We start from the raw sequence: 57,000 nt of genomic DNA, 5'->3' as shown, positions 1-57,000 counted from the left end.
ATGCCCTGGCGGGCAAGCCGCTGCCGGTCTATGGCAATGGCGAGCAGGTGCGCGACTGGCTGTTCGTCGACGACCATGCCCGCGCGCTGCTGAAGGTGGTGAGCGAAGGCAAGGTCGGCGAGACCTACAACATTGGCGGCCACAACGAGCAAAAGAACATCGAGGTGGTTCGCGGCATCTGCGCCCTGCTCGAAGAGCTGGCGCCCCGGCGCCCGGCCGGCGTGGCCCATTACGCCGACCTGATCACCTTCGTCCAGGACCGCCCCGGCCACGACCTTCGCTACGCCATCGATGCCGGCAAGATCGAGCGCGAACTTGGCTGGGTACCCGAAGAAACGTTCGCCACCGGCCTGCGCAAGACCGTGCAGTGGTATCTCGACAACCTGGAGTGGTGCCGCCACGTGCAGGACGGCAGCTACCAGGGCGAGCGCCTGGGCAATAGCGACTTCAAGGACCTGATCGCATGACCAAAGGTATCGTCCTCGCGGGCGGCTCCGGCACCCGCCTGCACCCCATCACCCTCGGGGTCTCCAAGCAGCTGCTGCCAATCTACGACAAGCCGATGATCTACTACCCGATCTCGGTGCTGATGCTGGCAGGCATCCGCGAGATCCTGCTGATCTCCACACCCCAGGACCTGCCCCAGTACCGCCAGCTGTTCGGTGACGGCAGCCAGTTCGGCATCGAGCTGAGCTATGCCGAGCAGCCCTCCCCCGACGGCCTCGCCCAGGCGTTCCTGATCGGTGAGTCGTTCATTGGCCAGGACTCGGTGTGCCTGATCCTGGGCGACAATATCTTCCACGGCCAAGGCTTCAGCGAGCAGCTCGCGCGGGCCATCAACCAGCCGTCCGGCGCCACGGTGTTCGGCTACTGGGTCAAGGACCCCGAGCGCTTTGGCGTGGTCGAATTCGACGCGCAGGGCCGCGCCCTGGCGATCGAGGAAAAACCGGCCGCGCCCAAGTCCAGCTACGCGGTCACCGGCCTGTATTTCTATGACAACGACGTGATCGAGATTGCCAAGGGCATCAAGCCCTCGCCCCGCGGCGAGCTGGAGATCACCGACGTCACCAACGCCTACCTGCGGCGTGGCGACCTGCGCGTCGAGCGCTTTGGCCGCGGCTTCGCCTGGCTCGACACCGGCACCCACGACAGCCTGCTCGAGGCCTCCCAGTACGTGCAGACCATCGAGCACCGCCAGGGGCTCAAGGTGGCCTGCCTCGAGGAAATCGCCTACCAGAAGCACTGGATCAGCCGCGAACAGCTCCTGGCCAAGGCACGTGACCTGCACAAGACCGGCTACGGCCAATACCTGCAAAAACTGGCAGAAGAATACCCATGAATGTAGTCGCTACCGCCATCCCGGATGTCCTGATCATCGAGCCCAAGGTCTTCGGCGACAGCCGCGGCTTCTTTCTCGAAAGCTTCAATGCCCGCGAGCTGCAGGCCCAGGCAGGCATCGCCGCGCCCTTCGTGCAGGACAACCACTCACGCTCGCAACGCGGCGTGCTGCGTGGTCTGCACTACCAGCTGAGCAATCCGCAGGGCAAGCTGGTGCGCGTGGTGCAAGGCGAGGTGCTCGACGTGTCGGTGGACATCCGCCGCAGCTCGCCGACCTTTGGCCACTGGGTCGCGGTCGCGCTGAGCGCCGAAAACCAGCGCCAGCTGTGGGTACCGCCCGGTTTCGCCCACGGCTTCGTGGTGCTGAGCGACACGGCCGATTTCCTGTACAAGACCACCGAGTACTACAACCCCGCCGCCGAACGCTGCATTCGCTGGGACGACCCGGAGCTTGCCATCGACTGGCAGCTGCAGGCCCCGCCGCTGCTCTCGGCCAAGGACCGCGAGGGCAAGTCGCTGCGTGATGCGGAGCTGTTCGCGTGAAGCCCGGAATCCTGCTGATCGGCCGCACCGGGCAGGTCGCCGAGGCGCTGCAACGGCACCTGGCGGGCCTTGGCCCGGTGCATGTCCTTGGCCGTGACCAGCTCGACCTGACGCAACCTGCCCAGGTCCGTGAGCAGGTGCGGCGCCTGGGGCCTGCCTTGATCATCAATGCCGCGGCGCATACCGCGGTCGACCTGGCCGAACGCGAGCCGGAGGCAGCCTTTGCCATCAATGCCACCGCGCCGGGCATCCTCGCCGAGGAAGCCGCGCGGCTGGGCGCGCCACTGATCCACTATTCCACCGACTACGTGTTCGACGGCAACAAGCCCGGCGCCTACGACGAGGCGGACGAACCCAACCCGCTGGGCGTCTATGGGCGCAGCAAGCTGGCGGGCGAACAGGCGATCGCAGCGGTCGGCGGTGAGCACCTGATCCTGCGCACCAGCTGGGTCTACTCGCGCCACGGGCGCAACTTCCTGCTGACCATGCAGCGCCTGCTGCAGGAAAAACCCGAGCTGCGCGTGGTCGATGACCAGATCGGCGCCCCCACCTGGGCCGACACCATCGCCGCGAGCACCCGCGCGATGATCGAGCGCTGGCAGGCGGGCGAACAAGGCTCGTGGGGGCTGTATCACCTCACGGCCCAGGGCCATACCTCGTGGTTCGGCTTTGCCCAGGCGATCGGCGAACACCTCAAGGCGCGCGGCCTGCCCTGTGCCGAGCTGCTGCCGATCCCGTCGAGCGACTACCCGACCCCGGCGCGCCGGCCGCTCAACTCGCGCCTGGACTGCACCCGCCTGGCCCGCGAATGGCAGGTCAGCCAGCCGAACTGGCGCGAGGCGCTGATCGACTGCCTCAAGTAGCGCATAATTGCGCCAGACTCCTCTGGCGCACCTGGCGATGATCTCGACTTCAACACTTCCACGACGCCCTCGCTGGCGCAGCCTGGCCCTTGTGGCCCTGTGCCTGGCACCACTGCTCTGGCCACTGCATCACCTGGCCGAAAAGTACTATCAGGGCGAACTCGCCTCACAGAATCGCCAGACCCTCGACCTCTACGTCGCCAACCTGCTGGGCACCCTGCACCGCTACGAGACCCTGCCACGCATCCTCGGTGAACTGCCGGCCCTGCGCACCGTGCTGGCCGACCCGCTGCGCCTGGAAACGCTCACCAACGCCAACCGCCTGCTCAAGGAAATCGTCGACCAGACTGGCGCCGAGGTGATGTACCTGATGGACGTCAGCGGCAATACCCTGGCGGCGTCCAACTGGGACAAACGCGACAGTTTCATCGGCCGCAACTTCGCCTTCCGCCCATATTTCAATGAAGCCATGGACGGGCGCCTGGGGCGTTTCTTCGGCCAAGGCACCACATCGGCCAAGCGCGGCTATTTCTTCGCGGCCGCCGTGCGTGACAACGACAAGGTGATCGGCGTGCTGGTGGTCAAGGTAGACCTAGACCACACCGAGACCCTCTGGGGCCGAACGCCAGAGCAACTGTTGCTGACCGACCAGAACGGCGTGGTGGTGCTGACCTCTCGTCCCGACTGGCGCTTCCGTGCGACCCGCGCGTTCAGTGACGCCGAGCGCGAGGCGATCGCCGCGATCCAGCCCTACCCCACCACGGCGCCCAAGCCGCTCACCCTCAACCCCGACGCCTGGCTGACCCAGACGCGCGCGATCAAGGAGACCGGCTGGCAGGTGAGCATCCTGGCGCCGCGCAGCCTGGTCGACCGTTCGGTGAGCACGGTCATGGCCATCGGCGCCGGTACCTTGCTGGTGCTGATGCTGCTGCTGGGCCTGGTGATGCAGCGCCGACGCCACTACATCGACCGTATCGACCTGGAAGCCCATGGCCGCCAGGACCTGGAAAAACGCGTGAACGAGCGGACCGCTGCCCTCGAGGGCCTGAACAAGCGCCTCAGGACCGAAGTGCTTGAGCGCGAACAGGCCCAGCAGGAACTGGTGCAAGCCCAGGACGAGCTGGTCCAGGCCGGCAAGCTGTCGGTGCTCGGGACCATGTCGGCCAGCATCAGCCACGAGCTCAACCAGCCGCTGGCAGCGATCCGCAGCTATGCCGAAAACGCCGAGATCCTGCTCGACCACCAGCGCACCGAGGATGCGCGCGGCAACCTCAAGCTGATCGCCGAGCTGACCGGGCGCATGGCCTCGATCATCGCCCACCTGCGCGCCTTCGCCCGCCGCGACCGCCACGCGCCTGAGAGCGTGGCGCTGCAACCGGCGCTCGACGATGCCCTGGCGCTGCTGGCCAAGCGTCGTCGGGCAATGGCCGTGGAGCTGGTGCGCGACCTGCCGGATGCCACGCTGTGGGTACAGGCCGGCGAGACGCGTTTGCGCCAGGTGCTCGGCAACCTGCTGGCCAACGCCCTCGATGCCCTGACCGAGAAAGCCAACCCGCGCAAGCTGTGGCTCAGTGCCGAGCGCCGCGAAGATGTCGTCTACCTGTACATTCGTGACAACGGACCGGGCTTTACCCGCCAGGCCATGGAGCGCGCCAAGGAGCCGTTCTTCACCACCAAGACGCGCACCCAGGGCCTGGGGCTGGGCCTGGCCATCTGCGAAAGCCTGATGCGCGCGCTGGGCGGCGAGCTGCTGCTGAGCAACCACCCTGAGGGCGGTGCCCTGCTGACCCTGCAACTGCGCGTGGCCAAGCCCGGCGCCAACCTGCAATTCTCGGAGGATCCCTCGGCATGACGACCGAGCCTTACATCGACAGCCGCACCCAGGTCATTCTGGTCGACGACGACCCGCACCTGCGCCAGGCCCTGAGCCAGACCCTCGACCTGGCCGGGCTCAAGGTCATGTCCCTGAGCGACGCGCAGGGCCTGGCCGCGCGCATCGAGCCCGACTGGCCAGGCGTGGTCGTCAGCGATATCCGCATGCCGGGCATCGATGGCCTGCAACTGCTCGAGCAGCTGCATGGCCGCGACCCGGAGCTGCCGGTGCTGCTGATCACCGGCCACGGCGACGTGCCGCTCGCTGTGCAGGCGATGCGCGCCGGTGCGTATGACTTTCTCGAGAAACCGTTCCCCAGCGATTCGCTGCTCGACAGCGTGCGCCGAGGGCTGGCCCTGCGCCGGCTGGTGCTGGACAACCGCAGCCTGCGCCTGGCCCTGAGCGATCGCCAGGAGCTCAGCGGCCGCCTGGTCGGCCAGTCGCCGTCGATGCTGCGCCTGCGCGAGCAGATCGGCGCCCTGGCCGGAACCCGCGCCGACGTGCTGATCCTCGGCGAGACCGGCGCGGGCAAGGAGGTGGTGGCGCGCGCGCTGCACGACCTGTCGAGCCGTCGGGACGGACCGTTCGTGGCGATCAACGCGGGCGCCCTGGCCGAGTCGGTGGTCGAGAGCGAGCTGTTCGGGCATGAGCCTGGGGCGTTCACCGGCGCGCAGAAGCGGCGCATCGGCAAGTTCGAGTTCGCCAATGGCGGCACGCTGTTTCTCGACGAAATCGAGAGCATGAGCCTGGATGTGCAGGTCAAGCTGCTGCGCATGCTGCAGGAGCGGGTGGTCGAGCGCCTGGGCGGCAACCAGCTGATCCCCCTGGACATCCGGGTGATCGCCGCCACCAAGGAAGACCTGCGCCAGGCCGCCGACCAGGGCCGTTTTCGCGCCGACCTGTACTACCGCCTGAACGTGGCGCCGCTGCGCATTCCGCCACTGCGCGAGCGTGGCGACGATATCCTGGTGCTGTTCCTGCACTTTGCCGACGCCGCCGCCCAGCGGCATGGCCTGCCGCCGCACAACCTGCAACCGGCCCAGCGGGCGATGCTGCTGCGTCACGGCTGGCCGGGCAACGTGCGTGAGCTGCAGAATGCCGCCGAGCGCTTTGCGCTGGGCCTGGAGCTGGCCCTGGATGGCCAGGAGAGCGCACCGCCAGAAACCCCGTCGGTGCCTGGCAACGGCAACCTCAGCGAGCAGGTCGAGCACTTCGAGCGCGCACTGATCGCCGCCGAGCTGACGCAACCGCACAGCTCGATGCGCAGCCTGGCCGAAGCGCTCGGCATACCCCGCAAGACCCTGCACGACAAGCTGCGCAAGCACGGCCTGAGCTTCGCCGACAGCAGCCATCACGATGACACGGAGGACAACCGCCCATGAATCCTGACAGCCGCCACCTGGAGTCGGTGCTGCACAGCGATATCCCGCTGACCCGCGAGATGGGCGTCGAGGTGCTCGACTGGCAAGACCGGTGCCTGCGCCTGCGGTTGCCGCTAGCGGCCAACGTCAACCACAAGAGCACGATGTTCGGCGGCAGCCTCTACTGCGCCGCCGTGCTGGCCGGCTGGGGCTGGCTGCACCTGCGCCTGCGCGAGCTGGGCGTTGATGACGGTCATATCGTGATTCAGGAAGGCCAGCTCAGCTACCCGTTGCCGGTGACCGGCGCGGCCATCGCCCAGTGCCTGCCACCCGAGGACAAGGTATGGGAGCGTTTTATCGCCACCTACCAGCGCCGCGGGCGGGCTCGCCTGACCTTGCGCACGCAGGTGTTCAATGCCGGCAGTGAAGCGCCCGCCGTGAACTTCAGCGGGCAGTTCGTGCTACATCGCTGAGGCAAGGTCCAGCAGATCCTGGCGCCAGGCAGCGGCACGCGGCAAGGCCAGGAAGAAGGGATTGAGCAGCGATTCGCGGGCGGGATAGCGCAACGGTTGGCCGTCCAGGGTGACGACTTCGCCACCGGCGCCTTCGACAACGCCTTGGGCGGCGGCGGTATCCCATTGCGAGGTAGGCGCCAGGCGCGGGTAGCAGTCGGCGGCGCCTTCGGCCAGCAGGCAGAACTTCAGCGAGCTGCCGATGTTGGCCAGCTCGAGCTCACCCACCGCCCTGCCCAGGCCGCCCAGCAGGGCTTCCTGTTGCGGGCTGGAATGGCGACGGCTGGCCACCACGGTGAAACGCGCGCCGGCGGCCGGAGCGGAGCGCACCTGGACCGGCTCGGCGGGCAGGCCTGCCTCCTCGCGCCAGGCACCCAGGCCACGGCCACCAAAATAACAGCGCCCGCTGGTGGGCATGGCGACCACGCCGAACACCACTTCACCCGCCTCGATCAAGGCGATGTTGACGGTGAATTCCTCGCTCCCGGCGATGAACTCCTTGGTGCCGTCCAGCGGGTCGACCAGCCACCAGCGCTGCCAGGCCTGGCGTTCGGCCAGCGCTATGCCGGCGTCTTCTTCCGAGAGCACCGGGATCTGCGGTGCAAGCGCTTGCAGGCCCTGGACGATGACCTCGTGGGCCGCCAGGTCGGCGGCGGTCACCGGCGAATCATCGGCCTTGGCGGTGACCGCCACCCCGGCGCGCCAGAACGGCAGGATGGCCTCGCCCGCCTGGCGGGCGAGCAGGACGGCGTGGTGCATCAACTGCGCCTGGTTCATGCGAACAGCCCCCGCTGCGCGAGCAGGTCGCGTACCAGGTACAGCGCCGCCAGCGCCCGCCCTTCGGTGAACTGCGGATGCTGGGCCAAGGCGGAGAGCTCGCGCAGGTTGATCTTCTCGACGCGCATCGGCTCGGGCTCATCGCCTTCGAGGTGCTCCTCGTACAGGTCGGTGGCCATCACCACCTGGATCTTCTGGCTCATGTAGCCGGGCGACAGCGACAGCTCGGTCAGGTGTTCGAGGTGGCGGGCGCCAAACCCGGCTTCTTCCTTGAGCTCGCGGTTGGCCGCCGCCAGCACGTCCTCCCCCGGCTCGATCAGGCCCTTGGGCAGCGACAGCTCGTATTCCTCGGTACCGCCACAGTACTCCTCGACCAGCACCGCATGCTCGGGGTCGAGCATCGCCACGATCATCACCGCACCGTAGCCATTGCCGCGGCCGACCAGGCGCTCGTAGGTCCGCTCGGCGCCGTTGGTGAAGCGCAACTGCACGGCTTCGACACGGAACAGGCGGCTGCTGGCGACGATCTCGCGGGCAAGTACGGTGGGTTTCTGGCGCATGGGGCGGCTCCTTGGCGTGAACGGGTTACTATACCGTGGCTTGCCACGTCTTCGAGAATTTCATATGCCCCTGCTAGCCTGGTCCGACATCGACACCGTCCTGCTCGACATGGACGGCACCCTGCTCGATCTGCATTACGACAACCAGTTCTGGCTCGAGCACCTGCCCCAGCGCTACGCCGAGCTGCATGGCGTGAGCCGCGCCATGGCCGAGCTCGAGCTGCAGCCGCTGTTCGAGCGCAATGCCGGGACGCTGAACTGGTACTGCCTGGATTTCTGGACGCGCGAGCTGAAGTTGCCGGTGCGCGAGCTCAAGCAGGAGCTCGCCGAGCTGATTGCCTTGCGGCCCGATGCCCAACCCTTCCTAGCGGCTGTGCGTCAGGCGGGCAAGCGCGTGGTGATGATCACCAATGCGCATCGGGACTCGTTGTCGCTGAAGCTTGAGCGGGTCGAACTCGCGCCGTATTTCGAGCGGCTGATCAGCTCACACGACTACGGGTTTCCCAAGGAGAGCCCGCACTTCTGGGATGCGCTGCACGCCGATATCGGCTTCGACCCGGCGCGCAGCCTGTTCATCGACGACACCTTGGCGATCCTGCGCAGCGCCCGGCGCTACGGTGTGGCGCATCTGCTGGCGGTACGCGAGCCGGACAGCAAGCGCGGCCCGCGCGACACCGAGGAGTTCGAAGCGGTGGAGGATTACCGGGAGTTGCTGGCAGGTCTTTGAAACCTGCTCAAGCCCTAGCTCGGGAATTCGCAGCACCTGGCAGGGGCCTGATCGACGGTGTCTATCGGCGCATAGACCCTAGCGATTAGACGCGTCCCCGGCACAAGCCTAGGCTTAGGGGATAACCAGCCGCCGGTAATCCGCCTGATGAACAGCAAACCTCCGGTCTGCGCGGCGCCCGTGTCCTTTGCCTTGCCAGCCGCCAGCAACACCTACGACTACGTCCAGCTGACCGACGCCGAGCAGGCGCCGACGCCGCTCGCCGAGGAAGTCGCGTTGGCGATCGCCTTTAATGGCCTGAATCAGGCGGTCATGCTGGTGAGTCCCACCGACCTGGAAGACTTCGTGGTCGGTTTCAGCGTTGGCAGCGGCCTGGTCAGCACGCCGTCGGAAATCTATGACATGAAGTTTTCTGGCAAGGGTGCGGCGCTGTACGCGGACCTGGAGATTTCCAGCCGCGCGTTCTGGAACCTGAAAAATCAGCGCCGGCAGTTGGCGGGCACCAGCGGCTGCGGCCTGTGCGGGGTCGAGGCGCTGGAGCAGGCACTGCCCGAACTCGACGTATTGCCCGGCGCGCCCCTGCCCCCCGCCCACTGGCTTGACGGCCTGCGCCAGCGTCTCGATGAATTCCAGCCTTTGGGCCGGCACTGCGGTGCCGTGCACGCGGCGGTGTTTATGGATAGTCAGGGCCGGCTGTTGCTGGGCCGCGAAGACATCGGCCGGCATAACGCCCTGGACAAGCTGATCGGCGCCTTGCTGCGCCAACGCATCGACCTCGCTGGAGGCCTGGCGATCGTCACCAGCCGCTGCAGCCTGGAGCTGATCCAGAAAGTCCTGCGCGCCGGCATCCAGACCCTGGTCAGTCTGTCCGCACCCACCGGCCTGGCCCTGCAATGGGCCCGGCGGCACAACCTCAACCTGATTCATTTGCCCAAGCACAGCGCACCGCGGGTGTTCAGCCCCGCGCCGGAGATCTAGACCGTGAGCCTGCATCATAAAGCCGACCAGAAACCCGTCCCTCGCTACAAGCCGTACAACGGCCCCGCCGGTGGCTGGGGCGCGCTGCGCAGCGTGGCCAAGGCGTGGGTCGGCAGCGACAACGCCCTGAAGAACATCCGTGCCTTGCTCAAGACCAACCAGAACGGCGGTTTCGACTGCCCGGGCTGCGCGTGGGGCGACTCGCCCGAAAGCGGCATGGTGAAGTTCTGCGAAAACGGCGCCAAGGCGGTGAACTGGGAAGCGACCAAGCGCCGCGTCGATGCCGCGTTCTTCGCGCGCCACAGCGTCAGCGCGCTGCTGGAACAGAGTGACTACTGGCTTGAATACCAAGGCCGCCTGACCGAGCCGATGGTCTACGACGCGGCCAGCGACCGCTACCAGCCGATTGGCTGGGATGGCGCCTTCGCGTTGATCGCCCAGCACCTCAACGCGCTGGAGTCGCCAGACCAGGCCGAGTTCTACACCTCGGGCCGGGCCAGCAACGAAGCGGCGTTCCTCTACCAGCTGTTCGTGCGCGCGTACGGCACCAACAACTTCCCGGACTGCTCGAACATGTGCCATGAGGCCAGCGGCGTGGCCTTGGGCCAGAGCGTCGGGGTCGGCAAGGGTACCGTGACCTTCGATGACTTCGAGCATGCCGATGCGATTTTCGTGTGGGGTCAGAACCCCGGCACCAACCACCCACGCATGCTCGATCCGCTGCGTGACGCGGTCAAGCGCGGGGCCCAGGTCGTCTGCGTCAACCCGCTGAAAGAGCGCGGTCTCGAGCGCTTCCAGCACCCCCAGCATGCGCTGGAGATGCTGACCAACGGTGACCGTCCGACCAACACCGCCTACTTCCGCCCGGCACTGGGCGGTGACATGGCGATGATGCGCGGCATGGCCAAGTTTTTGCTGCAGTGGGAGCGCGAGGCCCAGGCCAGCGGTGAGCCGGCGGTATTCGATCACGCCTTCATCGAGCAGCATGGCCACGGCATCGACGACTACCTGGCGGTGGTGGATGCGACCTCCTGGGAGCAGATCCAGGCGCAATCCGGCCTGCCGCTGGCCGACATCGAACAGGCCGCGCGCATGTACCGCAAGGCCGAGAAGGTGATCATGTGCTGGGCCATGGGCATCACCCAGCACCGTCATTCGGTCGCGACCATTCAGGAGATCGCCAACCTGATGCTGCTGCGCGGCAACCTTGGGGTGCCTGGCGCCGGCCTGTGCCCGGTGCGTGGCCACAGCAATGTGCAGGGCGACCGCACCATGGGCATCAACGAGCGCCCGCCGGTGGCCTTGCTCGATGCGATCGAAAAGCGCTTCGGCTTCAGCGTGCCCCGGCACAACGGCCACAACACCGTGGAAGCGATCCATGCCATGCTCGACGGCCGCGCCCGGGTGTTCATCGGTCTTGGCGGCAACTTCGCCCAGGCCACCCCGGACACCGAGCGCACCGCCCAGGCCCTGCGCAACTGCGCGCTGACCGTGCAGATCAGCACCAAGCTCAACCGCAGCCACCTGGTCCATGGCAAGCAGGCATTGATTTTGCCGTGCCTGGGGCGTACCGACATCGACCAGCAAGGCGAAGGCCCGCAGGCGGTGACGGTCGAAGACTCCTTCAGCATGGTCCATGCGTCCAACGGCCAGCTGCAGCCGCTGTCACGCCAGATGCGCTCGGAGCCCGCCGTGGTCGCCGGCATCGCTGCCGCGACCCTGGGCAGCACGCCGGTGGACTGGAACTGGCTGATCGCCGACTACGGCCGCATCCGCGACCTGATCGCCGACACCATCCCGGGCTTCACCGACTTCAACCAGCGTCTGGAGCATCCGGGCGGCTTCTACCTGGGCAGCAGCGCGGGCGCCCGCCAGTGGAAAACCGCGACCGGCCGCGCCAACTTCAAGGCCAACCTGCTGCCTGACAGCCTGCTCGACGAACGCGTGCGTGCCAGCGGCCAGGTGCCGGACCTGATCATGCAGTCGATGCGCTCGCACGATCAGTACAACACCACGATCTATGGGCTGGATGACCGCTACCGGGGCGTGAAGGGGCAGCGCGATGTGTTGTTCGTGAACGAAGCGGACATCATTCGCCTGGGCTTCAAGCCAGGGCAGAAGGCCGACATCGTTTCTCTGTGGGCCGATGGTCACGAGCGCCGGGTGCAGGGCTTTACCCTGCTGGCGTTCGATATCCCGGCTGGACAGGCGGCGGCCTATTACCCTGAGGTCAACCCGCTGGTGCCACTGGAAAGCGTTGGCGATGGAAGCCACACGCCGACATCGAAATTCGTGGCGATCAAGCTGGAAGCGCCGCGGGAGACAGGACGGATTCTCTGACCGGAAGGGCGCTCTCCAGGCATGAAAAAAGCCCTGTCCGCGAGGATCAGGGCTTTTCCCAAGTAATCTAGGACACTTGAAATCGCACAAAGTTTCATTGCGAAAACAATAACTTACAACATTGTGTACAACTTCTACCAATCGTCGGAATTTCGTTGCCAGCCTAACAATCCAGCCTCAGGATCGCCTCGTCATCCACATGAGGCTCTCTCGATGAAGAAGTACTCCTCGATTCTGTTGTTGTCTCTTGGCCTGCTCAGTGGCGTTGCCTCGGCAGGTGGCTCCACCGAAGCCGGTATCGGCGGCGCATTGGGTGGGGTACTCGGCTCGGTGGTCGGCCAGCAGATCGGCGGCAGCACCGGTGGCGCCATCGGCGCGGGCCTGGGTGGCGCGGCGGGCAGCGCGGTTGGCGCCGACAAGCGCCAGCGTGGTGAAGCGGCCATCGGCGGCGCACTGGGCGCCGCGGGCGGCAACGTCCTGGGCCGCAGCGTAGGCGGCACCACCGGCAGCTACGTGGGCGCGGCCGCGGGCGGCGGCGCGGGTGGCGCGCTGGGCAACTACATGGGCAACAAGGCCGATGCCGACGAGCGCCACGATCGCCGCGGCTATGACGACCGTCGCCACTACCGCGACCGTGGTCATCACTACGGCCATCGCAAGCACAAGCGCAACTGGCGTCACCGCTAAGCCCTGACCGCTAGCGCTCCACGAAAAGGCCCTGCCCGTCCGGACAGGGCCTTTTTCATGCCTGCAGCAAAAGCGCCAGCGCCGATTGCAAGGTATCGGGCAATGCCACGGGCATGCCCGTCTGCCGGTCGACGAACACCTGGACCAGCTTGCCCGCCGCGCAGGCCTCCTGGTCCCCCGCGCGGAACAGCGCAGTCTGGTACTCCACCGTGCTACCGGCCAGGCGGGTCACGCGCAGACCGACCTCCAGCACCTCGGGAAACCCCGGCAAGGCAAAGAAGTCCGCGGCCGAGCTGACCACGAAGCCCGCCACCACCCCTTCCTGCAGGTCCAGGCCTGCGTGCTGGAGCAGATAGGCGTGGATGGCGGTGTCGAAGAAGCCGTGCACGGCAGGGCCCGCGATGAGGCCATTCAGGTCGCTGTCGAGGTGGCGGGTGAGGATGGGATGAAAGTGCGGGAAGTGCTGGCGCAGGGGTAGTTCAGTCATGGATGGCTGATGCTCCTTGAAACATGAAGAGGAAGCGTGCGCTTGGGGCCCTGTGGGAGCGGGCTTGTCCCGCGATGCGCCGCCGCGCGGCGCTCGATCTCCACCGCACCACAAAGCCCCAGGCGCACACTGGACACCCACAATCCTACATCGTCGAACCCATAAAAAAGCCGCCCCCAAGGGCGGCTCTGTTGACACAGTCCAGCTTACAGCTGCGGACCGGCCGACTTGATGGCGTCGGATACGTCGAACTTCTTGAAGTTCTCGGTGAACAGCTTCGCCAGGCCTTTGGCGGCCTCGTCGTAGGCAGCCTGGTCTTCCCAGGTGTTGCGCGGGTTGAGCAGCTGGGTGTCGACGCCTTGAACGGCTTTTGGCACGTCCAGGTTGATGATGTCCAGGTGCTCGGTCTCGGCACCCACCAGCGCGCCGCTCTGGATCGCTGCGATCACGGCACGGGTGGTCGGGATGTTGAAGCGCTTGCCAACACCGTAGCCACCGCCGGTCCAGCCGGTGTTGACCAGGTAGACCTTCGAGTCGAAGCCGTTGATGCGCTTGATCAGCAGCTCAGCGTATTCGCCAGCCGGACGCGGGAAGAACGGCGCGCCGAAGCAGGTGGAGAAGGTCGACTTGATGCCGCCGCCCGAACCCATTTCGGTCGAACCGACCAGCGCGGTATAGCCGGACAGGAAGTGGTAGGCCGCCTGCTCGTTGTTGAGGATCGACACGGGCGGCAGTACGCCAGTCAGGTCGCAGGTCAGGAAGATGACCGCGTTGGGCTCGCCACCGAGGTTCTTCTCGGAACGCTTGGCAACGTGCTCCAGCGGGTAGGCCGCGCGGCTGTTCTGGGTCAGGCTGACATCGGCGTAGTCGGCTTTCTTGGCGTCATCGATGATGACGTTTTCCAGGACAGCGCCGTGCTTGATGGCTTTCCAGATGACAGGCTCGTTTTTCTCGGACAGGTCGATGCACTTGGCATAGCAACCGCCTTCGATGTTGAACACCACGCCCTCGCCCCAGCCGTGCTCGTCGTCACCGATCAGGTAACGGCTTTCGTCGGCCGACAGGGTGGTCTTGCCGGTGCCCGACAGACCGAAGAACAGGGTCACGTCGCCTTCCTCGCCAATGTTGGCGGCGCAGTGCATCGGCAGCACGTCGGCGGCCGGCAGCAGGAAGTTCTGCACAGAGAACATGGCTTTCTTCATTTCACCGGCGTAGCGCATGCCAGCGATCAGCACTTTCTTCTGGGCGAAGTTGATGATCACACAGCCGTCGGAGTTGGTGCCGTCACGCTCTGGCACGCACTCGAAGTTGGCAACGTTGAGCACTTGCCATTCATCACGGCCAGCAGGGTTGTACTGCTCCGGGTTGATGAACAGGCAACGGCCAAACAGGTTCTGCCAGGCAGTCTGGGTGGTCATCTTCACAGGCAGGTAGTGATCGGCCGCAGCACCTACGTGGACGTGGGAAACGAAGTGTCCCTGGGCGTTGTTGAACGCCTCGACGCGGTTCCACAGAGCATCGAACTTGTCGGCAGGGAACTTGCGGTTGATCGGACCCCAGGCAATGGCGTCCTGAGTGGACGGTTCTTCGACGATGAAACGGTCAGCCGGCGAACGACCGGTGCGATGACCTGTTTTCACGACCAGCGCGCCAGTGTCGGCCAGTTCGCCCTCACCGCGGTTCAGCGCTTCTTTTACCAGCTCATCGACGCTCAGGTCGGTGTACACGGTGTTATTGGCTTGCGTCATGAGATTCCCCATCCGGCCTGCGGCCGAGTGCTCCAAACGTTTTGTAGTTGTTCGTTTAAAACTACTACAGCGAAAAAAGTGGCCGGATTATGCCAGAAACGCCCAAAAAAAGTAGGGTCCTCCTGTCAGAACGGCGGTTTTCAGCCGTTCGACAGGACTATCACCTAAAGTGAAACGTTTCAGTGTCGAGTTTCTGACGGCTCGTCCGTTCCGCCACCGGCAAACAGTTGCGTGACATCGGTCGCATCGAAGAAGTAGCGCTCGTTGCAGAACTGGCAATCGATCTCGACCTTGCCACCGCACTCCTCGACAAGGTTCAGCGCATCGGTCTCGCCAAGGCTCACCAACGCATTGCCAGAGCGCTCGCGCGAGCAACTGCAGCGGAAACGCAGCGGCTGGATATCGAACAGCCGGACGGCCTCTTCGTGGTACAGCCGGTGCAGCAGGGTCTCGTTGTCGAGTGCCCATTCCTCCGCCTTGAGCGTGCCGCCCAGGGCGATGACGTGCTGCCAGCTGTCCTCGCGCTCTTCTTCGTCGCGCTGACGATCGACCGGCAACTGCTGCAGCAGCAGGCCACGGGCACGTCCTTCGCTGGCGGTGAGCCAGAAGCGCGTGTTGATCTGCTGCGACTGCAGGAAGTAGTTGGTGAAGCACTCCGACAGGTTCGCGCCGACCAGGTCGACGATGCCTTGGTAGCGCTGGCCCTTGATCGGGTCGATGGTCAGGATCAGCTCGCCTGCGGGCATCAGTTGCTCAAGGGTCGGTTCGGCGCCGATCTGCTCAGCCTCGTAACGGGCCATGCCACGGATGTCGCGCTCGCTGGAGCATTCGACCATGAGCAGCGGAATCGGCCCCTGGGACCGCGCCTGCAGCACCAGCAAGCCATCGAACTTGAGCGTGCCCACCAGCAGCGAAGCGGCTGCCATCAGCTCGCCCAGCAGCTCGGCCACCGGTTGCGGATAAGGATGACGGGCCAGCACTTCGCCGTAGCTGCGATCAAGCGCGACCCATTCGCCGCGGACATCGCGGTCGTCGAAGATGAAACGTTGGGTGAAATCGGTGTCTGGCAAGTCGTGCATGAGTTCTGACTGTCTGAGAATGATGACAAAATGTGTATAGGGCTCAAGAGGCCCGTTCCAGAGCGCCCATGAGGCGCTCAATACTCCGCTGGTAATCGAGGTATCTTATGAACAATCGACCACTGTTCCAAGCAAGGTGGTCCTGGGGTCCATTGGCAGCCTGCACGCTGCTGCCTGCCGCCCTACTGTGTTTCTGGCTGTGGCCCTTTGGCCAGGCCCTTTGCCTGTCAGTCGACGAGTGGCTGTTCGCCACCCTCAACGCGCCACTGGCGGACCATACCGCCTGGCGCTACGTCTGGACGGTGGGCAGCATGCGTCCGTTCGACATAGTCGTGGGCCTGATCCTTCTGGCGCTGCTGATTCGTGGCGACTGGGTGTTCAAGGCACATCAGGTACGCGAAGCCTTCTTCGGCTTTTTCGTGACGCTGATCCTCTTAGTGGTGATTCGCGCCGTGTTTTCCAAGTGGTGCGATGCAATGGGCTGGCAACACGACAGCCCGTCGATGGTTCTGGACCACGTCATCCGCCTCAGCGACTACTACCCCAACCTGGAGGCGCGCTGGGAGCTCAAGGACCGTTCAGGCAAGAGCTTTCCGGGCGACCACGCCTCTGTCCTGCTGATCTGGGCGCTGTTCATGAGCCTGTTCAGCCGCCGCTCGCTCCAGCACCTGGTGATCTGGGCACTGGCCTTGCTGTTCATGATGCCGCGCCTGGTGGCCGGCGCCCATTGGGGGCAGGACGACTATATAGGCGGGCTGCTGATGGCCATTCTTGCCATCGGCTGGAGCTACTGCACGCCGCTCGCGGCCCACTGCACCCAAGCATTGCTGCGCTGGACCGCGCCGTTGTTCAACCTGGCCGCGCGACTGCCGCTGCTCGGTCGCTTGAGTGTAGTCGGCGCACGCGCTTACTCGTAGCTGCCGTGCAACTGATGGATCTGCCGACGCTGCTTCTTCGTCGGCCGGCCATCGGTTTCCACGCCCACCGCCCCCGCCTTGCGTAGCACGGCGGCCTGTTCGCGGCGTTCGAGACTTTCCGGCGTTTCTTCGTACAGCGCCTGCGCCTCGGGCGCCCCGCGGCGCACCACGGACAACGCCTTGACCACCACCGTGCGCTCATCGAAGCCGGTGCGCAGGACAAACTCGTCCCCCACCCTGGGTTCCTTGCCGGGCTTGCAGCGCTCGCCGCGGCAATGCACCTTGCCGCTCTCGATGGCCGTCTTGGCCAACGCACGGGTCTTGTAGAAACGCGCCGCCCATAGCCACTTGTCCAGGCGGACCTTGTCGTCTTGATCGGGCTTTTGTGCCATGGCATTTCCTCGAACACAGTCTTTCACGGAACTGTACTACCTTAACTTGCAGATGCAAAAAGTCCGCGGCGTGCTTACAGTTCACCGAATTATCCGCAGGTTGTGCATCGTGAAGACATTTGACCATCTGACTGTGATCGGCCTGCGCGAATGGGTCGCGTTGCCCGGCCTCGGTGTCGCCGGCCTGCGCGCCAAGATCGACACCGGCGCCAGCACCTCCAGCCTGCATGCCACCGAGGTCGAAACCTTCGAACGTGACGGCGAGCCATGGGTACGCTTCAATGCGCACCTGGGCACCGTCGTGCAACTGCGTCACCGTCGCTGCGAGGCCCCGCTGGTTACCATGAAGATCATCAGGAGCTCCAACGGGCACACCCAGACCCGCTACGTGATCCGCACGCCCCTGGCGCTCGGAGACAGGGTCTGGCAGGTCGAATTCACCCTGGCCTGCCGCAAGTCCATGCGCTACCGCCTGCTGCTGGGCTCCAAGGCGCTGATCCACGGCCAGCTGGTGGTCAACCCCGGTCTCAAATACGTTCAGGACAAACCGGCCTTCGTGGCCACCCTCCCCCCGTTCACAGGTGCTGCATGAAGATCGCTGTCCTGTCGCGTAACCCGCGTCTGTATTCCACCCGCCGCCTGGTCGAAGCCGGTACCCAGCGCGGCCACGAAATGGTCGTCATCGATACCCTGCGCGCCTACATGAACATCGCCAGCCACAAGCCGCAGATCCACTACCGGGGCAAGCCGATGGAAGGCTTCGACGCGGTGATCCCGCGGATTGGCGCCTCGGTGACGTTCTATGGCTGCGCGGTATTGCGCCAGTTCGAGATGATGGGCGTGTTCCCGTTGAACGAATCGGTGGCCATCGCCCGCTCGCGAGACAAGCTGCGCTCGCTGCAACTGCTGTCGCGCCGCGGCATCGGGCTGCCGATCACAGGCTTCGCTCACTCCCCGGACGACATCCCCGACCTGATCCAGATGGTCAATGGCGCGCCGCTGGTGATCAAGGTGCTCGAAGGCACCCAGGGCATCGGCGTGGTGCTGTGCGAGACCACCAAGGCGGCCGAGTCGGTGATCGAGGCCTTCATGGGCCTGAAGCAGAACATCATGGTGCAGGAGTACATCAAGGAAGCCGGTGGCGCCGATATCCGCTGCTTCGTGGTCGGCGACAAGGTCATCGCGTCGATGAAGCGCCAGGCCAAGCCGGGTGAATTCCGCTCCAACCTGCACCGCGGCGGCAGCGCCAGCCTGATCAAGATCACCCCGGAGGAGCGCATGACGGCCATCCGCGCCGCCAAGGTCATGGGCCTGAGCGTCGCCGGGGTCGACATCCTGCGTTCCAATCACGGGCCACTGGTGATGGAGGTCAACTCCTCGCCGGGCCTCGAGGGCATCGAGGTCACCACCAGCAAGGACGTTGCCGGGATGATCATCGAGCACCTCGAGAAAAACGGCGGACCAAACCTGACCCGCACCAAGGGCAAAGGCTGATCAGACCGCGTCGCGCGGCAACAGCAGGCCCAGGGGGAGCCTTACCCGGGCCTCGATGCCGCCACCGGAGCGGTTGCGCAACTCGACATTGCCGCCATGCTGCGCGGCGATGCGCTTGACGATGGCAAGGCCCAACCCGGTGCCCTTGCCGCTGCGCGCCCGGTCGCCGCGAATGAACGGGTTGAAGATACCCTCGAGCTCCGCGGGATCGATCCCCGCGCCACGGTCCAGCACGCTCAGCACCACGTAGGGGGCGCTGTGGTCGCCAGAGATGTACACCGCCACTTCCACGCCCTGGCCCGCGTGGTACAGGGCATTGCCGATCAGGTTGTTGAGCAGGCGCTTGACCGATACCCGCCGCAAGGGGAAGGGCGGGATCGACTCCAGGCAGAGCCGCACCCGCTCCTCGGGCTGGTTGAAAGGCGCCACCACCTCGCGCACCAGCTCGGACAGGTCGACCTGCTCCACCGGCTCGTCGCGGCCATCACGGATGAACGCCAGGAACTGATCGAGGATCGCGTCCATGTCTTCGATGTCGCGGACCATGTCGTCCGTCAGGTCGTTGTCGCTGGGCAGCATCGACAGCGACAGGCGCAGGCGCGTCAGCGGCGTGCGCAGGTCATGGGACACCCCGGCGAGCATCAGCTCGCGCTCACGGCCCGCCTGCTCGACATCCTCGGCCATCTGGTTGAACGAGCGGTAGACCTCGGTCATCTCGCTCGGCGTATCGCTGATCGGCAGCCGCACGCTGCGCCCCTGGCCCAGTTGCCGCGCGGCGAACACCAGGCGCTTGAGCGGCTGGTTGAGCTGGCGCACGAAGATCCAGGCCGACGCCGTGGACAACAGGCCGATGGCCAGGAACCATCCCAGCACGTTCCAGATTTTCTGCCCGCGCAGCGGATGCGGGTACAGCGGCACCTTCAGCCAGCCATCGCCCAGGCTCGGCGCATTCACCCACAAGGCAGGCGGCGCATGCACGCGCAGGCGTACCTCGGTGTCCTCGCCAAGCTCGGCCTGCATCTGGCGCTGATAGATCTCGCTGTAGGGCCAGTGCTGCTCGCCCTCGGGCACGCCGGAGCCGACCACGCGGATCAGCCCGGCGGCCTCGGCGATGCGGTCGCGGTTTTCTTCATCGGCGGCCCAGTAGGCGCGCAGGGTCAAGGCCACGCCGTGGCTGTACTGGCGGTCGACCAGCACGTCCTCGTTCATCAGCAGGTAGACCAGCGTCAGCGCCTTGGAGAACAGGACGACGATCAGCACCAGCCAGAGGGTGCGGGCGAAGAAGCTCTGGGGGAACCACAGGGGCGTTTTCATCAAGGACAGCTACACAATGCGAACGCGAGCGCGGCTCGCTGGCTTTGTCGGCCCGCTACAGACGAAAACAGGGCGATCCATGGGATCACCCTGTCGCCGTGACGCGAGCCTACAGACGAAACATCACTTGCCGGCATTGCCGTCCGGCACGAAGACATACCCCACGCCCCAGACCGTCTGGATATAGCGAGGCTTGGAAGGGTCTGGCTCGATCATGCGCCGCAGGCGCGAGATCTGGACGTCGATGGAGCGCTCCAGGGCGTCCCATTCGCGGCCACGGGCCAGGTTCATCAGCTTGTCGCGGGTCAGCGGCTCGCGGGCATGCATGACCAGCGCCTTGAGCACGGCGAACTCGCCGGTGGTGAGCATGTGCACTTCGCTGCCGCGCTTGAGTTCGCGGGTGGCCAGGGACAGCTGGTAGTCGCCGAAGCTGACGGTTTCGTCCTCGCTGCCCGGCGCGCCCGGCACGCTGGGGGCCTGGCGGCGCAGGACCGCCTTGACCCGGGCCACCAGCTCGTCCGGGTTGAACGGTTTGGCCAGGTAGTCGTCGGCGCCCAGCTCCAGGCCCTTGATGCGGCTGAGCTCATCGCCCTTGGCGGTGAGCATGATGATCGGGATGTTGTTGTTCGCCGCGCGCAGCCGGCGGCAGGCCGAGAGGCCATCCTCGCCGGGCAGCATCAGGTCGAGCACCACCAGGTTGAACACCTCGCGCGACAGCAGGCGGTCCATCTGCTCGACGTTCGGCACGGCGCGGGCGCGATAGCCCTTGCTGGTGAAGAATCGCTCCAGCAGGCTGCTCAGCCCGGGATCGTCGTCGACGATGAGTATCTTCTCGCCTTCCGCGTTGTTTGCAGTGCTGGTCATTGAAAGCTCCTGTGATCTCGGCGCGCATTATGGCGTAGCCACGTTGAATCGTGCCGTGTGCATTGTTAGCAGATTTTTCCCCCGGTGCCACTGTTGCCCTGCCGGGCTGGCCCGCAGCCATCACCGCAAGCCGGACATGGCGGGTATAATGCGCCGCTTTCATCCAGCGTCGCCGGCACCTGGTGCCCACCCGCGGCCTCAAGCATTCACAATTTTTCAGGTGGTTTCATGGACAGCATCAACAGCCGTATCGCCGAGGAACTGGGCGTTCGTCCACAGCAGGTCGAGGCGGCCGTGTCGCTACTGGATGAAGGTTCGACCGTGCCTTTCATTGCCCGTTACCGCAAGGAAGTCACCGGCAGCCTGGATGACACCCAGCTGCGCCACCTGGAAGAACGCCTGCGCTACCTGCGCGAGCTCGACGATCGCCGCGCGAGCATCCTGTCGAGCATCGAGGAACAGGGCAAGCTGACCCCTGAACTGGCTCGCGAGATCCGGCTGGCCGACACCAAGACCCGCCTCGAAGACCTCTACCTGCCCTACAAGCAGAAGCGCCGCACCAAGGGCCAGATCGCCCTGGAAGCCGGCCTCGGCGAGCTGGCCGATGGCTTGTTCGACGATCCGCAGCGGGCCCCCGAGGCCGAGGCAGCGCGCTTCGTCAACGCCGAGAAGGGCGTGGCCGACGTCAAGGCGGCACTCGATGGCGCCAAGTACATCCTCATGGAGCGCTTCGCCGAAGACGCCCGCCTGCTCGAGAAGCTGCGCGGCTTCCTCAAGCAGGAGTCGGTGCTCAGCGCCCGGGTGGTGGCCGGCAAGGAAGAAGAAGGCGCGAAGTTCCGCGACTACTTCGCCCATGACGAACTGCTGCGGGGCGTACCGTCGCACCGCGCCCTGGCGATCTTCCGTGGACGCAACGAGGGCGTGCTGAGCGCCTCGCTCAAGGTCGGCGAAGAACTGCCCGGCACGCTGCACCCGTGCGAGTTGATGATCGGTGAGCACTTCGGCGTGGCCAACCGCGACCGCCCGGCCGACAAGTGGCTGGCCGAGGTGGTGCGCTGGACCTGGAAGGTCAAGCTGTACACCCACCTTGAGACCGACCTGTTCGGCGAGCTGCGCGATGGCGCCGAGGGCGAGGCGATCAACGTCTTCGCCCACAACCTGCATGACCTGCTGCTGGCCGCCCCGGCAGGCCCGCGCGCCACCCTGGGCCTCGACCCGGGCCTGCGCACCGGCTGCAAGGTGGCCGTGGTCGACCGCACCGGCAAGGTGCTGGACACCGCCACTGTCTACCCGCACGTGCCCCGCAACGAGTGGGACCGCACCCTCGCCGTGCTGGCCGCGCTGTGCGCCAAGCACTCGGTGGAACTGATCGCGATCGGCAACGGTACCGCCAGCCGCGAGACCGACAAGCTGGCCGCCGAGCTGATCAAGAAGTATCCGGCGCTGAAAATGACCAAGGTCATGGTCTCCGAGGCCGGCGCCTCGGTGTACTCGGCCTCCGAGCTCGCCGCCCGTGAATTCCCCGACCTGGACGTGTCGCTGCGCGGCGCGGTGTCGATCGCCCGCCGCCTGCAGGACCCGCTGGCGGAACTGGTCAAGATCGATCCGAAATCCATCGGCGTCGGCCAGTACCAGCACGATGTCTCGCAGGTCAAGCTGGCCCGCGGCCTGGACGCGGTGGTCGAGGACTGCGTGAACGCCGTCGGCGTCGACGTCAACACCGCCTCGGCGGCGTTGCTGGCGCGCATCTCCGGCCTCAATGCCACGCTGGCGCAGAACATCGTCACCCACCGGGATACCCACGGCGCCTTCGCTACCCGCGCTGCCTTGAAAAAGGTCAGCCGCCTGGGCGAGAAGACGTTCGAGCAGGCCGCGGGCTTCCTGCGCGTGATGAACGGCGACAACCCGCTGGACGCCTCGGCGGTGCACCCCGAGGCCTACCCGCTGGTGCAGCGCATCGCCGCCCAGACCGACCGTGATATCCGCTCGCTGGTCGGCGACAGTGCCTTCCTCAAGCGCCTGGACCCGAAGAAGTTCACCGACGAGACCTTCGGCCTGCCGACCGTCACCGACATCCTTCAGGAGCTGGACAAGCCAGGCCGCGACCCGCGTCCCGAGTTCAAGACCGCCTCCTTCCAGGACGGCGTCGAAGACCTCAAGGACCTGGAGCCGGGGATGATCCTCGAAGGCGTGGTGACCAACGTCACCAACTTCGGCGCCTTCGTCGACATCGGCGTGCACCAGGACGGCCTGGTGCATATCTCGGCGCTGTCCGAGAAGTTCGTCAAGGACCCGCGCGAGGCGGTCAAGGCCGGTGACGTGGTCAAGGTCAAGGTCATGGAAGTGGACATCCCGCGCAAGCGCGTGGGCCTGTCGATGCGCATGAGCGATACCCCCGGCGAGAAGGTCGAGGGCAACCGCGGTGGCCGCCCGCACGGTGGCGGCGCGCGTCAGCAGCAGGCCGCCTCCCGCCCCCCGCGCGAAACCGCTCCAGCCGCCAACAACGCCATGGCCTCGCTGTTCGCCAATGCCAAGCAGTTGAAGAAAAAGTGACGAAGGGCCGGCGCCGTGCCCTGCGCTCGACGCCGGAATGCTCCAGGGCGACAGACTGATCGCCAAGAGCCAGGGAACCTTCATCCAGCTCTAGCTCACCAACGGGTATCTGCGGTATTTTCGGCAGTGTGATGGCACTGCCGGAACCGCGTAAACCAGGCGACAACGCCAGTCCTCTCCTACTACCCTTGTAGACCGTTATCTCTACCCCCATATTGGGGCGACTGACGCGTGAAGGAATACATCTTGAGCACACTCCTCAACCGCCGCCTGAGCCTGCTCGGCGCCAATCTCCCCCTGCTCAAGCAGTGCCTGCACGGCATTGAGCGCGAATGCCTGCGCGTGACCGAGGACGGCCGCCTGGCCCAGACCCCGCACCCTGACGCGCTGGGTTCTGCCCTGACCAACGAACAGATCACCACGGATTATTCCGAGTCGCTGCTGGAGTTCATCACCCCGGCCCTGAGCGATCCGGCGCTTACCCTCGAAAGCCTCGACCAGATCCACCGCTTCGTCTACAGCAAGCTCGGCAACGAGTACCTGTGGAGCCCGTCGATGCCCTGCCCGCTGCCGGCCGAGGAGAACATCCCGATCGCCGAGTACGGCACCTCCAACATCGGCCAGCTCAAGCATGTCTATCGCAAGGGCCTGGCGCTGCGCTACGGCCGCACCATGCAGTGCATCGCCGGCATCCACTACAACTTCTCGCTGCCCGAAAACCTCTGGCCGCTGCTGCGCGAGGCCGAAGCCAGCCAGGACAGCGACCGCGACTATCAGTCGGCGGCGTACATCGCGCTGATCCGCAACTTCCGCCGCTATAGCTGGCTGCTGATGTACCTGTTCGGCGCCTCGCCGGCGCTGGACACGGGCTTCCTGCGTGGCCGCCCGCACCAGCTCGAGGTGTTCGACGCCGAGACGCTCTACCTGCCCTACGCCACCAGCCTGCGCATGAGCGACCTGGGTTACCAGAGCAACGCCCAGGCCGGCCTCACGCCTTGCTACAACGACCTGGTCAGCTACACCGACAGCCTGCGCCAGGCGGTCGCGACCCCCTACCCGCCGTACGTCGAGGTGGGCACGCACAAGGATGGCGACTGGGTGCAGCTGAACACCAACATCCTGCAGATCGAGAACGAGTACTACTCCAACATTCGCCCCAAGCGCGTCGCCTATACCGGCGAACGGCCGATCCAGGCACTGATGGCGCGTGGCGTGCAGTATGTCGAAGTGCGCTGCCTGGACATCAACCCCTTCCTGCCGGTGGGCATCGACCTGCCGCAGTCACGCTTTCTCGATGCCTTCCTGCTGTTCTGCGCGCTTGAAGACAGCGCGCAGCTGGGCAGCGGCGAATGCACGGCCTGCAGCGACAACTTCCTCAGCGTGGTCAAGGAAGGACGCCGTCCTGGCCTCGAGCTTCAGCGCGACGGCGAGGCGGTCACGCTCAGGGACTGGGCCTCCCAGCTGCTTGCGCGCATCGCCCCGCTCGCCAGCCTGCTCGATCAGGCGCATGGCGGCGACGAGCACGCCAAGGCCATGGGCCTGCAGCAGGCCAAGGTCGATGATTCGTCGTTGACCCCGTCGGCCCAGGTGCTGGCGAAGATGACCGAGCACAAGGAAGGCTTCGCGCGCTTCTCGATGCGCCAGAGCCTGGCGCATGCCGAGCACTTCCGCGCGCAGCCGCTGCAGCCAGCCCAGCAGCAGGCCTTCGAGACCGTCGCACGGGAGTCGCTGGCCGAGCAGGCCAGGCTCGAGCAGCAGGAAGTCGGTGATTTCGACCTGTTCGTCGGCGCCTATCAGGCCAGTATCCTGGCCATCAGCAACTGATGACCCGTCCCACCGGGCCCCGCAGGCCGCGCGCCAGCAGCCAGGCCAGGATCGACACGATCCTGACGGCGGCGCGGGGGCTGCTGGCCGACGAGGGGGTTGCCGGTCTTTCGGTCTACAGCGTGGCCGAGCGGGCGCAGATCCCGCCCTCTTCGGTGTACCACTTCTTCGCCAGCGTGCCGGCCTTGCTCGAAGCGCTGACCAGCGATGTGCACCGCGCGTTTCGTGCCTGCCTGCAGGCGCCCATCGACAGCCAGGCGCTGGGCACCTGGCACGACCTGTCGCGCCTGCTCGAACAGCGCATGCTGGAGATCTACAACGAGGATGCCGCCGCACGGCAGCTGATTCTGGCCCAGCATGGGCTCAGCGAAGTGACCCAGGCCGACCGCCAGCATGACATCGAACTTGGCGACCTGATGCACAGGGTGTTCGCGGAGCATTTCCTGTTGCCGGTATTGCCGGAGGATATGGAGGTGTTTGCCTTGGCGATGGAGCTGGGTGACCGGGTGTATGCGCGCTCGGTGCAGCTGCATGGGGTGATCACCCCGCGCATGGCGGAGGAAGGGATGCGGGTGGTTGATGCGTACCTAGGGATGTATCTGCCGTTGTATCTGCCTAAACGCTGAAATCCTGGGGCTGCTTTGCAGCCCATCGCGGGACAAGCCCGCTCCCACAGGGGTCTTGGGATGCCCCAAAAAACCGGATTGATGCCCAGTTCCTTGGGCCAGACCCAAGAAACTGGAGTAGTGTCCAAATCCTTGGACCAAGCCCAAGACACTGGATTGATGCCCTGCTTGTTGGGTTGCCTCCAAGAAACTGGAGTGGTGTCCAGCTCCTTGGGGCAACCCAGGACCCTGTGGGAGCGGGCTTGTCCCGCGATCGAGGGCGAAGCCCTCGCAGGCGCCCTCGCAGGTCTCACCCATCACAACTTGGCGATGGACACCTCGGTCGACTTCACGAACGCGATCACTTCACTGCCCACCTGCAGCTCCAGCTCGCGTACCGAGCGGGTGGTGATGACGGAGGTGACGACACCGGACGCGGTCTGCACATCGATTTCGGACAGGACCGGCCCTTCCAGGATTTCCTTGACGGTGCCTTTGAACTGGTTGCGGACATTGATGGCTTTGATGGTCATGGTTGTATTCCTTTTCGCTCGATGGGGTTCAGTGCGCCCAGCGCAGTTGCGTGGGCAAAGGGGCTACGGGTTCCGGCTCGGGCGGGGTGCCAGGGTCGGACAGGACACGGTTGAGGACTTCGCTTTCCAGCGCCGCCAGCCGGTGCGAACCACGCACCCTGGGCCTTGGCAGGTCGACCAGCAGGTCCAGGCCAACCTCACCGTCCTCGATGAGAATCACCCGGTCAGCCACGGCGACCGCTTCGCTGACGTCATGGGTCACCAGCAGGACGGTAAAGCCGTGCTGACGCCACAGGCCTTCGATCAGTTGCTGCATCTCGATGCGAGTCAGGGCATCCAGCGCGCCCAGCGGCTCGTCGAGCAGCAGCAGGCGCGGTTGGTGGATAAGGGCGCGGGCCAGGGCCACGCGCTGTTTCTGGCCACCGGACAAACCCGCCGGCCATTCGTTGGCGCGGTCAGCCAGGCCTACGGCGTCAAGGGCTTCCAGTGCCCGCGGCCGCCAGTCACCGGCCAGGCCCAGTCCGACGTTGTCGATGACTTTCTTCCAGGGCAGCAAGCGCGCGTCCTGGAACATCAGCCGGGTTTCCTCGCGGGCTTCAGCGAGCGGCGCGGCGCCGGCCAGCAACTGCCCGCCGGTAGGCTTGTCGAGACCGGCCAGCAGGCGCAGCAAGGTGCTCTTGCCGCAGCCACTGCGGCCGACGATGGCGACGAACTGCCCCGCGGGAATGTGCAGGTCGATACCCTTGAGCACCTCGCGCGGGCCAAAGGCCTTGCGCGCGCCCTGCACCGCCAGGGGAATGCCACGCAGCAGGCGTGGCGGCTGTTGCTTGAGCACGGTCATGCTCCCTCCCTCTTGGCAGGTTGATAGGCCGGGTGCCAGCGCAGCCATACGCGCTCCAGGCCGCGGGCGGCGAGGTCGGCGAGCTTGCCGAGCACGGCGTAGAGCACGATGGCCAGCACCACCACGTCGGTCTGCAGGAATTCGCGGGCGTTCATCGCCAGGTAACCGATGCCGGCATTGGCCGAGATGGTTTCGGCGACGATCAGCGTCAGCCACATGAAGCCCAGTGCAAAGCGCACGCCCACCAGGATCGAAGGCAAGGCGCCCGGCAGGATCACCTGGCGGAACAGCGAGAAACCGGACAAGCCATAGCTGCGCGCCATCTCGACCAGCGCCGGGTCGACATTGCGGATGCCGTGGTAGGTGTTCAGGTAGATCGGGAACAGCGTGCCCAGGGCGACCAGGAAGATCTTCGCCGACTCGTCGATACCGAACCACAGGATCACCAGCGGGATCAGTGCCAGGTGCGGCACGTTGCGGATCATCTGCACCGAGCTGTCGAGCAGGCGTTCGCCCCAGTTCGACAGGCCGGTGATGAAGCCCAGCACCAGGCCGATGCTGCCGCCGATGACAAAGCCCAGCGCGGCGCGCCAGCCGCTGATCGCCAGGTGCGACCAGATCTCGCCGCTGCGTACCAGCTCGACGCCGGCCGAGACCACCGCGCTCGGCGCCGGCAGGATGCGGGTGGACAGCCAGCCCGCGCTGACCGCCAGCTGCCATACCGCCAGCAGCAGCACCGGCAGGGCCCAGGGCGCCAGGCGGTGGGTCAAGGATGATGAAATGGAACGGCTCATGTCTGCTTCCTCAGCTCTGTGCCGCAGCTTTGGGCAGGATGTCGTTGGCCACCATCTCGCCAAACGGGCTTACGTAGTTGGCGCCTTGCGGCTGCTCCGGGCGGTTGATTTCCAGGTGCGGGAACAGCAGCTCGGCGACCCGGTACGATTCTTCCAGGTGTGGATAACCGGAGAAGATGAAGGTGTCGATGCCCAGGTCCGCGTATTCCTTGACCCGCGCCGCCACGGTCGGACCGTCGCCGACCAGCGCCGTGCCGGCACCGCCGCGCACCAGGCCGACGCCCGCCCACAGGTTGGGGCTGACTTCGAGATTGTCGCGGTTGCCGCCGTGCAGGGCAGCCATGCGCTGCTGGCCGACCGAATCGAAGCGTGCCAGCGAGGCCTGGGCGCGCTGGATGGTCTCGTCGTCCAGGTGCGAGATCAGGCGTTCGGCGGCCTGCCAGGCCTCTGCGTTGGTTTCACGCACGATCACGTGCAGGCGGATACCGAAGCGCACGGTACGGCCTTGGGCGGCTGCCTTGGCACGCACCTGCTCGATCTTCTCGGCCACCGCCGATGGCGGCTCGCCCCAGGTCAGGTACAGCTCGACCTGCTCGGCGGCCAGATCCTGCGCGGCGTCCGACGAGCCACCGAAGTACAGCGGCGGACGCGGTTGCTGGACCGGCGGGTAAAGCAGCTTGGCGCCCTTCACCTGGATGTGCTGGCCGTCGTAGTCGACCACCTCGCCTTCCAGCACGCGGCGCCAGATGCGGGTGAATTCGACCGACGCCTGGTAGCGCTCTTCGTGGCTAAGGAACAGGCCATCACCGGACAGCTCGTCCGGGTCGCCGCCGGTGACCAGGTTGAACAGCGCACGGCCGTTGGACAGGCGGTCCAGGGTTGCCGCCTGACGCGCCGCGACGGTGGGAGAAATGATCCCAGGGCGCAGTGCCACGAGGAACTTCAAACGCTGGGTTACCGGGATCAGCGACGCTGCCACCAGCCAGGAGTCTTCGCACGACCGGCCGGTGGGAATCAGTACCCCACCGAAGCCGAGACGGTCGGCAGCCTGGGCGATCTGCTGCAGGTAGCCGTGATCGACCGCGCGGGCACCTTCGGAGGTGCCCAGGTACTTGCCGTCACCGTGTGTGGGAAGAAACCAGAATATGTTCAGGCTCATTGGAGTTGTCTCCTCAAGGGTGGCTCAGACCGGGGCGACGCCCCGGCGCAGGCAAAACAGTCAGGGCGCGGTAGCGACCTTGGCCGGGGGTGTCCAGATCACATCCTTGATGCTCAACGGCTTGGGGATGAGTTTCAGGGTGTGGAAGGTGTCAGCGATCTTCTGCTGCGAGGTGATCACCTCCGGTGTCAGCGGCGCCGCACCGTAGCCCTGGCGCTTGACCGAGGTCAGGGTGATGTCGGCGGGCAGGCCGAGCAGCGGCGCCACCTGGTCGGTGACCTCCTGCGGGTTGGCCTGCGACCACTCGCCAACGGCGCGCACTTCGTCGATCAGCGCGCTGACCACGGCGGGGTGCTGGGTGGCGTAGTCGCGGGTGGCCAGGTAGAACTGGTGGTTGTCGACCAGGTCCTTGCCGTCACGCAGGGTGCGGGCCTGCAGCTGCTTCTCGGCGGCGGCCTGGTACGGGTCCCAGATCACCCAGGCGTCGACGCTGCCTCGCTCGAAAGCGGCGCGGGCATCGGCCGGCGGCAGGTACACGGGCTGGATATCGCTGTATTTCAGGCCGGCGTCTTCCAGGGCGCGGACCAGCAGGTAGTGGACGTTGGAGCCTTTGTTGAGCGCGACCTTCTTGCCCTTGAGCTCCTTGACCGACTGGATCGTCGAGCCCTTGGGCACCAGGATCGCCTCGCTGTGCGGCGCGGGCGGCTCGTAGGCCACATAGAGCAAGTCGGCACCGGCGGCCTGGGCAAACACAGGCGGGGTTTCGCCGGTCACGCCGAAGTCGATCGAGCCCACGTTGAGGCCTTCGAGCAGCTGAGGGCCGCCGGGAAACTCGGTCCATTGCACCTTGATGCCCTGGTCGGCAAGGCGCTTCTCCAGCGTGCCCTTGGCCTTGAGCAGCACCAGGGTGCCGTATTTCTGGTAACCGATGCGCAGGCTCTCGGCCTGGGCTTGGGTAATGGCGCCGAAGGACACAGCCGCCGCAAACAGGGCGACCAGACCACGACGCAAGAAGACAGTGCGCATGGCGCTCTCCTGCGAGTTGGGTTCAGGTTGCACCTGCTTGCCCGTTGGCGGGCGAGTAAGGTGGAAAAACGGTAAGGCGTTACGGCCGGCTCAGATGCTCCAGCGGGCGCTGAGCAGGCGTTCGTTCAGTACGCCTGGGGCCACGGGCCTGGGCCGACGGGCCAAGGCACTGTGAAACAGCTCAAGCGATTCGAGCAGGCGCGTTTCAAGCGCGGCTGCCAGTTGCGCGGGCTTCGATCCTTCGCCGTAGGCGATCTGGCTGTCGTCAGCAAAGATCCCCTGCAGCGTTTCCTGGGCCTTCAAGGCCGACAGTACAGGCTTGAGCGCATAATCCACCGCAAGCATGTGGGCGATGCTGCCACCGGTTGCGATCGGCAGGACCACCTTGTGTTCCAGGGCCCGCTCGGGCAGCAAGTCGAGCAAGGTCTTCAAGGCACCGGCAAACGAAGCCTTGTACACAGGTGTCGCGACGATCAGGCCATCGGCCTGTTCCACCAGTTGCTGCAAGTGCTGCACCCGGGGGCTGTCGAAACGGGCGTGGAGCAGGTCCTCGGCCGGGAAGTCCCGTACCTGGAATGTCACCACTTCCACACCCTGGCCCTGCAGCCACTGCCGCGAACGATCCAGCAGCACGCCGGAGCGCGAACGGGTACTTGGGCTACCGCCGATGGACACAACCAGCATGACGCTCATCCTTGGGTTCGATGGGGTGACATTAACAGCCCCGACATATATCTAGAAATCATATTTTTTCATGTGTTTATATCTTAAAGAGATAACAACACCGAGGCCCGCAGAAACGCCAGACAATAAAAAAGGGCCGTCGAAACGGCCCGAAGATCCCTGCTATGGATAAGAGCAATGCAACAAGAATTCAGCGATTGGGTTGAGGCGTCAGGCGCAGGTACGGCTTGACCGCGCGGTAGCCGCGGGGGAAGCGCTGCCTGATCTCCTCTTCGTCCTTGAGCGATGGCACGATCACCACCTCGTCGCCATCCTGCCAGTTGGCCGGCGTGGCCACCTTGTGGTTGTCGGTGAGCTGCAACGAATCGATCACCCGCAGGATCTCGTTGAAGTTGCGCCCGGTGCTGGCCGGATAGGTGATGGTCAGGCGCACCTTCTTGTTCGGATCGATCACGAACAGGGAGCGCACGGTGAGGGTGTCATTGGCGTTGGGGTGGATCAGGTCGTACAGGTCCGAGACCTTGCGGTCGGCGTCGGCGATGATCGGGAAGTTGACGGTGGTGCCTTGGGTCTCGTTGATGTCCTCGATCCAGCGATGATGCGAATCGACCGGGTCGACCGACAGCGCGATGGCTTTGACCCCACGCTCGGCGAACTGCTCCTTGAGCTTGGCGGTGAAGCCCAGTTCGGTGGTGCACACCGGCGTGAAGTCGGCCGGGTGGGAGAACAGCACACCCCAACTGTCACCGAGCCATTCGTGGAAGCGGATGGTGCCGACGCTGGATTCCTGTTCGAAGTCGGGGGCGATGTCGCCGAGTCTGAGGCTCATGGGGTGCGGCTCCTTGGCTGGATGCTTTATGGGATTGAATGTGCCTGCATTTGATGAAAAATAAAAAGAATAAATATCGATTTATTTATAACTATAGAGAATATCTAAACGCAGTTAAAAAAAAGCCTCGCACCAGGCGAGGCTCTCTTTTCAATACGCTTACAGGAAGTTGTAAGTGTAGTTGAAGATCAGACGGGTCTGATCCTGGTCAGCAAGGGAGTTGCCGCCGCTGCCACGGTACACACCGTGACGCAGGGAAGTACCCAGGCCTTTGAGCGGGCCTTCCTGGATGACGTAGTCGATACGCGCATCACGTTCCCACTCGCTGTAGGTGCCGTTGCCGTTGGTGTTGCGCACGTCGTCGCCACGCAGGTAGGCAACCGAGGCCTTCAGGCCAGGCACGCCCAGGCGGGCGAAGTCGTACGAGTACTGACCGAAGGTGGTGTTGGCACCAGCTTTGGCGAACTGGTTGATCATGCTGTCGGTGAACAGGTAGAAGCTCGCGCCGGCCGCACCTTCGAGGTTGCCATTGCCGTCGACTACGCTGCCCTGGTTCAGCCAGACGAAACCGCCGTCGTCGCTGACTTGCTGATGGCCGAGCATCAGCGCATGGCCACCCAGGGTATAGGTGAACATGGCGCTCCAGGTCTTGTTATCGACCTCGCCACGGTTCTTGGCATAGCCAGCGTTGTTGTTGAAGATATAACCCGGATCACCATTCTTGCCGTCGCTGCTGCTATCGAAATAACGCAGGTCGGTCTTGAACGACTGGTCCTGGGAAATCGGGTAGACGTGTACCAGACCCAGGAAGTGCTGCTTGTAGAAGTCTTCCAGGTTCGAGTAGTAGTACTGCAGGGTCAGGTCTTTGGTGACCTTCCAGTCAGCACCACCGTAACGGAACTTGTTGCTGTCCTGGCTGGCGCCAGCGACCGACAGGCCGGTACGGTTGCTCGACGCACGGCCCATGGCGTGGGTCAGCTGACCGGCGTTGATGGTCAGGCCATCGATTTCCTTGGAGGTGATGGTGCCACCTTCGAAGGTCTGTGGCAGCAGGCGACCGTCGTTGGAGACCAGGATCGGCAGGGCCGGTGCCAGTGCGCTACCAAAGTGCGCCTCGGTCTTGGAGAAGCGTGCCTTGGCGTTACCGCCGATGCGCGACCAGTCGTGCACAGCGGAGCCGTCCGAGTCACTCGGGAAGAACGAGCTGTTGTCCGGGTGATGACCGCGGCCGCCATCCAGGTGAATACCCCACAGGGCTTGAACATCGACACCAAAGCCAACGGTGCCTTCGGTGTAACCGGACAGGTAGTCGAGCTTGAAGCCTTGACCCGACTCGCGGTTGTCGCTGCCGCCTTCACGGTTGTCGTTGTCGAAATACATGGTGCGCGAGCTCAGGGACAGCTTGCTGTCCTCGACGAAACCTGCGGCGCCTGCTTGCTGGGCCAGAACCCCCAGTGCCACGGCCAGAGCCAGGCTGGACTTGTACATGTTTTGCTCCTCTACGTTCTAATTCTTGTGTGTCGCTGAAGGCGGGGTCTTATGCCCTGCTCTTCTGTCGATGGGGCGATTTAGCACCAAGATGCGACCCTTGAGTCAATCGTTACTTTTGATTTCACGACCTTGGTCTAATACGCGGCCGGGATGACAGGATAATGACAATCCTATAAATCCAGAATGATTGTTTTACAAATTTCTCAGATTATTGAGGAATAACGATGAAACCTTTAATACCGGAGGTTGTATCGGCAACCGCCTCTCATTCCTTTAGGTTATTGGCAAACGATTGCCCGGAAAAGCCTTTTCCCAGTAACCGGGCTTGACGCAAGCGACGCGCCAGAGCCTAGCACCGGGTTCGGATTTCTGCCGTGAGGCCAAGGGTTATCATGCGCCATTCGTCGCTCGGGCTACGGGGACGGCGCCTAAGCCAATGTAAAAAGGTTATTTACGAACGGACTCTTGGATCAACCAGCTTCTTCTGGACTGGCCTAAGCGCTTTGGGAGCGTGCCTTGTGCCGCGAAACGAGGGCGAAGCCCTCGCCGGGGCGCAAGGTCACAAGACGGCGCGAGGGTGGCAGGGGACAAAGACAGCTGCTCCCCCAGGGCCCGGCCAAGCCGGGCCGAGGCATGCCGGCTCCAGACCTGTGCCTGCCACCGGCTCCCTACCTCACCAGGTGCAAGAACTGCATGTGCCGTTCGTACTGGTCGAGGATGTCGTTGATGATCTGCTCCTTGCTGTAGCCGACCAGGTCATAGTCCTGGCTGCCTTCGCTCAGGTGCACCTCGGCGCGGTAGTAACGCCGGTTGCGCAGATGATCCTGGCTGCCCAGCCCGCCCAGGGCGAACGATGGCGTGAAATAACCACGCATCTGCACCTGGTAGATGAACGGCTGCTCCTCGCCATGGCCGACCTTGAGGCTGACGTTGTCATGGCTCGGGTCTTCCTGGGTGATGATCGTCAGGCCCTTCTGCTCGAAGACCTCGGTCACCTCGGTGATCGCCGGACGCACGACGCTGTCCATGAAGCGGTACACCTCGTCGCGTGACGGGAAATGCACCGCCTGGCTCAGGCGCTGGCGCCAGCCGCCACGGCCACGCCGCGGGTTGGCGAACGGCGCCAGGGAATGCATCTGCGCGATCTGGCGCTGCGACTCGAGGTAGAACGCCTTGTGCAGCCCCCACATCATCGCCAGCAGGATCACCGAGAACGGCAACGACGTCAGCACCACCGCCGACTTCAGCGAGTCGATGCTGCCGGCGAACAACAGGCTGCTGGTGATCAGCGCGGTCATCGCACCCCAGAAGATCCGCAGCCAGTTCGGCCCGTCCTCGTCAGCGTTGCCGCCACGCGCCGACAGCGTCGCGAGCACCACGGTGCCGGAGTCGGCGGAGGTCACGAAGAACACGAAACTGATGAACACCGTCACGGCGATCACCGCCTTGCTCCACGGATAGGTTTCCAGCAGCAGATAGAGGGTCATCGACGGATCGGTCAGGGCCGACTGCCCAAGCGCGGTCATGCCGTGCTCGAGCACCTGGTTCAAGGCGCTGTTACCAAAGATCGACATCCACGCCAGGGTAAAGCCCAGCGGGATCAGGAGCACGCCGAAGACGAATTCGCGGATGGTGCGGCCACGGGAAATCCGTGCGATGAACAGGCCGACGAACGGCGCCCAGGCAATCCACCAGGCCCAGTAGAACACTGTCCAGCCGCCCAGCCAGCCCTTGGCGTCGCTATAGGCGTAGACGTCGAAGCTCTTGCGCGGCAAGGCGCCGAGGTAATCCCCGATGTTCTGGATCAAGGTATTGAGCAGGTGCTGGGTGGGACCGGCGAACAGCACGAACAGCAGCAGCGCGCAGGCCAGGAACAGGTTGATGTCAGACATCACCCGCACGCCTTTTTCAACGCCGGCAACCGCCACTGCCACCGCCGCGCCCATCATCAGCACGATCAGCGCCAGCTGCACCCACTGGGAGTGCGAGATGCCGAACAGATAGTCGAGGCCGGCGTTCAGGTGCAGCACGCCAAAGCCCATGTCCGCCCCCAGGCCGAACACCGTGGCGATGATGCCGAAACCGTCCACCGTGTAGCCGATCGGGCCGTTGATGCGCTTGCCGATCAGGGGGTAGAGCGCTGAGCGCAGGGCCAGCGGCAGGTTGTGCCGGTAGGCGAAGTAGGCCAGCGCCATGCCGACGAAGGCGAACACGCCCCAGCCATGCAGGCCCCAGTGCAGGAACAGCAGCTGCATGGCCTGGCGCCCGGCCTCCTCCGTGCCCGCTTCGCCGATGGGCGGCTGCAGCATGTGGGTCAGGGGTTCGGAGACGCAGAAGAAGAACAGCGTGATGCTGATGCCCGCGGCGAACAGCATGCCGGCCCATGACAGGTAGCTGAACTCGGGCTCGTCGTGGTCGGCACCGAGCTTGATCTTGCCGTAGCCAGACAAGGCGGTGACCACCACGAAGACCAGATACAGCGTCATGGCGAGCATGTAGTACCAGCCGACCGTGTTGGCCGCCCAGTTCTGCGCGGCGAGCAGCCACTCACCCGCGGCTTGCGGGTTGCTGATGACGATGAGGCCGAATATCAGGATGAAGCTTGCCGCGAAATAGAACACGGGCGGGTTCATGCGAATCTTGCCGTCGACGACGGCGTCTGGTGCACTCATTGCAGGTACACCTCACACAGCGACGAAGGGTTGGGATTTAACGGGTTCGACAAAGGGTTTCCTCCTGTTGAACGCCGGCAGCGGACCACCGTTTAACTTGAACAAGCGTTCAAGTTAAACATGGATGGGGGGTGCAATGCGAACCGAGGGGCCGGATGGCGAGCGCTGCAGCCCGCTTCCGCGAGGGTACGAAGCAGCTTGAGCTACTTCTGCGTCCCATCATCGTGCTGCAGGTTCGCCTGGGTCAGGTTGCTGCCCGGTGGCACGCTGCGGGTCAGCCAGACGTTGCCGCCGATGGTCGAGCCCTTGCCAATGGTGATCCGCCCCAGAATGGTCGCGCCGGCGTAGATGACGACGTCGTCTTCGACAATCGGATGACGCGGATGTCCCTTCTGCAACTGGCCTGATTCATCGGCCGGAAAACGCTTGGCGCCCAATGTCACAGCCTGGTAGATGCGCACCCGCTCGCCGATGATCGCCGTCTCGCCGATCACCACGCCCGTGCCGTGGTCGATGAAGAAGCTCGGGCCGATCTGCGCGCCAGGGTGGATATCGATGCCGGTGGCCGAATGCGCCAGCTCCGAGCTGATCCGCGCCAGCAGCGGCAAACCGGAGTTGTACAGGTGATGGGCCAGACGGTGATGGATCACCGCCAGGATGCCCGGGTAGCACAACAGCACCTCATCGACGCTGCGCGCCGCCGGATCACCGTGGTAGGCCGCCAGCACGTCGGTGTCGAGCAGGCTGCGCAGCCCGGGCAAGGCGGCGGCGAAACCCTGGATCACGCGCAGGGCCCGGGTATCCGCGTCCACCTCGTCGGTCCTGCCCTGGCGGGCGGCGTAGCGCAGCTCCAGGCGCGCCTGGGCGAGCAACGCGGTCAGAGCGGCGTCCAGGGTGTGGCCGACGTAGAAGTCCTCGCTTTCCTCACGCAGGTCGACCGGCCCCAGGCGCATGGGAAAAAGCGCCCCGCACAGTTGTTCGAGGATCTGGCGCATGGCCTCGCGCGAGGGCAGCTCGCGCCCGCCCTGCTCGCCGCTGCTGCGCCCGTTGCGGGTACGCCATTGCTCGCGCGCGCTGCGCAGGCCGCTGACGATTCCGTGCAACTGCCAATGCCCGGATGCTGTTTGTTCGCTCACGGTTGTTTCTCCTGCCTGGGCAATTTATTGAACGCACTCTACGGCAAATACGACCCCGGGAAATAACAACGGTTTATTCGCAATCGCGCTAAGCAAGGCATAAGAACCCGTTGTCGAAGTCACATGCCGATTCTTCGCCTACCCTAATGAACTGAACTTCACTTCACTACCCAGCGCGAGGCCTGCCATGACGAATTTCGCCAAACCTCTTCTCAATGCCAGCCTGGCCTTGCTGCTGGGCTGCGGTCTGCTCGGCCAGGCGTTCGCCGGCGAACAGCTGAAGACCATCCAGGAAAAAGGCGTGATCAACGTCGGCCTCGAAGGCACCTACCCACCCTTCAGCTTCGTGGATGAAAGCGGCAAGCTGGCCGGCTTCGAGGTCGAGCTCTCCGAAGCGCTCGCCAAGGCGCTGGGCGTGAAGGTCAAGCTGCAGCCGACCCCGTGGGACGGCATCCTTGCTGCCCTGCAATCCAAGCGCCTGGACGTGGTGGTCAACCAGGTAACCATCTCCGAGGAGCGCAAGGCCAAGTACGATTTCTCTCAGCCCTACACGGTCTCCGGCATCCAGGCCCTGGTCCTGAAGAAAAATCTCGAAACGCTGAACATCAATGGCGCCTCGGACCTGGCCGACAAGAAAGTCGGCGTGGGCCTGGGCACCAACTACGAGCAATGGGTCAGGCAGCAAGTCCCAAAGGCTGATGTGCGCACCTACAATGACGACCCCGCCAAGTTCCAGGACCTGCGCGTGGGCCGTATTGACGCCATCCTGATCGACCGCCTGGCGGCGCTTGAATACGCGCAGAAAGCCAAGGACACCGCGCTGGCCGGCGCGGCGTTCTCGCGCCTCGATTCCGGCATTGCCCTGCGCAAGGGCGAGCCGGAACTGCTCGATGCCATCAACAAGGCGCTGGACGCGCTGCGCGCCGACGGCACCCTGGCCAAGCTGTCCACCAAGTACTTCGGCGCCGACGTGACTAAATGATCGAGGAAAGCCTGCAACTGGCCATCGATTCGGCGCCTTTTCTTCTCAAGGGCGCCTATTTCACGGTGGTGCTGAGCGTCGGCGGGATGTTCTTCGGCCTGCTCATGGGCTTTGGCCTGGCGCTGATGCGCCTGTCGCGCTTCTGGCCGGTCAACTGGCTGGCGCGGGTCTACGTGTCGTTCTTTCGTGGCACGCCGTTGCTGGTGCAACTGTTCGTCATCTACTACGGCCTGCCGCAGGTCGGGCTTGAGCTCGACCCGCTGCCCGCGGCGCTGATCGGCTTTTCACTGAACATGGCGGCCTACACCTGCGAGATCCTGCGGGCCGCCATCGGCTCGATCGACCGTGGCCAATGGGAAGCCGCCGACAGCATCGGCATGACCCGCGGCCAGGCGATGCGCCGGGCGATCCTGCCGCAAGCGGCGCGCACCGCGCTGCCGCCGCTGGGCAACAGCTTCATCTCGCTGGTCAAGGACACCGCCCTGGCCGCCACCATCCAGGTGCCCGAGCTGTTCCGCCAGGCGCAGCTGATCACCGCCCGCACCTTCGAAGTGTTCACCATGTACCTGGCCGCCGCGCTGATCTACTGGATCCTGGCGAGCATCCTCGCGCACCTGCAGAACCGCCTGGAAGCGCGGGTCAACCGGCATGACCAGGAGCAATAGCCCATGATCGTCGTAGAGCGCCTGAGCAAGCAGTTCAACGGCCAGACCGTGCTCGACGGCATCGACCTGCGTGTCGAGGCCGGCGAGGTGATCGCCATCATCGGGCCCAGCGGCTCTGGCAAGACCACGTTCCTGCGTTGCCTGAACCTGCTGGAAACCCCCAGCGGCGGGAAGATCCGCGTCGGCGATATCAACATCGACGGCGACCGGCCGCTGACCGCGCAACAGGGCGCGATCCGCCGCCTGCGCCAGCAGGTCGGCTTCGTGTTCCAGAACTTCAACCTCTTTCCCCACCGCACCGCGCTCGAAAATGTCATCGAAGGGCCGCTGATCGTCAAGAAGACCCCGCGCGACCAGGCCCTGACCCTCGGCCGCAAGCTGCTGGCCAAGGTCGGCCTGGCGGGCAAGGAGGACGCCTATCCGCGCCGTCTCTCGGGCGGTCAGCAGCAACGCGTGGCCATCGCCCGCGCCCTGGCCATGGAGCCTGAGGTGATTCTGTTCGACGAGCCCACCTCGGCGCTCGACCCGGAGCTGGTCGGCGAGGTGCTGGCGACGATCCGCGGCCTGGCCCAGGAGAACCGCACCATGATCATCGTCACCCACGAAATGAGCTTTGCCCGGGATGTCGCCAACCGGGTGATCTTTTTCGACAAGGGGGTAATCGTCGAGCAAGGCGATGCCAAGGCGCTGTTCGCCAACCCGCGGGAAGAACGCACCCGGCAATTCCTCAGCAAGTTCCTCGACACGCCTGCCTCCTGAACCGCCGCGGCCCGCGCAGGCTCTGTCCTGCGCCTGCCACGACGGAGGAACTGCGCCCTTCTATTCATATTCCTAAATGTTAGTTTATTTAGTTTTTATAAGCGCATAGGGTATATAGACCGGACCACCGGACCAACGCATGTCTGTCGCCAGCCAGCTGAAGGCGACATTTCAACCACGTGAGGTCAGGTATGTTCAGGAACACAATCACCCCAGCAAGGGCATTGAGTGCAGCCAAGGAGCGGTACTGATGTCCAGCCTTGCACAAGACACTCTCTCCAGCGATCTGGACAGCTCGCCGCTGCTGCTTCCGGCCAAGGTGCTGCGCGATGACGCCGAGGCCCTGCAGGCCGCCCGTGAACTCGCCGACAGCGCCCGCCAGCAGGCGTCGCGGCGTGACCAGCAGCGCAAACTGCCCTGGGCCGAGGTCGAGCAGTTCACCCGTAGCGGCCTGGGCAGCATCAGCGTCCCGCGCCAGTACGGCGGTCCGGACGTCTCGTTCGCCACCATCGCCGAGGTCTTCCGCCTGATCAGCGCGGCGGACCCTGCGCTGGGGCAAATCCCGCAAAACCAGTTCGGCCTGCTGCAGTCGCTGCGCGTCACCGCCAGCGATTCGCAGAAGGCCGTGCTGTTCGGCTCCGTGCTCGAGGGCTGGCGCATCGGCAATGCCGGCCCCGAGCGCGGCACCAAGGACACGCTCACGCTCAAGGCGCGAATCACCCGCGACGGCGAGCAGTATCGGGTCAGTGGCCAGAAGTTCTACTCCACCGGCGCCCTGTTCGCCCACTGGGTGGCGGTCAAGGCACTGGATGACGAGGGCCGCCAGCGCCTGGCCTTCGTGCGCCGGGGCAGTCCTGGGCTGCGCATCGTCGATGACTGGTCAGGCTTTGGCCAGCGCACCACGGCCAGCGGCACGGTGCTGCTCGACCAGGTGCCGGTCGAGGCCGAGCTGGTGATCGACAACTGGCGCCAGGGCGATGCGCCGACCATCCAGGGCGCCGCCTCGCAACTGATCCAGGCGGCCATCGATGCCGGTATCGCCGAGGCAGCCATCGAGGACACCCTCGCCTTCGTCCGCGAAAAATCCCGGCCCTGGATCGACGCCAAGGTCGAGCGCGCCAGCGACGATCCCTACGTGATTGCAGATATCGGCCGCCTGAAACTTGAACTGCATGCCGCGCAAGCGCTGCTCAAGCGAGCGGCGAGGGTACTCGATGAAGTCAGTGCCGCGCCGATCGACGAAGACGCCGCCGCCCGCGCCTCGATCGCCGTGGCCGAGGCCAAGGTGCTCACCACCGAAATCGCCTTGCAGGCCAGCGAAAAACTGTTCGAGTTGTCTGGCAGCCGCGCCACCCTCGCCGAGTTCAACCTCGACCGGCACTGGCGCAACGCCCGCGTACACACCCTGCACGACCCCGTGCGCTGGAAGTACCACGCCGTCGGCGCCTATTACCTGAACGGCAAGCGTCCTGCCCGTCACTCCTGGATCTGACTCGACACCGTAGGCGGGCGAGCCCGCGATGGAGCCCTACATGAACACGTCCAACCACCACCACGACCGGGCGGCGGTCATCCACGACGACGCCCACGCCTTGGCCGTTGCCGAGCAGGTCGCCGACCAGCTGCGCCGCGACAGCGTCCTGCGCGACCGCGAGCGGCGATTGCCGCATGCCGAGCTGGCGGCGTTTTCACGCTCCGGCCTGTGGGGCATCAGCGTACCCAGGGAACATGGCGGGGCGGGCGTGTCCAACGTCACCCTGGCCAGGGTCATTGCGCGTATCGCCCAGGCCGATGCCTCGCTTGGCCAGATCCCGCAGAACCATTTCTATGCCCTCGAAGTGCTGCGCGTGAACGGCAGCCCGGCACAGCAGCAGCGCCTGTACGCCGAGGTCCTGGCCGGCGAGCGCTTCGGCAATGCCTTGGCCGAGCTGGGCACCAGGACCGCCCACGACCGCACCACCCGGCTACGTCGCGAGGGCGACGGCTATCGCATCGACGGGCGCAAGTTCTACGCGACCGGCGCGCTGTACGCCCAGCGCATCCCCACTTCGGTGATCGATGAAGACGGCGTGCAGCACCTGGTGTTCGTGCCGGCAGGCAGCAAGGGCCTGCAGGTGATCGACGACTGGAGCGGCTTTGGCCAGCGCACCACCGGCAGCGGGTCGGTGGTGTTCGACAACGTCGCGGTCAGCGCCGATGACGTGGTGCCGTTCGAGAGCGCCTTCGAGCGGCCGACCACGGTCGGGCCGCTGGCGCAGATCCTTCACGCCGCCATCGACACCGGCATCGCCCGCGCCGCCTACGAAGATGCCCTGCACTTTGTGCGCACGCGCAGCCGCCCCTGGGTCGACTCGGGGCTCGACAAGGCCAGCGATGACCCCCTGACCATCAAGAGCTTCGGCCAGTTGGCGATTCGCCTGCACGCGTGCGAAGCGTTGCTGGAGCGCGCGGGCGAGTTTCTCGACCGCGCCCGCGCCGACAGCACGGCCGACAGCGTGGCCGCCGCCTCCATCGCCGTGGCCGAGGCCCGGGCGATCAGCACCGAGATATCCCTCGCCGCCAGCAGCACCCTGTTCGAGCTGGCCGGCAGCCAGGCGACCCTCGCCGAACACGGCCTGGACCGCCACTGGCGCAACGCCCGGGTGCATACCCTGCATGACCCGGTGCGCTGGAAGTACCACGCCATCGGCAACTACTACCTGAACGACGAGAATCCACCACGCCGGGGCACGCTCTGATGGCGAAGAAAAAGATCCTGCTCAATGCCTTCAACATGAACTGCATCGGGCACATCAATCATGGTCTGTGGACCCATCCACGGGACAATTCCACCCAGTACAAGACCCTGGACTACTGGACCGACCTGGCCCGACTGCTCGAACGCGGGCTGTTCGACGGGTTGTTCATCGCCGACATCGTCGGCACCTACGACGTGTACCGCCAATCGGTGGAAGTGCCGCTCAAGGAGGCCATCCAGCTGCCGGTCAACGACCCGCTGCTGCTGGTCTCGGCCATGGCCGCGGTGACGCGTCACCTGGGCTTCGGCCTGACCGCCAACCTGACCTACGAGGCGCCCTACCTGTTCGCCCGGCGCCTCTCGACGCTTGATCACCTGAGCAACGGCCGGGTCGGCTGGAACATCGTCACCGGCTATCTCGACAGCGCCGCGCGGGCCATGGGCCTGGAGCAGCAACCCGAGCATGACCGGCGCTACGATCAGGCCGACGAATACCTGCAGGTGCTCTACAAGCTGCTCGAAGGCAGCTGGGACAACGACGCGGTGATCAACGACCGCGACCAGCGCGTGTATGCGCGGCCGGACAAGGTGCGCAAGGTCGAGCACCAGGGCGAGTTCTACAAGGTCGAGGGTTATCACCTCTGCGAGCCATCGCCCCAGCGCACGCCCGTGCTGTTCCAGGCAGGCAGCTCGCCACGCGGCCTGGCCTTCGCCGGTCAGCACGCGGAGTGTGTGTTCATCGGCGGCCAGAACAAGGCCGCGACCCGCGTCCAGGTCGACAAGGTGCGCGCCGCGGCCCTGGCCGCTGGACGCGACCCGCAGGCGGTCAAGGTGTTCATGGGCATCACCGTGGTCGTTGCGCCTACCGAGCAGCAGGCGCAGGCCAAGCACGCCGAATACCTGCGTTATGCCAGCCCGGAGGCGGGCGTTGCGCACTTCGCCAGCTCCACCGGCATCGACTTTGCCGCCTTCGAGCTGGACGAGCCGATCCCCTTCGCCCAAGGCAACGCGATCCAGTCGGCGACCCGCCAGTTACAGGCCAGCAACCACACCCGCCGCACCCTGCTCGACCAGCACGCCCTAGGCGGGCGCTACGTGACCGTTGTCGGCTCACCGACCCAGGTGGCCGACGAGCTCGAAGCCTGGATCGACGAGACCGGCCTGGATGGCTTCAACCTGACCCGCACGGTGGCACCAGAAAGCTACGTCGACTTCATTGATCTGGTGATCCCCGAGCTGCAGCAGCGCGGTTCGTACAAGACCGCCTACGAGTCCGGCAGCCTGCGCGAAAAACTCTTCGCCAGCGGCCAGGCCCACCTGCCCGCCGACCACCCCGGCGCAACCTACCGCACCCCTGTCCCGACTGGAGCCCTGCACCATGCTTAAGACCCTGTTCCGGCCCGTCGCGGCCATCGCCCTCACCCTCGGCCTGTTCGGTGCCGCTCATGCGGAGGATGCCTTGAAGATCGGCACCACCTCGGCCTTCGCCATTCCGCTGGAAGCAGCGGTAGAAGAGGCGCACAAGCAGGGCCTGGCCGTGGAACTGATCGAGTTCAGCGACTGGATCGCGCCCAATGTCAGCCTGGCCAGCGGCGACATCGACGTGAACTACTTCCAGCACATTCCCTTCCTGGAGAACGCCAAGGCCGCTGCGGGTTTCGACCTGGTGCCCTACGCGCCGGGGATCATCAACAACGTCGGGCTTTACTCGAAGAAATACAAAAGCTTCGATGCCCTGCCCGAAGGCGCCAGCGTGGCGATCGCCAATGACCCGATCAACAGTGGCCGGGGCCTGCAACTGCTGGCCAAGGCGGGCCTTATCACCCTCAAGCCTGGGGTCGGCTACAAGGCCACCGAGGACGACATCGTCGCCAATCCCAGAAAGCTCAAGATCCTGCAGGTCGAAGCAGTGCAACTGGTACGCGCCTACGACGATGCCGATCTGGTGCAGGGGTATCCTGCCTACATCCGCCTGGCCAATACCTTCGATGCCACCTCGGCGTTGCTGTTCGACGGCCTGGAAAACAAGGAATACGTGATCCAGTTCGTCATCCGTCCGCAGAACAAGGATGACCCGCGCCTGGCCCGCTTCATCGACATCTACCAGCATTCCCCGGCCGTGCGCGCTGCGCTGGACAAGGCCCACGGCAGCCTCTACCAGCGCGGCTGGGAGAGCTGAGTGAGCAGCGCCAGCGCCCAGCGGGCGCCCACTACGCCGGCCGCACCCGCGCCTGCCCGCGAGCAGATGCTGCGGCCGGAGCTCAACCACGCCCATGTGCGTTTCATCGGCGTCGGCAAGACCTACCCGGGGCAGGCGGAACCCGCGCTGCAGGGCATCGACCTGAACATCCAGCGCGGCGAGATCTTCGGCATCATCGGCCGCAGCGGCGCGGGCAAGTCCTCGCTGCTGCGCACCATCAACCGGCTGGAACAGCCTACCCAGGGGCGGGTGCTGATCGACCAGGTCGATATCGCCCCGTTCGATGAAGACCGCCTGGTGGCGCTGCGCCGCCGCATCGGCATGATCTTCCAGCATTTCAACCTGATGTCGGCCAAGACGGTCTGGCAGAACGTCGAGTTGCCGCTGAAGGTCGCGGGCATCGAGCAGGCCGAGCGCCATCGCAAGGTCCGCGAACTGCTGGAGCTGGTCGGGCTGCAGGAGAAGCACCATGTGTACCCGGCGCAGTTGTCGGGCGGGCAGAAGCAGCGGGTCGGGATTGCCCGTGCGCTGGTGCACGACCCCGAGATCCTGTTATGCGACGAAGCCACCTCGGCGCTCGACCCTGAAACCACCGCCTCGATCCTTGACCTGCTGCGCGATATCAACCAGCGGCTGGGGCTGACCATCGTGCTGATCACCCACGAAATGGCGGTGATTCGGGATATCTGCCATCGGGTGGTGGTGCTCGAGCGGGGGCAGGTGGTCGAGCAGGGCGCGGTGTGGCAGGTGTTCGGCGCGCCCCGGCACGCGGTCAGCAAGACCCTGCTGGCGCCGCTGCAGCCCAGCCTGCCTGCAGGGTTGCAGGCACAACTGGCGGAGCAGGCTGCCGGGTCTGAATCAGCGCTGGTGCTCAAGCTCGGCGTGACCGGCGAGGACCGCGAGGCACCGGAGCTGTCGTCGCTGTTCTGGGCGTTGGGCGGGCGCGTGCACCTGTTGCAGGGCGGGATCGAGACCATCGGCGAACGGGCTGTCGGCCAGTTGATCCTTTCGGTGAAGGAGTCACCGCACAGCGAGCCGGAAATACTGCAACGGGCGCGTGCCTGGGCCAACGACGTGGAGGTGCTGGGTTATGTGGATTGATCGCTTGCTGCAGGGGCTGCTCGACACCCTGCTGATGGTCGGGGTGTCCTCGCTGGTTGCCTTGCTGGTCGGCGTACCGATGGCGGTGCTGCTGGTCACCAGCGACAAAGGCGGGATCTACGAGGCGCCGGCGCTGAACCGGATACTGGGCGCGTTGGTGAACCTGTTTCGCTCGATACCGTTTCTGATCCTGATGGTCGCGCTGATTCCTTTCACCCGGTTGGTGGTGGGCACGACCTACGGGGTCTGGGCCGCGGTGGTGCCGCTGACCATCGCCGCCACACCGTTTTTCGCGCGGATTGCCGAAGTCAGCCTGCGCGAGGTGGATCACGGCCTGATCGAAGCGGCGCAGGCCATGGGGTGCCGGCGTTGGCACATCGTCTGGCACGTGCTGTTGCCCGAAGCGCTGCCCGGTATCGTGGGAGGGTTCACCATTACCCTCGTCACCCTCATCAATTCCTCCGCCATGGCGGGTGCGATTGGTGCGGGTGGGCTTGGGGACATTGCCTATCGGTACGGGTACCAGCGGTTCGACAGCCAGATCATGCTGACGGTGATTGCCATGCTGGTGGCGCTGGTGGCGGTGATTCAGCTGGGTGGGGACCGGTTGGCGAAGGGGTTGAACAAGCGGTGATGAGGGAGAGTCGCGTGCATTGCGCTGGTTTTGCAGCGGTCATGCGATTTTGGGGCCGCTTCGCGGCCCTTTCGCGACACAAGGCACGCTCCCACAAATGCCCTGGCTGCGCCGGGCAGGGCTTCCATGACCGAGCTGGCCGCGCCAGCTCTTGTGGGAGCAGGCCTTGGTCGCGATCGAGGGCGAAGCCCTCGCCGGGGCGCAGGATTACAAGCTTGTGCGATGCCGGCAGGAAACACCCGCACAGCATCACTCCCGCCGCGGCTCCTTGATCTTGTACCAGGCCACATACAACGCCGGCAAAAACAGCAGGGTCAGCAAGGTGGCGCTAACAATCCCACCAATCATCGCGTACGCCATCGGCCCCCAGAACACTTCACGGGCAATGGGGATCATCCCGAGACTTGCCGCGGCGGCAGTCAGCAGGATGGGCCGCCGGCGATGGTTGGTGGCTTCGAGCACGGCGTCCCAAGGTGAGTAGCCCTGGGCTTCGAACGCGTCGATCTGGGTCACCAGGATCACCGAATTGCGGATGATGATGCCAATCAGCGCCAGCACCCCCAGAATCGCCACGAAGCCCATGGGCGTGCCCGTCGGCACCAGCGCCACCACCACGCCGATCAACCCCAGCGGCGCCACGCTGGCCACCAGGAACAGCTTCTGCACGCTGTGCAGCTGGATCATCAGGAAGGTCGCCATCAGGAACAGCATCAGCGGCAGTACCTTGGCGATCGGGCCCTGGGCCTTGCCGCTCTCCTCCACGGTACCGCCCGTGGCGACCTCGTAGCCCGGCGGCAGCTTGCTGGCGAACTCCTCGATCTTCGGCTTGAGCTGCGCAACCAGGTCGGTTGGCTGGATCTCGCCGTTGACCGCCGCCTTGATGGTAATGGTCGGCTTGCGGTCGCGGCGCCATACCAGCGGCTGCTCCAGCTCGTAGCGCACGGTGGCAAACGCCAGCAGCGGTATGGAGGTGCCACTGGGGCTGACGATCTGCAGGTTCTGCAGGGTTTCGGGGGAGCCGCGCTCGCTGTCGTCGGCGCGGGCGATCACGTCGAGCAGGTAGATGTTGTCGTTGACCTGGGTGACCGGCGCGCCGCTGACGATGCTGTTCATCACATTGGCCACGTCCTCCGACGACAGCCCCAGCTGGCGAGCCTTGTCCTGGGCAATCTCGACACGCAGCACTTTGCCCGGCTCGTTCCAGTCGTAGATCATCTCGCCGATATGCTCGTCGCCATCGAGCAGCGTGGCCAGGTCGATGGCGTGCTTGCGCACCTGGTCGATGTCCTTGCCGCTGACCCGGTACTGGATCGGCCGTCCGACCGGGGGCCCCATTTCCAGCGACTGGACAAACGAGCCGATGCCGACGAAGTCGTCGCGCAGGCGCTTCTGCAAGCGCGCCATCAACTCGCCTCGCGACTCCAGGCCCTTGCTGACGATCACCAGCTGCGCGTAATACGGGTTCTGCAACTGCTGGTCGAGGGGCAGGTAGAACCGGATCGCGCCCTGGCCGATGTAGGTGCTCCAGTGCGCGATGTCCGGATCGTCCTTGAACGTCGCCTCAAAGCGATCGACCACGCGGCGGGTTTCCTCGATCGAGGCGTTCTGCGGCAGGTTGAGGTCGACGAGAATTTCCGGACGGTCCGAGGACGGGAAAAACTGGTTCTGCACGAAGCGCATGCTGAACAGCGCCAACGCGAACAGCAGCACGGTGCCGATGATGGTCAGCCAGCGGTGGCGCATCGACCACTCCAGGCTATGCTCGAACGCCCGTCCGATGCGCCCTGGCTCGGCATCGTGGGCTTTGACCTTGGCATTGAGGATATGCACCCCCAGCACCGGGGCGAAGAACACCGCCACCACCCATGACACCAGCAGGGCCACGGCAATGACCGCGAACAGGGTATAGGTGTATTCACCCGCCGAACTCGCGTTCAGCCCGATCGGCACGAAACCTGCGACCGTCACCAGGGTGCCGGTGAGCATCGGGAAGGCCGTTGAGGTGTAGGCAAAGGTCGCCGCATCCTCCTTGCTGTCACCCATCTCGAGCCGTGTGACCATCATCTCCACGGTGATCATGGCGTCGTCCACCAGCAGCCCCAGGGCGATGATCAGCGCGCCGAGGGAAATCCGCTGCATGGTGATGCCGCTGTACTCCATGAACACGAAGACCATGGCCAGCACCAGCGGGATCGAGCAGGCCACCACCAGGCCGGCACGCACGCCAAGGCTGATGAAGCTGACCACCAGCACGATGATAACCGCCTCGAACAGCGCGCTGGTGAAGCCGCCGACCGCTTCCTTGACCACCACCGCCTGGTCCGACACGGTATGCACGCCGACGCCCACCGGCAATTCGGCGGTAATGTCCTGCATCTTCTGCTTGAGCTGCGCGCCGAACACCTGGATGTTGCCGCCATCCTTCATGCCGATGGCGAGACCGATGGCGGTCTGGCCGTTGTAGCGGAACATCGGCGCGGGCGGGTCCTCGTAGCCCCGCTCGATGGTGGCGATGTCGGCAAGGCGGAAGAAGCGGTCATTGATACGCAGGTTGACCGCTTCGAGGTCTTTCTCGGACGCGAACTGCCCGGTGGTGCGCACCGAAATACGCTCGGGGCCGGCCTCGATCACCCCGGCCGGTGTCACCGCGTTCTGCGACTGCAGGGCCTGAAGGGCTTGGCGCTGATCGATTCCCAGTGCCGCCAGCTTGCGGGTCGAGAACTTGAGGTAGAGCACCTCGTCCTGGGTGCCGATGGTCTCCACCTTGCCCAGGTTGGGCACCTCGCGCACCTCGGCGCGCACTTGTTCCACATAGTCGCGCAGCTGCCTCAAAGTCAGGCCGTCGGCGGTAAAGGCGTAGATCGAGCCGAACACGTCGCCGAACTCGTCGTTGAAGCCAGGCCCCTGGATGCCTTGGGGAAACTCGCCGCGGATGTCCTGGATCTTCTTGCGCACCTGGTACCAGATCTCGGGAATGTCCTTGGCGTCGGTGGTATCGCGCAGGTACACATAGACCGTGGACTCGCCCGGGCGGGTATAGCTTTTGACGTAGTCGAGGGAATCGAGCTCCTCGAGCTTCTTCTCGATGCGGTCGGTGACCTGGTAGAGCGTCTCGTCCTGGGTCGCCCCCGGCCAGCGGGTCTGGATGACCATGGTCTTGATGGTGAAGGAAGGGTCTTCCTCGCGTCCCAGATTCATGTAGGAGAACACGCCCATCAGCAAGCCGACGAACATCAGGTACCAGACGAAGGATTGGTGCTTGAGCGCCCACTCCGAGAGGTTGAAGCTTCCTTTCATCGTGGGTCTTCCTCGTTGACGATGACCTTCTGCCCAGGCGCAAGGCTGTTGACCCCGGCCGTGACCACGCGCTCGCCCGGCTGCACGCCGGAGGCCAGGGTGATGGTGTCCGCCGTGCGTTCGAGCAGGGTCACGTCACGGATCGATACAGTGCTTTGCTGTGTGTCCACCACCCACACCTGGGTCTTGCCGTCGCGCTCCAGCAGGGCCGTGCGCGGCAACTCGCTGCGCGGCGAAACCGCCGAGGTCAGGGTCACGCTGATCGCCGTGCCCAGATAGAAGGCGTTGGGGGTGTTGTCCAGCGTCAGGCGGGCGCGCCGGGTACGGGTGGCGGCATCGGCCTGGGGTTCGAGCTCGCGCAGGCTGGCGGTAGTGTTGATGCCGGGCTGGAGCTGCGAAGCGACGGTGAATTTCAGACCTGGGGTGAGCTGCTCGGCCAGGTAGGTTGGCAGGTCAATGACCGCTTCCTTGACGTCTGGCCGCGCGAGGGTCACGACTTCCTGGCCGACACTGACCGTCTGGCCGGCCTCGGCGTGCCAGCCGGTGACAACGGCCTGATGATCGGTGCGCAGCTCGCTGTACCCGAGCTGGTCGCGCGCCTGGCTCACGGCCGAGCGCGCCTGCTCAAGGGAGGCGCCGGTGGTCTTCAGGTCGGTCTGCGCGATGTCCAGCTGGGCCTGGGCGCCGACACCGCGGTCATACAGCTGTTGCTGGCGCCGGGCATCGGCCTGGCTGTTGATCCATTGCGCCTGCACCCGGGCCAGATCGCCTTCGGCGGCGCGCAGCTGGTTCTGCTGGTCGGTGGGGTCGAGGCTGGCGAGGGTATCGCCCGGCTCGACCTGGGCTCCGACATCCACCCAGCGGCGGGCGATCCGCCCCGACACCCGAAAGCCCAGGGTGCTCTCGTAGCGCGCCTGGATGCTGCCGGCGAAGCGTCCAAGCTCCGCCTGCCCCTGCGGCTGTACCAGGGTCGAAAGGACCGGCCGTACCGGGTCGGGCTTTTCCTCATCCTTGCCGCAGCCGGCCAGCAGCGCGACGGCGGACACTATCAGCAGCATGCGCTTCATGGCGCGCCTCCGCCGTCTTGCGGCGTGACCCGCTCCACCTGCATGCCGGGGTGCAGCAGCTGGCCACCGCTGATCACCACCTGCTCGTTACCCTTCAGGCCATCGCTGATCATCACCTTGCCGGTGAGATAGCGTGATACCTGGACCGGGCGCAGGTCGACCTTGTCGCCCTCGCCCACCACCCATACCGCCGGATCGTGCAGTGCCTTGGTCAAGGCCGACCAGGGCAGCTCGATACTCGGCTTGCCCTGACCGCTGGCGGTGGCCGTTACCGGCGAGCCCAGTTCCATGCCGGCGGGCACCTTGCTCAAGCCAACCTTGACCTGCACCGTACCGCTCTCGGCCGACACGGTCGGGGTGATCTCGCGGACATGGCCCTCGGCCTGGACCTTGGGATTGTCGAGCAGGCTGACCATCACCAGGTTGTCAGTGGGCGGGGCCACCAGCAGGGATTCGTAGACGTTGAACACCGCGTCGCGGTCGCCGTCCCGGGCGAGGCTGAAGATCGGCATGGTCGCCTGCACGACCTGGCCGACTTCGGCCTGGCGCGCGGTGATCACCCCGTCGGCCTCGGAGACCAGCGCCGTGTAGCCCAGTTGCTCGTTGGCGTTGGCCAGTTGTGCCTGCGCGGCCTTGAGCGCGCTCTGGCTGCCGCGCAGGGCAGCCTGGGCGGAGTCGTATTCGCTCTGGCTGGTGTAGCCCTTGGGCAGGAGCTTTTGCTGGCGAACGAACGCGGCGCTGGTCTGGGTGACGCGCGCCTGCGCGGCAAAGACTTCGGCCTTGGCCGAGTCGGCGTTGTTCTGCAGGTCCTTGGGGTCCAGGCGCGCGAGCACCTGGTTGGCCTTTACATGGTCGCCCACGTCCACTGTGCGCGAGATGATCTTGCCGCCCACGCGAAACGACAGGTCGGCCTGCACCCGCGCCTGGACGTCGCCCGTCAGGGTGACAGGTGCCGCGAACTCGCTGGATTGCACCTGCATCACCCCGACCCTTGGCAGGTCGGCGGGTGCCGGCTTGTCTTCCCCACAGCCCGAGAGCACAAACAGCAGCCCCAGGCAGACCACCTTCAACGGACGCCACATGGTCATGGCTGCTCCTTGCTTGTGCCTGAACTATTAGGGAATGCGACTGTTAGCGTAGATCAGGGTTCCGTGGGGTGTGGTAGAGCAAGTCTGAACAACAACGCTGCACCTGTGGGAGCTGGCTTGCCAGCTCCCACAGGTGCAGCGTTGTCCAGGAGTGCTTACACCGAAGCTGGCGCCACGGCCGGACGCTGCACTTCGGGCTGCTTCCAGTTGCCGGCGGCGCTCTCTTCGATCGCCTGCTGGATCGCGCGGCGGCGGCGTTCTTCGGCGCGGCGGCTGAAGAACCACACCAGGAAGGTCACCAACGACACCGACAGCAGGATCAGGCTGGCCACGGCGTTGATCTCGGGCTTCACGCCCAGGCGCACCGCCGAGAACACTTCCATCGGCAAGGTGGTCGAGCCCGGTCCGGACACGAAGCTGGCCAGCACCAGGTCATCCAGCGACAGCGCGAACGACATCATGCCGCCCGCCGCCAGCGATGGGGCGATCATCGGGATGGTGATCAGGAAGAACACCTTCCACGGCCGCGCACCCAGATCCATGGCCGCTTCCTCGATCGACAGGTCGAGCTCGCGCAAGCGCGCCGACACCACCACCGCCACGTAGGCCGCGCAGAACGTGGTGTGGGCGATCCAGATGGTGACGATGCCGCGCTCCTGCGGCCAGCCGATCAGCTGGGCCATGGCCACGAACAGCAGCAGCAGCGACAGACCGGTGATCACCTCGGGCATCACCAACGGCGCCGTGACCAGGCCGCCGAACAGCGTGCGGCCCTTGAAGCGGGTGACGCGGGTCAGCACGAAGGCCGCCAGGGTGCCCAGCGCCACCGCCGCGACCGCCGTGTAGCAGGCGATCTCCAGCGAGCGCATCACCGACCCCATCAACTGGGTGTTGTCGAGCAGGCCGACATACCACTTGACCGACCAGCCACCCCACACCGTCACCAGCTTGGAGGCGTTGAACGAGTAGATCACCAGGATCAGCATCGGCAGGTAGATGAACAGCAAGCCGAGCACCAGCATCAGCTTGGAGAAACTGAAACGCTTCATGCCCTGCCCTCCATTTCCTTGGCCTGGCTGCGGTTGAACAGCAAGATAGGCACGATCAGGATCGCCAGCATCACCACCGCCAGGGCGGATGCCACCGGCCAGTCACGGTTGTTGAAGAATTCCTGCCACAGCACCTTGCCGATCATCAGCGTCTCGGGCCCGCCGAGCAGCTCGGGGATGACGAACTCGCCCACCACCGGGATGAACACCAGCATGCAGCCGGCGATAATCCCGTTTTTCGACAGCGGCACGGTGATCTTCCAGAAGCTGTTGAAGGTGCTCGAACCCAGGTCGCTGGCTGCCTCGAGCAGGCTCTGGTCATGTTTGACCAGATTGGCGAACAACGGCAGGATCATGAACGGCAGGTACGAATAGACCACGCCGATGTACACCGCGAGGTTAGTGTTGAGGATCTGCAGCGGCTGGTCGATCAGCCCCAGCCACATCAGGAAGCTGTTGAGCAGCCCGTTGTTGCTGAGAATGCCCATCCAGGCGTAGACGCGGATCAGGATCGCCGTCCAGGTCGGCATCATGATCAGCAGCAACAGAACCGTCTGGGTTTCCTTGCGCGCGTTGGCGATGGCGTAGGCCATCGGGAAGCCGATCAGCAGGCACAGCACGGTGCTGATGAAGGCCATCTTCAACGAGCCGAGGTAGGCCGAGAGGTACAGTTCATCCTCGGTCAACAGGCCATAGTTGGCCAGGTTGAGCACGAGCTGGATCTTGTCTTCGACGTAGCTGTAGATCTCGGTATATGGCGGGATCGCCACGTCGGCTTCGGCAAAGCTGATCTTCAGGACGATGAAGAACGGCAGCATGAAGAACAGGAACAGCCAGATGAACGGCACGCCGATCACCACGTGCCGCCCCTCGGGGGTCAGGCGCTGGAAGGCTCGCTTGAGCTTGCGGATCTTCATGACCGCAGGACCACGCCGCTGTCGTCTTCCCACCACACGAACACCTGGTCGCCCCAGGTCGGACGGGCGCCCTGGCGCTCGGCGTTGGCGACGAACGACTGGACCACCTTGCCGCTCGGCAGCTCGACATAGAACACCGAATGGCCGCCCAGGTAGGCGATGTCGTGGACCTTGCCACGCGACCAGTTGTGCTCGTGAGCCGGCTGTTGCGTGGTGACCAGTAGCTTCTCGGGACGCAGCGCGTAGGTGATGTGCTTGTCCTCGACCGAGGTGCTGACCCCGTGGCCGACATAGATATTGCGCTCGAGCTCAGGGCTTGCGATCAGCGCGTGGCCTTCGGCGTCGTCGACCACTTCACCGTCGAACAGGTTGACGTTGCCGATGAACTCGCAGACCAGGCGGCTGGTCGGGGTCTCGTAGACGTCCACGGGCGAGCCGATCTGCGCGATCCAGCCCAGGTGCATGATGGCGATGCGCTGGGCCATGGTCATGGCCTCTTCCTGGTCGTGGGTCACCATCACGCAGGTCACGCCCACGCGCTCGATGATCTCGACCAGCTCCAGCTGCATCTGCGAGCGCAGCTTCTTGTCCAGCGCGCCCATGGGCTCGTCGAGCAGCAGCACCTTGGGACGCTTGGCCAGGGAACGCGCCAGGGCGACCCGCTGGCGCTGGCCACCGGAGAGCTGGTGCGGTTTGCGCTTGGCATACTGGGTCATGTGCACCAGCTTGAGCATCTCGGCCACGCGGGCTTCGATCTCGGGCTTGGGCATCTTGTCCTGCTGCAAGCCGAAGGCGATGTTCTGCGCCACGGTCATGTGCGGGAACAGTGCGTAGGACTGGAACATCATGTTGATCGGCCGCTCGTACGGCGGCATGTCGGTGATGTCGACGCCATCGAGGAAGATCCGGCCCTCGGTCGGGCGCTCGAAACCGGCCAGCATGCGCAGCAAGGTGGACTTGCCCGAACCTGACCCGCCCAGCAGGGCGAAGATCTCGCCCTTGCGGATTTCCAGGGACACATCGTCCACGGCGACCGTTTCGTCGAACTTCTTCGTGACCCTGTCGATCTTGACCAGCACCTGCTTGAGCTGCTGGTCGCCTTCTAGGGCTTTCTTATAGGCACCGGAGGCAACTGCCATGAGTGAAACTCCCAACAAGATTTTTGCGCCCGCCCCTTGCACGGCGGGCCTGGATTGTTACTTGCCCGACTTGACCTTCGTCCAGCTGCGGGTCATCAAACGTTGCACCTTGGGCGGCAACTCGCTGTTGACGAACATCTTGTCCAGCACGTCCTGCGGCGGGTACACCGCGGCGTCAGTCCTCACGGCCTGGTCCATCAGGTCGCCAGCCTTGGGGTTCGGGTTGGCGTAACCGACATAGTCACTGACCTGGGCGATCACCTCAGGTTTCAGCAGATAGTTGATGAACGCGTGGGCCTCCTTGACGTTCTTGGCGTCCTTGGGGATCGCCAGCACGTCGAACCAGAGGTTGCCGCCTTCCTTGGGAATGGCGTAGGCCAGGGTCACGCCCTTGCCGGCTTCCTCGGCGCGGGCCTTGGCCTGGAACACATCGCCGGAGAAGCCCGCGGCCACGCAGATGTCGCCATTGGCGAGGTCGGTGATGTACTTGGACGAATGGAAGTAGGTCACGTACGGGCGCACGGCCAGCAGCTTCTTCTCGGCGTCGGCGTAGTCCTTGGGGTTGGTGCTGTTGGGGTTGCGGCCCATGTACTGGAGGACCGCCGGCAGCATTTCGTCGGCCGAGTCGAGGAAGGCGACGCCGCACCGGGAGAGCTTCTTCATGTTCTCGGGCTCGAACAGCACGGCCCAGGAGTCGATGGTGTCGACGCCGAGCGCTTCCTTGACCTTCTCGACGTTGTAGCCAATGCCATTGGTGCCCCACAGGTAGGGCACGGCATAGGCGTTGCCTGGATCGTTGCTTTCCAGGCGCTTCATCAGCGCCGGGTCCAGGTTCGAATAATGGGTCAGCAGGTTGCGGTCGAGCTTCTGGAACGCGCCCGCCTTGATCTGCTTGCCCAGGAAATGGTTGGACGGCACCACCACGTCATAGCCGGTACGGCCGGCCAGCAGCTTGCCTTCCAGGGTTTCGTTGGAATCGAAGACGTCTTGCACCGGCTTGATACCGGTTTCCTTCTCGAAGTCCGCGAGGGTGTTGGGGCCGATATAGTCCGACCAGTTGTAGACGTGCACCGTGGGCGCCGCTTGGACGCTGATAGCCAGCGTCAGGCCCGCTCCGGCCAGCATGGCCTTGCGAAAGATGGAAATAGACAAGTGGGAGGTCCTCACAATAGTGCCCGTGGTCGCGGCAGCACGCCTGCCGCACAAGCAAAACCGGCGCGCAACTTACCTTCGCTGCCTCGATGCAGCAAAACATATTTGATTTCGCGCGCTCGAACGGGCCGCTCTGCAACGGCCCGCGCGAGCATCGCCGGGCTTACTTGCCCGACTTGATCTTGGTCCAGCTGCGGGTGATCAGACGCAGGGTGCCTGCATCCAGATCGCTGATCGCATACAGCTGCTTCTTCACGTCATCCGACGGATAGATGGCCGGGTCGCTGGTAATGTCCTTGTCCACCAGCGGGGTCGCCGCCTTGTTGCCGTTCGGGAAGCGCACGGCATTGGTGATCTCGGCCATGACCTCTGGCTGCATCAGGTAGTCCATGAACTTGTAGGCGGCGTCGAGGTTGCTGGCATCCTTGGGGATGGCGACCATGTCGTAGAAGGTGCCCGCGCCTTCCTTGGGAATGGTGTAGGCCAGCTTGACCTTGTCACCCGCCTCGTGGGCGCGCGCCTTGGACTGCTCCAGGTCACCCGAGTAGCCCACCGCAACGCAGATGTTGCCGTTGGCCAGGTCCGAGATGTACTTGGAGGAATGGAAGTAGGCGACCGAAGGACGGATCTTCATGAACAGGTCTTCGGCGGCCTTGAGGTCTGCCTTGTCCTTGCTGTTGGTCGGCTTGCCCAGGTAGTGCAGCGCCGCCGGGATCATCTCGGTCGGTGCGTCGAGGAAGCTCACGCCGCAGCTTTTGAGCTTCTCGATGTTCTCGGGCTTGAACACCACGTCCCACGAGTCGATCTTGTCGACGCCCAGCGCGGCCTTGACCTTCTCGGGGTTGTAGCCGATGCCGATCGAGCCCCACATGTACGGGAAGGCGTGCTTGTTGCCCGGGTCGCTGGCGTCGCCGACGGCCTTGAGCAGGTCTTCGTCGAGGTTTTTCCAGTTCGGCAACTTGGAACGGTCCAGTTCCTGGTAGACGCCGGCCTTGATCTGCTTGGCCAGGAAGTTGTTCGACGGCACGACCACGTCGTAGCCGGACTTGCCTGCCAGCAGCTTGGCCTCGAGGGTTTCGTTGCTGTCGAAGACGTCGTAGACCACCTTGATGCCGGTCTGCTTCTCGAACTTGGCGACCGTGTCCGGAGCGATGTAGTCCGACCAGTTGTAGACGTGCAGGACCTTGTCGTCAGCCTGAACGGCGGTGGCCA

52 protein-coding genes (1 of these 52 only partly in view) are annotated in these 57,000 nt (G+C 64.9%); 26 read left to right on the top strand and 26 right to left on the bottom strand.

What is annotated here, in order from left to right; genetic code table 11:
* The 7 genes in view from rfbB to VJS90_RS08260 are tightly spaced (at most 37 nt apart) and all read left to right on the top strand, a layout consistent with a single transcriptional unit that may run on beyond the window.
* Window positions 1-467, top strand: partial view of a dTDP-glucose 4,6-dehydratase gene (gene rfbB / locus VJS90_RS08290; protein WP_324120876.1) — the final stretch only. 616 nt of this gene lie to the left of the window's left edge; only the last 467 of its 1,083 coding nucleotides appear in the window; its start codon lies off the left edge, out of view; its stop codon occupies window positions 465-467.
* Window positions 464-1,339: a glucose-1-phosphate thymidylyltransferase RfbA gene (gene rfbA, locus VJS90_RS08285; protein WP_324120874.1), complete on the top strand. Its 876-nt coding sequence runs from the start codon at window positions 464-466 to the stop codon at window positions 1,337-1,339. The genes rfbB and rfbA overlap by 4 nt, the downstream gene beginning before the upstream one ends.
* Window positions 1,336-1,881, top strand: a complete 546-nt coding sequence (gene rfbC, locus VJS90_RS08280) for a dTDP-4-dehydrorhamnose 3,5-epimerase (protein ID WP_324120872.1) — start codon at window positions 1,336-1,338, stop codon at window positions 1,879-1,881. Before rfbA ends, rfbC begins: the two co-directional genes overlap by 4 nt.
* Window positions 1,878-2,744: a dTDP-4-dehydrorhamnose reductase gene (gene rfbD / locus VJS90_RS08275; protein ID WP_324120870.1), complete on the top strand. Its 867-nt coding sequence runs from the start codon at window positions 1,878-1,880 to the stop codon at window positions 2,742-2,744. The genes rfbC and rfbD overlap by 4 nt, the downstream gene beginning before the upstream one ends.
* A 37-nt stretch (window positions 2,745-2,781) precedes the next feature.
* The gene (locus VJS90_RS08270; RefSeq protein ID WP_324120998.1) at window positions 2,782-4,596 is read left to right on the top strand and encodes a sensor histidine kinase; all 1,815 of its coding nucleotides are present in this window, start codon (window positions 2,782-2,784) and stop codon (window positions 4,594-4,596) included.
* The gene (locus tag VJS90_RS08265; protein ID WP_324120868.1) at window positions 4,593-5,999 is read left to right on the top strand and encodes a sigma-54 dependent transcriptional regulator; all 1,407 of its coding nucleotides are present in this window, start codon (window positions 4,593-4,595) and stop codon (window positions 5,997-5,999) included. The genes VJS90_RS08270 and VJS90_RS08265 overlap by 4 nt, the downstream gene beginning before the upstream one ends.
* On the top strand, window positions 5,996-6,451 hold the full coding sequence (locus VJS90_RS08260) for a YiiD C-terminal domain-containing protein (RefSeq protein WP_324120866.1): 456 nt from the start codon (window positions 5,996-5,998) through the stop codon (window positions 6,449-6,451). The genes VJS90_RS08265 and VJS90_RS08260 overlap by 4 nt, the downstream gene beginning before the upstream one ends.
* On the opposite strand, the gene cysQ is transcribed toward VJS90_RS08260, so the two are convergent.
* On the bottom strand, window positions 6,440-7,267 hold the full coding sequence (cysQ, locus tag VJS90_RS08255; protein WP_324120864.1) for a 3'(2'),5'-bisphosphate nucleotidase CysQ: 828 nt from the start codon (window positions 7,265-7,267) through the stop codon (window positions 6,440-6,442). The two genes, VJS90_RS08260 and cysQ, sit on opposite strands and share 12 nt — an antisense overlap.
* On the bottom strand, window positions 7,264-7,827 hold the full coding sequence (gene nudE, locus VJS90_RS08250; protein WP_324120862.1) for an ADP compounds hydrolase NudE: 564 nt from the start codon (window positions 7,825-7,827) through the stop codon (window positions 7,264-7,266). The genes cysQ and nudE overlap by 4 nt, the downstream gene beginning before the upstream one ends.
* 64 nt (window positions 7,828-7,891) lie before the next feature.
* Here nudE and yrfG point away from each other — a divergent pair, with 64 nt between their 5' ends.
* The 4 genes from yrfG to VJS90_RS08230 all read left to right on the top strand — a co-directional run bounded on the left by yrfG (window position 7,892) and on the right by VJS90_RS08230 (window position 12,559).
* Window positions 7,892-8,554: a GMP/IMP nucleotidase gene (yrfG, locus tag VJS90_RS08245; RefSeq protein WP_324120860.1), complete on the top strand. Its 663-nt coding sequence runs from the start codon at window positions 7,892-7,894 to the stop codon at window positions 8,552-8,554.
* Between the two features lie 147 nt (window positions 8,555-8,701).
* On the top strand, window positions 8,702-9,532 hold the full coding sequence (fdhD, locus tag VJS90_RS08240) for a formate dehydrogenase accessory sulfurtransferase FdhD (protein ID WP_324120858.1): 831 nt from the start codon (window positions 8,702-8,704) through the stop codon (window positions 9,530-9,532).
* A gap of 3 nt (window positions 9,533-9,535) precedes the next feature.
* On the top strand, window positions 9,536-11,872 hold the full coding sequence (locus tag VJS90_RS08235; RefSeq protein ID WP_324120856.1) for an FdhF/YdeP family oxidoreductase: 2,337 nt from the start codon (window positions 9,536-9,538) through the stop codon (window positions 11,870-11,872).
* Between the two features lie 213 nt (window positions 11,873-12,085).
* Window positions 12,086-12,559, top strand: coding sequence for a glycine zipper domain-containing protein (locus VJS90_RS08230; protein WP_324120854.1), 474 nt, complete (start codon window positions 12,086-12,088; stop codon window positions 12,557-12,559).
* A 55-nt stretch (window positions 12,560-12,614) separates the two neighbouring features.
* Here VJS90_RS08230 and VJS90_RS08225 read toward each other — a convergent pair whose 3' ends face one another.
* From VJS90_RS08225 to hslO, 3 genes are all read right to left on the bottom strand, one after another.
* Entirely contained in the window at window positions 12,615-13,046 is a 432-nt protein-coding gene (locus tag VJS90_RS08225) for an acyl-CoA thioesterase (RefSeq protein WP_324120852.1), read from the bottom strand.
* Window positions 13,047-13,252: 206 nt separating this feature from the next.
* Window positions 13,253-14,794: a phosphoenolpyruvate carboxykinase gene (locus VJS90_RS08220; RefSeq protein WP_324120850.1), complete on the bottom strand. Its 1,542-nt coding sequence runs from the start codon at window positions 14,792-14,794 to the stop codon at window positions 13,253-13,255.
* A gap of 179 nt (window positions 14,795-14,973) precedes the next feature.
* Window positions 14,974-15,873 (bottom strand): Hsp33 family molecular chaperone HslO, encoded by a 900-nt coding sequence (hslO, locus tag VJS90_RS08215; RefSeq protein ID WP_324120848.1) that lies wholly within the window; start codon window positions 15,871-15,873, stop codon window positions 14,974-14,976.
* A gap of 107 nt (window positions 15,874-15,980) precedes the next feature.
* Here hslO and VJS90_RS08210 point away from each other — a divergent pair, with 107 nt between their 5' ends.
* Window positions 15,981-16,790: a phosphatase PAP2 family protein gene (locus VJS90_RS08210; protein ID WP_324120846.1), complete on the top strand. Its 810-nt coding sequence runs from the start codon at window positions 15,981-15,983 to the stop codon at window positions 16,788-16,790.
* Here the strand turns inward: VJS90_RS08210 and VJS90_RS08205 are convergent.
* Entirely contained in the window at window positions 16,781-17,182 is a 402-nt protein-coding gene (locus VJS90_RS08205; RefSeq protein WP_324120843.1) for an RNA-binding S4 domain-containing protein, read from the bottom strand. The two genes, VJS90_RS08210 and VJS90_RS08205, sit on opposite strands and share 10 nt — an antisense overlap.
* 109 nt (window positions 17,183-17,291) lie before the next feature.
* Between VJS90_RS08205 and VJS90_RS08200 the strand changes: the two genes are divergently transcribed.
* On the top strand, window positions 17,292-17,774 hold the full coding sequence (locus VJS90_RS08200; RefSeq protein ID WP_324120841.1) for an ATP-dependent zinc protease: 483 nt from the start codon (window positions 17,292-17,294) through the stop codon (window positions 17,772-17,774).
* The gene (rimK, locus tag VJS90_RS08195; protein ID WP_158461498.1) at window positions 17,771-18,676 is read left to right on the top strand and encodes a 30S ribosomal protein S6--L-glutamate ligase; all 906 of its coding nucleotides are present in this window, start codon (window positions 17,771-17,773) and stop codon (window positions 18,674-18,676) included. Before VJS90_RS08200 ends, rimK begins: the two co-directional genes overlap by 4 nt.
* Here rimK and VJS90_RS08190 read toward each other — a convergent pair whose 3' ends face one another.
* Both VJS90_RS08190 and ompR read right to left on the bottom strand, forming a co-directional pair.
* Window positions 18,677-19,990, bottom strand: a complete 1,314-nt coding sequence (locus VJS90_RS08190) for an ATP-binding protein (RefSeq protein WP_324120839.1) — start codon at window positions 19,988-19,990, stop codon at window positions 18,677-18,679.
* A 123-nt stretch (window positions 19,991-20,113) separates the two neighbouring features.
* Window positions 20,114-20,854: a two-component system response regulator OmpR gene (gene ompR / locus VJS90_RS08185; RefSeq protein ID WP_324120837.1), complete on the bottom strand. Its 741-nt coding sequence runs from the start codon at window positions 20,852-20,854 to the stop codon at window positions 20,114-20,116.
* Window positions 20,855-21,082: 228 nt separating this feature from the next.
* On the opposite strand from ompR, the gene VJS90_RS08180 reads away from it, so the two are divergent.
* The 3 genes from VJS90_RS08180 to VJS90_RS08170 all read left to right on the top strand — a co-directional run bounded on the left by VJS90_RS08180 (window position 21,083) and on the right by VJS90_RS08170 (window position 25,857).
* Complete coding sequence (locus tag VJS90_RS08180) at window positions 21,083-23,407, top strand: Tex family protein (protein ID WP_324120829.1); 2,325 nt, start codon at window positions 21,083-21,085, stop codon at window positions 23,405-23,407.
* Between the two features lie 231 nt (window positions 23,408-23,638).
* Window positions 23,639-25,231, top strand: coding sequence for a glutamate--cysteine ligase (gene gshA / locus VJS90_RS08175; protein WP_324120827.1), 1,593 nt, complete (start codon window positions 23,639-23,641; stop codon window positions 25,229-25,231).
* Entirely contained in the window at window positions 25,231-25,857 is a 627-nt protein-coding gene (locus tag VJS90_RS08170) for a TetR/AcrR family transcriptional regulator (protein ID WP_324120825.1), read from the top strand. The genes gshA and VJS90_RS08170 overlap by 1 nt, the downstream gene beginning before the upstream one ends.
* A gap of 296 nt (window positions 25,858-26,153) precedes the next feature.
* On the opposite strand, the gene VJS90_RS08165 is transcribed toward VJS90_RS08170, so the two are convergent.
* From VJS90_RS08165 to epsC, 10 genes are all read right to left on the bottom strand, one after another.
* Window positions 26,154-26,369, bottom strand: a complete 216-nt coding sequence (locus VJS90_RS08165) for a TOBE domain-containing protein (protein ID WP_027595183.1) — start codon at window positions 26,367-26,369, stop codon at window positions 26,154-26,156.
* A 28-nt stretch (window positions 26,370-26,397) separates the two neighbouring features.
* Window positions 26,398-27,210, bottom strand: coding sequence for an aliphatic sulfonates ABC transporter ATP-binding protein (ssuB, locus tag VJS90_RS08160; protein WP_324120821.1), 813 nt, complete (start codon window positions 27,208-27,210; stop codon window positions 26,398-26,400).
* Window positions 27,207-28,004, bottom strand: coding sequence for an aliphatic sulfonate ABC transporter permease SsuC (gene ssuC, locus VJS90_RS08155; protein WP_324120819.1), 798 nt, complete (start codon window positions 28,002-28,004; stop codon window positions 27,207-27,209). The genes ssuB and ssuC overlap by 4 nt, the downstream gene beginning before the upstream one ends.
* A 10-nt stretch (window positions 28,005-28,014) precedes the next feature.
* The gene (ssuD, locus tag VJS90_RS08150) at window positions 28,015-29,163 is read right to left on the bottom strand and encodes an FMNH2-dependent alkanesulfonate monooxygenase (protein WP_324120817.1); all 1,149 of its coding nucleotides are present in this window, start codon (window positions 29,161-29,163) and stop codon (window positions 28,015-28,017) included.
* Between the two features lie 60 nt (window positions 29,164-29,223).
* Window positions 29,224-30,189: a sulfonate ABC transporter substrate-binding protein gene (locus VJS90_RS08145; protein ID WP_324120815.1), complete on the bottom strand. Its 966-nt coding sequence runs from the start codon at window positions 30,187-30,189 to the stop codon at window positions 29,224-29,226.
* A 90-nt stretch (window positions 30,190-30,279) separates the two neighbouring features.
* A complete protein-coding gene (gene ssuE / locus VJS90_RS08140) occupies window positions 30,280-30,873 on the bottom strand; it encodes an NADPH-dependent FMN reductase (RefSeq protein WP_324120813.1) in 594 nt (197 codons plus the stop codon).
* Window positions 30,874-31,063: 190 nt separating this feature from the next.
* Window positions 31,064-31,702, bottom strand: a complete 639-nt coding sequence (locus tag VJS90_RS08135) for a peroxiredoxin (RefSeq protein WP_324120811.1) — start codon at window positions 31,700-31,702, stop codon at window positions 31,064-31,066.
* Window positions 31,703-31,861: 159 nt separating this feature from the next.
* A complete protein-coding gene (locus VJS90_RS08130; RefSeq protein WP_324120808.1) occupies window positions 31,862-33,190 on the bottom strand; it encodes an OprD family porin in 1,329 nt (442 codons plus the stop codon).
* A gap of 671 nt (window positions 33,191-33,861) precedes the next feature.
* On the bottom strand, window positions 33,862-35,826 hold the full coding sequence (betT, locus tag VJS90_RS08125; RefSeq protein WP_324120996.1) for a choline transporter BetT: 1,965 nt from the start codon (window positions 35,824-35,826) through the stop codon (window positions 33,862-33,864).
* A 242-nt stretch (window positions 35,827-36,068) separates the two neighbouring features.
* On the bottom strand, window positions 36,069-37,001 hold the full coding sequence (gene epsC, locus VJS90_RS08120) for a serine O-acetyltransferase EpsC (RefSeq protein WP_324120806.1): 933 nt from the start codon (window positions 36,999-37,001) through the stop codon (window positions 36,069-36,071).
* A gap of 187 nt (window positions 37,002-37,188) precedes the next feature.
* On the opposite strand from epsC, the gene tcyJ reads away from it, so the two are divergent.
* From tcyJ to VJS90_RS08075, 9 genes are all read left to right on the top strand, one after another.
* Window positions 37,189-37,983, top strand: coding sequence for a cystine ABC transporter substrate-binding protein (gene tcyJ, locus VJS90_RS08115; protein WP_324120804.1), 795 nt, complete (start codon window positions 37,189-37,191; stop codon window positions 37,981-37,983).
* Window positions 37,980-38,648: a cystine ABC transporter permease gene (tcyL, locus tag VJS90_RS08110; protein ID WP_324120802.1), complete on the top strand. Its 669-nt coding sequence runs from the start codon at window positions 37,980-37,982 to the stop codon at window positions 38,646-38,648. Before tcyJ ends, tcyL begins: the two co-directional genes overlap by 4 nt.
* A 3-nt stretch (window positions 38,649-38,651) precedes the next feature.
* Complete coding sequence (gene tcyN, locus VJS90_RS08105) at window positions 38,652-39,407, top strand: L-cystine ABC transporter ATP-binding protein TcyN (protein ID WP_324120799.1); 756 nt, start codon at window positions 38,652-38,654, stop codon at window positions 39,405-39,407.
* A gap of 250 nt (window positions 39,408-39,657) precedes the next feature.
* Complete coding sequence (locus VJS90_RS08100) at window positions 39,658-40,899, top strand: SfnB family sulfur acquisition oxidoreductase (RefSeq protein WP_324120797.1); 1,242 nt, start codon at window positions 39,658-39,660, stop codon at window positions 40,897-40,899.
* A gap of 40 nt (window positions 40,900-40,939) precedes the next feature.
* Complete coding sequence (locus VJS90_RS08095) at window positions 40,940-42,145, top strand: SfnB family sulfur acquisition oxidoreductase (RefSeq protein ID WP_324120795.1); 1,206 nt, start codon at window positions 40,940-40,942, stop codon at window positions 42,143-42,145.
* Window positions 42,145-43,530: an LLM class flavin-dependent oxidoreductase gene (locus VJS90_RS08090; RefSeq protein ID WP_324120793.1), complete on the top strand. Its 1,386-nt coding sequence runs from the start codon at window positions 42,145-42,147 to the stop codon at window positions 43,528-43,530. Before VJS90_RS08095 ends, VJS90_RS08090 begins: the two co-directional genes overlap by 1 nt.
* The gene (locus tag VJS90_RS08085) at window positions 43,523-44,323 is read left to right on the top strand and encodes a MetQ/NlpA family ABC transporter substrate-binding protein (RefSeq protein ID WP_324120791.1); all 801 of its coding nucleotides are present in this window, start codon (window positions 43,523-43,525) and stop codon (window positions 44,321-44,323) included. Before VJS90_RS08090 ends, VJS90_RS08085 begins: the two co-directional genes overlap by 8 nt.
* Window positions 44,324-45,445 carry a methionine ABC transporter ATP-binding protein gene (locus VJS90_RS08080; RefSeq protein ID WP_324120789.1) on the top strand — a complete coding sequence of 374 codons (1,122 nt, stop codon included), beginning with the start codon at window positions 44,324-44,326 and terminating at the stop codon, window positions 45,443-45,445.
* A complete protein-coding gene (locus VJS90_RS08075; protein WP_324120787.1) occupies window positions 45,435-46,079 on the top strand; it encodes a methionine ABC transporter permease in 645 nt (214 codons plus the stop codon). The genes VJS90_RS08080 and VJS90_RS08075 overlap by 11 nt, the downstream gene beginning before the upstream one ends.
* A 249-nt stretch (window positions 46,080-46,328) precedes the next feature.
* Here the strand turns inward: VJS90_RS08075 and VJS90_RS08070 are convergent, their stop codons facing one another.
* The 8 genes from VJS90_RS08070 to VJS90_RS08035 form a co-directional block, all read right to left on the bottom strand.
* A complete protein-coding gene (locus tag VJS90_RS08070; RefSeq protein ID WP_324120786.1) occupies window positions 46,329-49,376 on the bottom strand; it encodes an efflux RND transporter permease subunit in 3,048 nt (1,015 codons plus the stop codon).
* Entirely contained in the window at window positions 49,373-50,443 is a 1,071-nt protein-coding gene (locus VJS90_RS08065) for an efflux RND transporter periplasmic adaptor subunit (RefSeq protein WP_324120784.1), read from the bottom strand. Before VJS90_RS08065 ends, VJS90_RS08070 begins: the two co-directional genes overlap by 4 nt.
* Window positions 50,440-51,531 carry an efflux RND transporter periplasmic adaptor subunit gene (locus VJS90_RS08060; protein ID WP_324120782.1) on the bottom strand — a complete coding sequence of 364 codons (1,092 nt, stop codon included), beginning with the start codon at window positions 51,529-51,531 and terminating at the stop codon, window positions 50,440-50,442. The genes VJS90_RS08065 and VJS90_RS08060 overlap by 4 nt, the downstream gene beginning before the upstream one ends.
* Before the next feature lie 155 nt (window positions 51,532-51,686).
* Entirely contained in the window at window positions 51,687-52,580 is an 894-nt protein-coding gene (locus VJS90_RS08055) for an ABC transporter permease subunit (protein ID WP_324120780.1), read from the bottom strand.
* Window positions 52,577-53,497 (bottom strand): ABC transporter permease subunit, encoded by a 921-nt coding sequence (locus VJS90_RS08050; RefSeq protein WP_324120778.1) that lies wholly within the window; start codon window positions 53,495-53,497, stop codon window positions 52,577-52,579. Before VJS90_RS08050 ends, VJS90_RS08055 begins: the two co-directional genes overlap by 4 nt.
* The gene (gene potA, locus VJS90_RS08045) at window positions 53,494-54,636 is read right to left on the bottom strand and encodes a polyamine ABC transporter ATP-binding protein (RefSeq protein ID WP_324120775.1); all 1,143 of its coding nucleotides are present in this window, start codon (window positions 54,634-54,636) and stop codon (window positions 53,494-53,496) included. Before potA ends, VJS90_RS08050 begins: the two co-directional genes overlap by 4 nt.
* 57 nt (window positions 54,637-54,693) lie before the next feature.
* Window positions 54,694-55,788: a polyamine ABC transporter substrate-binding protein gene (locus VJS90_RS08040; protein WP_324120773.1), complete on the bottom strand. Its 1,095-nt coding sequence runs from the start codon at window positions 55,786-55,788 to the stop codon at window positions 54,694-54,696.
* A 163-nt stretch (window positions 55,789-55,951) separates the two neighbouring features.
* On the bottom strand, window positions 55,952-57,000 hold a 1,049-nt coding region (locus tag VJS90_RS08035; RefSeq protein WP_324120771.1), incomplete at its 5' end, for a polyamine ABC transporter substrate-binding protein.

This window comes from Pseudomonas sp. (assembly GCF_035277045.1).
GTDB lineage: Bacteria > Pseudomonadota > Gammaproteobacteria > Pseudomonadales > Pseudomonadaceae > Aquipseudomonas.
The sequence above is the reverse complement of the archived record's forward strand: the minus strand, read 5'-3'. Positions and strand labels throughout refer to the sequence as shown.

Bases quoted from the DNA above. Each gene is read 5' to 3' on its own strand.
- rfbA (WP_324120874.1), top strand. From the start codon at position 464: ATGACCAAAGGTATCGTCCTCGCGGGCGGCTCCGGCACCCGCCTGCAC.
- rfbC (WP_324120872.1), top strand. From the start codon at position 1,336: ATGAATGTAGTCGCTACCGCCATCCCGGATGTCCTGATCATCGAGCCC.
- VJS90_RS08270 (WP_324120998.1), top strand. From the start codon at position 2,782: ATGATCTCGACTTCAACACTTCCACGACGCCCTCGCTGGCGCAGCCTG.
- VJS90_RS08265 (WP_324120868.1), top strand. From the start codon at position 4,593: ATGACGACCGAGCCTTACATCGACAGCCGCACCCAGGTCATTCTGGTC.
- VJS90_RS08260 (WP_324120866.1), top strand. From the start codon at position 5,996: ATGAATCCTGACAGCCGCCACCTGGAGTCGGTGCTGCACAGCGATATC.
- cysQ (WP_324120864.1), bottom strand. From the start codon at position 7,267: ATGAACCAGGCGCAGTTGATGCACCACGCCGTCCTGCTCGCCCGCCAG.
- nudE (WP_324120862.1), bottom strand. From the start codon at position 7,827: ATGCGCCAGAAACCCACCGTACTTGCCCGCGAGATCGTCGCCAGCAGC.
- yrfG (WP_324120860.1), top strand. From the start codon at position 7,892: ATGCCCCTGCTAGCCTGGTCCGACATCGACACCGTCCTGCTCGACATG.
- fdhD (WP_324120858.1), top strand. From the start codon at position 8,702: ATGAACAGCAAACCTCCGGTCTGCGCGGCGCCCGTGTCCTTTGCCTTG.
- VJS90_RS08230 (WP_324120854.1), top strand. From the start codon at position 12,086: ATGAAGAAGTACTCCTCGATTCTGTTGTTGTCTCTTGGCCTGCTCAGT.
- VJS90_RS08225 (WP_324120852.1), bottom strand. From the start codon at position 13,046: ATGACTGAACTACCCCTGCGCCAGCACTTCCCGCACTTTCATCCCATC.
- VJS90_RS08220 (WP_324120850.1), bottom strand. From the start codon at position 14,794: ATGACGCAAGCCAATAACACCGTGTACACCGACCTGAGCGTCGATGAG.
- hslO (WP_324120848.1), bottom strand. From the start codon at position 15,873: ATGCACGACTTGCCAGACACCGATTTCACCCAACGTTTCATCTTCGAC.
- VJS90_RS08210 (WP_324120846.1), top strand. From the start codon at position 15,981: ATGAACAATCGACCACTGTTCCAAGCAAGGTGGTCCTGGGGTCCATTG.
- VJS90_RS08205 (WP_324120843.1), bottom strand. From the start codon at position 17,182: ATGGCACAAAAGCCCGATCAAGACGACAAGGTCCGCCTGGACAAGTGG.
- rimK (WP_158461498.1), top strand. From the start codon at position 17,771: ATGAAGATCGCTGTCCTGTCGCGTAACCCGCGTCTGTATTCCACCCGC.
- VJS90_RS08190 (WP_324120839.1), bottom strand. From the start codon at position 19,990: ATGAAAACGCCCCTGTGGTTCCCCCAGAGCTTCTTCGCCCGCACCCTC.
- ompR (WP_324120837.1), bottom strand. From the start codon at position 20,854: ATGACCAGCACTGCAAACAACGCGGAAGGCGAGAAGATACTCATCGTC.
- VJS90_RS08180 (WP_324120829.1), top strand. From the start codon at position 21,083: ATGGACAGCATCAACAGCCGTATCGCCGAGGAACTGGGCGTTCGTCCA.
- VJS90_RS08170 (WP_324120825.1), top strand. From the start codon at position 25,231: ATGACCCGTCCCACCGGGCCCCGCAGGCCGCGCGCCAGCAGCCAGGCC.
- VJS90_RS08165 (WP_027595183.1), bottom strand. From the start codon at position 26,369: ATGACCATCAAAGCCATCAATGTCCGCAACCAGTTCAAAGGCACCGTC.
- ssuB (WP_324120821.1), bottom strand. From the start codon at position 27,210: ATGACCGTGCTCAAGCAACAGCCGCCACGCCTGCTGCGTGGCATTCCC.
- ssuC (WP_324120819.1), bottom strand. From the start codon at position 28,004: ATGAGCCGTTCCATTTCATCATCCTTGACCCACCGCCTGGCGCCCTGG.
- ssuD (WP_324120817.1), bottom strand. From the start codon at position 29,163: ATGAGCCTGAACATATTCTGGTTTCTTCCCACACACGGTGACGGCAAG.
- VJS90_RS08145 (WP_324120815.1), bottom strand. From the start codon at position 30,189: ATGCGCACTGTCTTCTTGCGTCGTGGTCTGGTCGCCCTGTTTGCGGCG.
- ssuE (WP_324120813.1), bottom strand. From the start codon at position 30,873: ATGCTGGTTGTGTCCATCGGCGGTAGCCCAAGTACCCGTTCGCGCTCC.
- VJS90_RS08135 (WP_324120811.1), bottom strand. From the start codon at position 31,702: ATGAGCCTCAGACTCGGCGACATCGCCCCCGACTTCGAACAGGAATCC.
- VJS90_RS08130 (WP_324120808.1), bottom strand. From the start codon at position 33,190: ATGTACAAGTCCAGCCTGGCTCTGGCCGTGGCACTGGGGGTTCTGGCC.
- betT (WP_324120996.1), bottom strand. From the start codon at position 35,826: ATGAACCCGCCCGTGTTCTATTTCGCGGCAAGCTTCATCCTGATATTC.
- tcyJ (WP_324120804.1), top strand. From the start codon at position 37,189: ATGACGAATTTCGCCAAACCTCTTCTCAATGCCAGCCTGGCCTTGCTG.
- tcyL (WP_324120802.1), top strand. From the start codon at position 37,980: ATGATCGAGGAAAGCCTGCAACTGGCCATCGATTCGGCGCCTTTTCTT.
- tcyN (WP_324120799.1), top strand. From the start codon at position 38,652: ATGATCGTCGTAGAGCGCCTGAGCAAGCAGTTCAACGGCCAGACCGTG.
- VJS90_RS08100 (WP_324120797.1), top strand. From the start codon at position 39,658: ATGTCCAGCCTTGCACAAGACACTCTCTCCAGCGATCTGGACAGCTCG.
- VJS90_RS08095 (WP_324120795.1), top strand. From the start codon at position 40,940: ATGAACACGTCCAACCACCACCACGACCGGGCGGCGGTCATCCACGAC.
- VJS90_RS08090 (WP_324120793.1), top strand. From the start codon at position 42,145: ATGGCGAAGAAAAAGATCCTGCTCAATGCCTTCAACATGAACTGCATC.
- VJS90_RS08085 (WP_324120791.1), top strand. From the start codon at position 43,523: ATGCTTAAGACCCTGTTCCGGCCCGTCGCGGCCATCGCCCTCACCCTC.
- VJS90_RS08075 (WP_324120787.1), top strand. From the start codon at position 45,435: ATGTGGATTGATCGCTTGCTGCAGGGGCTGCTCGACACCCTGCTGATG.
- VJS90_RS08070 (WP_324120786.1), bottom strand. From the start codon at position 49,376: ATGAAAGGAAGCTTCAACCTCTCGGAGTGGGCGCTCAAGCACCAATCC.
- VJS90_RS08065 (WP_324120784.1), bottom strand. From the start codon at position 50,443: ATGAAGCGCATGCTGCTGATAGTGTCCGCCGTCGCGCTGCTGGCCGGC.
- VJS90_RS08060 (WP_324120782.1), bottom strand. From the start codon at position 51,531: ATGACCATGTGGCGTCCGTTGAAGGTGGTCTGCCTGGGGCTGCTGTTT.
- VJS90_RS08055 (WP_324120780.1), bottom strand. From the start codon at position 52,580: ATGAAGCGTTTCAGTTTCTCCAAGCTGATGCTGGTGCTCGGCTTGCTG.
- VJS90_RS08050 (WP_324120778.1), bottom strand. From the start codon at position 53,497: ATGAAGATCCGCAAGCTCAAGCGAGCCTTCCAGCGCCTGACCCCCGAG.
- potA (WP_324120775.1), bottom strand. From the start codon at position 54,636: ATGGCAGTTGCCTCCGGTGCCTATAAGAAAGCCCTAGAAGGCGACCAG.